At 41.5% G+C, this 57,671-nt stretch carries 44 protein-coding genes, 1 pseudogene and 1 riboswitch (2 of these 46 cut by a window edge); of the genes and pseudogenes, 3 read left to right on the top strand and 42 right to left on the bottom strand.

Annotated elements, in window-relative coordinates; genetic code table 11:
* From WBS51_RS08140 to WBS51_RS08120, 5 genes are all read right to left on the bottom strand, one after another.
* A protein-coding gene (locus tag WBS51_RS08140) for a glycoside hydrolase family 36 protein (protein ID WP_291681827.1) crosses the window boundary here: on the bottom strand, positions 1 to 643 show its 5' portion. The gene continues 1,481 nt to the left of window position 1, outside the view; the window shows 643 of its 2,124 coding nt (coding positions 1-643); the start codon lies at positions 641 to 643; the stop codon falls past the left edge of the window.
* 8 nt (positions 644 to 651) lie between these two features.
* On the bottom strand, positions 652 to 1,521 hold the full coding sequence (locus tag WBS51_RS08135) for a carbohydrate ABC transporter permease (RefSeq protein ID WP_291681829.1): 870 nt from the start codon (positions 1,519 to 1,521) through the stop codon (positions 652 to 654).
* A 6-nt stretch (positions 1,522 to 1,527) separates the two neighbouring features.
* Complete coding sequence (locus tag WBS51_RS08130; RefSeq protein ID WP_291681830.1) at positions 1,528 to 2,415, bottom strand: carbohydrate ABC transporter permease; 888 nt, start codon at positions 2,413 to 2,415, stop codon at positions 1,528 to 1,530.
* 66 nt (positions 2,416 to 2,481) lie between these two features.
* Positions 2,482 to 3,918: an extracellular solute-binding protein gene (locus WBS51_RS08125; protein WP_291681832.1), complete on the bottom strand. Its 1,437-nt coding sequence runs from the start codon at positions 3,916 to 3,918 to the stop codon at positions 2,482 to 2,484.
* 92 nt (positions 3,919 to 4,010) lie between these two features.
* The gene (locus WBS51_RS08120) at positions 4,011 to 5,042 is read right to left on the bottom strand and encodes a LacI family DNA-binding transcriptional regulator (RefSeq protein WP_330489580.1); all 1,032 of its coding nucleotides are present in this window, start codon (positions 5,040 to 5,042) and stop codon (positions 4,011 to 4,013) included.
* Between the two features lie 418 nt (positions 5,043 to 5,460).
* On the opposite strand from WBS51_RS08120, the gene WBS51_RS08115 reads away from it, so the two are divergent.
* The gene (locus WBS51_RS08115) at positions 5,461 to 7,896 is read left to right on the top strand and encodes a GH36-type glycosyl hydrolase domain-containing protein (protein ID WP_291681836.1); all 2,436 of its coding nucleotides are present in this window, start codon (positions 5,461 to 5,463) and stop codon (positions 7,894 to 7,896) included.
* 46 nt (positions 7,897 to 7,942) lie between these two features.
* A complete protein-coding gene (locus WBS51_RS08110) occupies positions 7,943 to 10,432 on the top strand; it encodes a beta-mannosidase (protein ID WP_291681838.1) in 2,490 nt (829 codons plus the stop codon).
* Between the two features lie 200 nt (positions 10,433 to 10,632).
* Here the strand turns inward: WBS51_RS08110 and metG are convergent, their stop codons facing one another.
* The 29 genes and pseudogenes from metG to WBS51_RS07970 all read right to left on the bottom strand — a co-directional run bounded on the left by metG (position 10,633) and on the right by WBS51_RS07970 (position 46,268).
* Complete coding sequence (gene metG, locus WBS51_RS08105; protein ID WP_294459788.1) at positions 10,633 to 12,600, bottom strand: methionine--tRNA ligase; 1,968 nt, start codon at positions 12,598 to 12,600, stop codon at positions 10,633 to 10,635.
* 403 nt (positions 12,601 to 13,003) lie between these two features.
* Positions 13,004 to 13,231: an HPr family phosphocarrier protein gene (locus tag WBS51_RS08100; protein WP_173749383.1), complete on the bottom strand. Its 228-nt coding sequence runs from the start codon at positions 13,229 to 13,231 to the stop codon at positions 13,004 to 13,006.
* Between the two features lie 116 nt (positions 13,232 to 13,347).
* On the bottom strand, positions 13,348 to 14,691 hold the full coding sequence (locus WBS51_RS08095) for an alanine/glycine:cation symporter family protein (protein ID WP_173749382.1): 1,344 nt from the start codon (positions 14,689 to 14,691) through the stop codon (positions 13,348 to 13,350).
* A 187-nt stretch (positions 14,692 to 14,878) separates the two neighbouring features.
* Positions 14,879 to 14,976, bottom strand: a riboswitch (glycine riboswitch).
* 133 nt (positions 14,977 to 15,109) lie between these two features.
* Positions 15,110 to 16,420: an MATE family efflux transporter gene (locus WBS51_RS08090; protein WP_173749381.1), complete on the bottom strand. Its 1,311-nt coding sequence runs from the start codon at positions 16,418 to 16,420 to the stop codon at positions 15,110 to 15,112.
* Between the two features lie 67 nt (positions 16,421 to 16,487).
* Positions 16,488 to 17,282 (bottom strand): ABC transporter ATP-binding protein, encoded by a 795-nt coding sequence (locus tag WBS51_RS08085; RefSeq protein ID WP_173749453.1) that lies wholly within the window; start codon positions 17,280 to 17,282, stop codon positions 16,488 to 16,490.
* Between the two features lie 8 nt (positions 17,283 to 17,290).
* Complete coding sequence (locus WBS51_RS08080; RefSeq protein ID WP_173749380.1) at positions 17,291 to 18,232, bottom strand: ABC transporter permease; 942 nt, start codon at positions 18,230 to 18,232, stop codon at positions 17,291 to 17,293.
* Positions 18,233 to 18,254: 22 nt separating this feature from the next.
* On the bottom strand, positions 18,255 to 19,241 hold the full coding sequence (locus WBS51_RS08075) for an ABC transporter substrate-binding protein (RefSeq protein WP_173749379.1): 987 nt from the start codon (positions 19,239 to 19,241) through the stop codon (positions 18,255 to 18,257).
* Between the two features lie 103 nt (positions 19,242 to 19,344).
* Positions 19,345 to 19,959, bottom strand: a complete 615-nt coding sequence (locus tag WBS51_RS08070) for a nucleoside recognition domain-containing protein (RefSeq protein WP_173749378.1) — start codon at positions 19,957 to 19,959, stop codon at positions 19,345 to 19,347.
* Positions 19,960 to 20,009: 50 nt separating this feature from the next.
* The gene (locus WBS51_RS08065; RefSeq protein WP_173749377.1) at positions 20,010 to 21,242 is read right to left on the bottom strand and encodes a CapA family protein; all 1,233 of its coding nucleotides are present in this window, start codon (positions 21,240 to 21,242) and stop codon (positions 20,010 to 20,012) included.
* Between the two features lie 28 nt (positions 21,243 to 21,270).
* Complete coding sequence (gene rsmI / locus WBS51_RS08060; protein ID WP_173749376.1) at positions 21,271 to 22,113, bottom strand: 16S rRNA (cytidine(1402)-2'-O)-methyltransferase; 843 nt, start codon at positions 22,111 to 22,113, stop codon at positions 21,271 to 21,273.
* Positions 22,110 to 22,862 carry a tRNA1(Val) (adenine(37)-N6)-methyltransferase gene (locus WBS51_RS08055; RefSeq protein WP_173749375.1) on the bottom strand — a complete coding sequence of 251 codons (753 nt, stop codon included), beginning with the start codon at positions 22,860 to 22,862 and terminating at the stop codon, positions 22,110 to 22,112. The genes rsmI and WBS51_RS08055 overlap by 4 nt, the downstream gene beginning before the upstream one ends.
* 30 nt (positions 22,863 to 22,892) lie before the next feature.
* Positions 22,893 to 23,777, bottom strand: a complete 885-nt coding sequence (locus WBS51_RS08050; protein ID WP_173749374.1) for a PSP1 domain-containing protein — start codon at positions 23,775 to 23,777, stop codon at positions 22,893 to 22,895.
* Between the two features lie 2 nt (positions 23,778 to 23,779).
* Complete coding sequence (gene holB, locus WBS51_RS08045) at positions 23,780 to 24,769, bottom strand: DNA polymerase III subunit delta' (RefSeq protein WP_294459798.1); 990 nt, start codon at positions 24,767 to 24,769, stop codon at positions 23,780 to 23,782.
* A 78-nt stretch (positions 24,770 to 24,847) separates the two neighbouring features.
* Positions 24,848 to 25,435 (bottom strand): nucleoside/nucleotide kinase family protein, encoded by a 588-nt coding sequence (locus tag WBS51_RS08040; protein ID WP_173749372.1) that lies wholly within the window; start codon positions 25,433 to 25,435, stop codon positions 24,848 to 24,850.
* On the bottom strand, positions 25,428 to 26,876 hold the full coding sequence (locus tag WBS51_RS08035) for an aminotransferase class I/II-fold pyridoxal phosphate-dependent enzyme (protein WP_294459807.1): 1,449 nt from the start codon (positions 26,874 to 26,876) through the stop codon (positions 25,428 to 25,430). Before WBS51_RS08035 ends, WBS51_RS08040 begins: the two co-directional genes overlap by 8 nt.
* Positions 26,877 to 26,978: 102 nt before the next feature.
* Positions 26,979 to 27,137: pseudogene (locus WBS51_RS15240) on the bottom strand (IS3-like element ISRgn1 family transposase); the annotation flags it as partial.
* 203 nt (positions 27,138 to 27,340) lie between these two features.
* Positions 27,341 to 28,720, bottom strand: a complete 1,380-nt coding sequence (locus tag WBS51_RS08030; RefSeq protein WP_294459811.1) for a sulfatase family protein — start codon at positions 28,718 to 28,720, stop codon at positions 27,341 to 27,343.
* An 11-nt stretch (positions 28,721 to 28,731) separates the two neighbouring features.
* Entirely contained in the window at positions 28,732 to 29,910 is a 1,179-nt protein-coding gene (locus WBS51_RS08025; protein ID WP_294459814.1) for a glycoside hydrolase family 88 protein, read from the bottom strand.
* Positions 29,911 to 29,938: 28 nt separating this feature from the next.
* Entirely contained in the window at positions 29,939 to 31,393 is a 1,455-nt protein-coding gene (locus WBS51_RS08020) for a sulfatase-like hydrolase/transferase (RefSeq protein WP_173749295.1), read from the bottom strand.
* The gene (locus tag WBS51_RS08015) at positions 31,390 to 32,325 is read right to left on the bottom strand and encodes a family 43 glycosylhydrolase (protein WP_342694064.1); all 936 of its coding nucleotides are present in this window, start codon (positions 32,323 to 32,325) and stop codon (positions 31,390 to 31,392) included. The genes WBS51_RS08020 and WBS51_RS08015 overlap by 4 nt, the downstream gene beginning before the upstream one ends.
* Position 32,326: 1 nt before the next feature.
* The gene (locus WBS51_RS08010; RefSeq protein WP_294459818.1) at positions 32,327 to 33,703 is read right to left on the bottom strand and encodes a sulfatase-like hydrolase/transferase; all 1,377 of its coding nucleotides are present in this window, start codon (positions 33,701 to 33,703) and stop codon (positions 32,327 to 32,329) included.
* A 9-nt stretch (positions 33,704 to 33,712) separates the two neighbouring features.
* Positions 33,713 to 34,606, bottom strand: coding sequence for a carbohydrate ABC transporter permease (locus WBS51_RS08005; RefSeq protein ID WP_173749298.1), 894 nt, complete (start codon positions 34,604 to 34,606; stop codon positions 33,713 to 33,715).
* Positions 34,607 to 34,619: 13 nt separating this feature from the next.
* Positions 34,620 to 35,549, bottom strand: a complete 930-nt coding sequence (locus tag WBS51_RS08000; protein WP_226853588.1) for an ABC transporter permease — start codon at positions 35,547 to 35,549, stop codon at positions 34,620 to 34,622.
* A gap of 72 nt (positions 35,550 to 35,621) precedes the next feature.
* On the bottom strand, positions 35,622 to 37,250 hold the full coding sequence (locus tag WBS51_RS07995) for an extracellular solute-binding protein (RefSeq protein WP_226853590.1): 1,629 nt from the start codon (positions 37,248 to 37,250) through the stop codon (positions 35,622 to 35,624).
* Positions 37,251 to 37,494: 244 nt separating this feature from the next.
* The gene (locus tag WBS51_RS07990; protein ID WP_291682231.1) at positions 37,495 to 40,323 is read right to left on the bottom strand and encodes a polysaccharide lyase 8 family protein; all 2,829 of its coding nucleotides are present in this window, start codon (positions 40,321 to 40,323) and stop codon (positions 37,495 to 37,497) included.
* 93 nt (positions 40,324 to 40,416) lie between these two features.
* Positions 40,417 to 41,844 carry a sulfatase-like hydrolase/transferase gene (locus tag WBS51_RS07985; protein ID WP_173749302.1) on the bottom strand — a complete coding sequence of 476 codons (1,428 nt, stop codon included), beginning with the start codon at positions 41,842 to 41,844 and terminating at the stop codon, positions 40,417 to 40,419.
* Between the two features lie 18 nt (positions 41,845 to 41,862).
* The gene (locus WBS51_RS07980; protein WP_173749303.1) at positions 41,863 to 43,713 is read right to left on the bottom strand and encodes a helix-turn-helix domain-containing protein; all 1,851 of its coding nucleotides are present in this window, start codon (positions 43,711 to 43,713) and stop codon (positions 41,863 to 41,865) included.
* Positions 43,714 to 44,277: 564 nt separating this feature from the next.
* Positions 44,278 to 44,541 (bottom strand): group II intron maturase-specific domain-containing protein, encoded by a 264-nt coding sequence (locus WBS51_RS07975; RefSeq protein WP_226853592.1) that lies wholly within the window; start codon positions 44,539 to 44,541, stop codon positions 44,278 to 44,280.
* Positions 44,542 to 44,708: 167 nt separating this feature from the next.
* Positions 44,709 to 46,268, bottom strand: coding sequence for a carboxylesterase/lipase family protein (locus tag WBS51_RS07970; RefSeq protein ID WP_291682235.1), 1,560 nt, complete (start codon positions 46,266 to 46,268; stop codon positions 44,709 to 44,711).
* A gap of 300 nt (positions 46,269 to 46,568) precedes the next feature.
* Here WBS51_RS07970 and WBS51_RS07965 point away from each other — a divergent pair, with 300 nt between their 5' ends.
* Positions 46,569 to 47,447 carry a GrpB family protein gene (locus WBS51_RS07965; protein WP_291682236.1) on the top strand — a complete coding sequence of 293 codons (879 nt, stop codon included), beginning with the start codon at positions 46,569 to 46,571 and terminating at the stop codon, positions 47,445 to 47,447.
* A gap of 98 nt (positions 47,448 to 47,545) precedes the next feature.
* Here WBS51_RS07965 and WBS51_RS07960 read toward each other — a convergent pair whose 3' ends face one another.
* From WBS51_RS07960 to WBS51_RS07925, 8 genes are all read right to left on the bottom strand, one after another.
* Positions 47,546 to 48,391: a carbohydrate ABC transporter permease gene (locus tag WBS51_RS07960; RefSeq protein ID WP_173749305.1), complete on the bottom strand. Its 846-nt coding sequence runs from the start codon at positions 48,389 to 48,391 to the stop codon at positions 47,546 to 47,548.
* The gene (locus WBS51_RS07955; protein WP_291682238.1) at positions 48,391 to 49,275 is read right to left on the bottom strand and encodes a carbohydrate ABC transporter permease; all 885 of its coding nucleotides are present in this window, start codon (positions 49,273 to 49,275) and stop codon (positions 48,391 to 48,393) included. Before WBS51_RS07955 ends, WBS51_RS07960 begins: the two co-directional genes overlap by 1 nt.
* 11 nt (positions 49,276 to 49,286) lie before the next feature.
* Positions 49,287 to 50,573, bottom strand: coding sequence for an ABC transporter substrate-binding protein (locus WBS51_RS07950; protein ID WP_294459833.1), 1,287 nt, complete (start codon positions 50,571 to 50,573; stop codon positions 49,287 to 49,289).
* A 117-nt stretch (positions 50,574 to 50,690) separates the two neighbouring features.
* Entirely contained in the window at positions 50,691 to 52,214 is a 1,524-nt protein-coding gene (locus WBS51_RS07945; protein ID WP_294459836.1) for a response regulator transcription factor, read from the bottom strand.
* Positions 52,215 to 52,218: 4 nt separating this feature from the next.
* The gene (locus WBS51_RS07940) at positions 52,219 to 54,039 is read right to left on the bottom strand and encodes a cache domain-containing sensor histidine kinase (RefSeq protein ID WP_294459839.1); all 1,821 of its coding nucleotides are present in this window, start codon (positions 54,037 to 54,039) and stop codon (positions 52,219 to 52,221) included.
* Complete coding sequence (locus WBS51_RS07935; RefSeq protein ID WP_342694063.1) at positions 54,036 to 55,325, bottom strand: ABC transporter substrate-binding protein; 1,290 nt, start codon at positions 55,323 to 55,325, stop codon at positions 54,036 to 54,038. The genes WBS51_RS07940 and WBS51_RS07935 overlap by 4 nt, the downstream gene beginning before the upstream one ends.
* 31 nt (positions 55,326 to 55,356) lie before the next feature.
* A complete protein-coding gene (locus WBS51_RS07930) occupies positions 55,357 to 57,054 on the bottom strand; it encodes an AAA family ATPase (protein WP_294459846.1) in 1,698 nt (565 codons plus the stop codon).
* A gap of 166 nt (positions 57,055 to 57,220) precedes the next feature.
* Positions 57,221 to 57,671, bottom strand: the 3' portion of a protein-coding gene (locus WBS51_RS07925; RefSeq protein ID WP_173749312.1) for a response regulator transcription factor. The gene runs 239 nt beyond the window's last position; the window shows 451 of its 690 coding nt (coding positions 240-690); its start codon lies beyond the right edge, outside the window; its stop codon occupies positions 57,221 to 57,223.

Here is a 57,671-nt window from a genome sequence, read left to right as displayed (position 1 = left end):
TAGGCAAAAACTCTTTAGAAGACCAGTTTCCCGTATTGCTTACATGGAAATGATTGGAAGAGCGCTGAATCTCTTTTGGCTGAACCAGTTCCATTCCCAAATCCTTTAACGTATAATCTTTCCAGTTCATCTCTCGCTGCCAGCCATTATGAGGCAGCTTCAAAAGCAGTTTTTCATCCTGTCTTTTTGCACCTTCTTTTTCAATCCCCATGTAATTGAACGTAGAAATATAATCCAGAGTCTGTACTTCCTCTCCCTGATTTTCTACTGTGTGCTGCATACGGACGATGGGAATTCCGTCATAGAACTGCCATACGGATTCCACCTGCATCTTGGTCTCCTCATCTGAGGTAATGAATTTTAAAACACGTCCCTTTTCATTTCTCTCGTCTGTGTGAGACACATATTTCATTCGGAAACCATGGGAAGTCACAATGTACTTGTTTCCATGTCTCTCATGAGGACGGTCAAATCCGTAAAGGTTCATTTCTATGAAATTAAATCCTGCCTCTTTCGTCGCCTCTGTTATCTTTTCCGCTTGAAAAGGAAGTGCAGAAAAGTGGAGTAATTTAAAATTCCCGTCCTCTTCAATTTCAAATACAATATGTATACCGTTTTCTTCTATTACTATCTGTTTTTCCATTGCTTTTCTTAACCTTTCACCGCACCTGCAACCATTCCTTTAATAATCTGTTTGCTGAATGCAAAATATAAAATAACAATCGGTGCCATAGTAATCAACATAGCCGCCATAATCTTCGGATAGTCGGAAGAGAACTGTCCGGTAAACTGTGTCATGGCCAGAGGTACCGTCTGCAATGCTGTATCCTTAATCAGTACCAATGCAAAGGAAAACTCATTCCAACAGCTAAAGGTCTGAAGAATTGCAACCGTAATCATAATTGGCTTACAAATAGGCATAATAACTTTAAACAGTGTACCCGAGAAAGAACAGCCGTCAATCGCCGCTGCCTCTTCCAATGCGGTTGGAATCTCTTTAATAAATCCCTGACACAGAAATACCGATATAGGAAGTCCAAAGGCCACATAAGGAATTATCAGGGTAAACCACTGGTTTGATAATCCGGTTTTATTAAATACAACATAAATAGGCACTAGCAAAGAATGTACAGGAATCAACATTCCCATTAGAAGCATAATCCAGATGATTTTACTTCCTTTGAATTTGATTCTGGCAAGAAAATATCCCATGATAAATCCAAATAACACAATAAAAAACACGGAAATTACGGTAGTTCTCACACTATTCAGAATAGAATCCCCAATGTGATAATCCGGGTTTGTCAACACCTTTACAAAATTTTCAAGTGTCGGATTGGAAGGAAGCCCTATAATATCTCTATTAAATTCTCTCTTTACTTTCAGGGACGAATATAACATCCATACCAGAGGAAAAATACAGGAGAGAGAAAAAATCAGCATAATCAGATTCAGAATACCCGACTTTACTCCATTACCAATCCGTTTGCCTGTTGTCATACCATAACTCTTTCCACTCATTTTCTATCACTCCTTTTCCCTGTTAACTGCTCTCTGGAAAAGCTGCATAAGTCCAATCACTAACATTCCCAGCACAAAGATACCAACAGAAATCGCACTTCCGTATCCCATATTCTGTTGTTTGAAGGATACTGAGTAACCATACATCGCCATAACCATAGATGCATCACCAGGACCGCCGGCTGTCATAACGTAAATATTATCAAAGGCTTTCATATTACCGGATACACAGAGCACAATACATACAGCAATAGTATTTTTAATCATAGGAATTACCACATAAAGAGCTCTCTGTACTGCACTGGCCCCATCTAATTCCGCAGACTCCAGAATTTCCTTGTCAATAGCTGACGTAGCTGAAAGGAGAATCACCATATAATATCCAATAAACTGCCAAATCAGCGGAATTGCTACCAACGTCATAACAATATCAGGATTGTTAAGCCATACCTGCTTCTTATCTTCCTGTCCGATAACTTCCAGAAACCAGTTTAGGATACCTCGTCTGTTATCATAAATCATGGTCCAAATAAAACCTACCGCAACCGCTGATACTGTGCTTGGAAAAAATCCAAAGGTTCTGTGCATTCCTTTCATTTTTACAAATCTGGTGCTGATAATCATAACAAAAACAAAAGCAATTCCAACCTGTCCAATTACGCACAGTACAACCAGATAGATATTATGTCCAAAGGCATTCCAGAAAGTAGAATCTTTCAATAATGTGATATAGTTTTCAATTCCAATAAATGTTTTATTTGGTCCGCCCTTCCACTCAAATAAGCTGTAAAATAAAGATGCCAGCAAAGGGACAAATACTGCAAATACATATAAAAGTAAAGGGACTATTAAATATCCAATAATTACCTGGGGCTTTGGTTTTCTCGATAACATAAAGCGCCTCCTCCTCTTTTCCTAAAAAGGGGCCAATTTCTGCGGCCCCTCTGTTCACAAAATTCTTTAATAATTTTTGGTATATGCTTCCTGTGTCTTTTTAGCAACCTCTTCTGGTGTAGTATCCCCATTTAACATGCTCTGTACCTCTGTATTCAAAACTTCCCAAACAGCACTGTTAATATAAGAATCATAAATTTCGCAGGTTTCTGTATCTGTATAAGAATAGTTATAAAAATCTTGTGTGAATTGATCAAATCCACTTAAATCCACATCTGCTTTTGTTAATCCCTGAAGTGCATAATTTTCTCCTACATACTTAGCAAAGGCAGGTCCTGTTACGTATTCTGCAAAATCAATAGCTGCTGCCAGTTTATCCGGGTCGTCTGCAACTTTTGAATTAATAGCAACTGCATAGCCCAGTCCGATATTCTGTGTTCCTGTAGAACCTGTTGCTCCTTCCGGCTGAGGAAGCACTGCAAATCCTGTATTTTCATATAATTCCGGATCTTCCTCTTTAAGTGTAGCCTGAATATAGCTTACGTCCCAGTTACCACAGATATAAGCAGGTGCATCACCAGAAATATAATATTCTCTGGCGTCTTCGTTTCCGATAGCATTAAAGTCTTCATTAAAGACTCCTGATTCAAAAATATCCTGTGTAAAGGTCAATGCATCTACAAACTGCTGGTCCGTAAAAGAAGCGCCTCCCTTATCAACCAAAGACTGGAACCAGTCACCACCTGTATATCTATCGCCTATAACGGAAAGGAAACAGGAGTTAATTTGCCATTTTCCTCCATTACCAAACGCGATGGTTTCAGAATAACCATTATCTTTAAAATATTCATCCGCTTTCTTTACATCTTCCCAATTATCCGGGAAACTGTCATATCCAGCGTCTTTCCATGCCTGTTTATCATACATAACCACTGTACAGGTACCCGTAGTCAGTACAGGAAGTCCGTATGTTTTTCCGTCTGTCGTAAACGGAGTAAAGAAATCAGTATTGTAGGAATCATAATAAGGAGATTCTTTAATGATATCTGTCATATCCAGAATCAGTCCCTGCTCTGCCCACGTCTTTGTATTCATTCCCTGCAGTAAGAAAATATCCGGAAGATCATCTGCCGCTGCCTGAGTAGCAATCTGTGTTTTATAATCATCATTAGAAAGTACACTCTGGTTTAAAGTAATATCTGAATGACCTTTTTCCCACTGAGCAATTACAGAACGGAATCCGTCGGAACCACCATTCCCTTCTGATTCTTCTGAAGTGGAATAGTGCATCAGAGAAAGCTCTCCTTTATAAGTAAGTTCATTATCAGAGCCTTCTGCTAATACTGAAGTATCTTTTTCTTTGCTCTCAGATGCCTGTTCGCTGCTGCTTTCACTGGATCCAGAGTTGTTTTCTTCATTATTTCCTCCGCCACATCCTGCCAACATGCTTCCTGCCATTGCCGTTGCTAATAAGATACTGATTATTTTACTGCGATTTCTCATACCATAGTCCTCCTTAATGATAAAATAACTTATATCTATAACCCGCAGACTCTCCTGCAGACTATAATCTTAGATGGCTTTACCTGGTTTTTTTAACCAATATTTTTCCATACAGTGACAGACTCTCCCGGCTCTACCATGCCGTCTACCACAACAGTCTCTGCCCGCAATTTTTCTTCAGGAAATTCAATACGGTTAATTAATTTATTCCCTGCCTGAATCCCCATGGATACCGTATCCTGATGAATTGTTGCAATTCTTGGTCTTACAAAAGATGTCAGACTCAGACCGTCATATCCAACTACAGATATGTCTTCCGGTACCCTAAGTCCCATTTCCTGGATTGCATTCATTCCGGCAACTGCTGCTAAATCATCCGGATAAAGAATACAACTTGGTTTGTCTGGTACAGACAACAACGTTTTCGTTAAAGAAACGGAACGCTCTGTATCTCTGTAAGGACATGTATACACATATTCTCTGCGTACTGAAAGTTTATGTTCCTTCATAAAACTCATATAGGCTTCCAGACGCCCTCTGGTAACTTCGCTATTCTGTCCATGAATATAAGCAATTTTTCGATGTCCTCTGTCATAAACAAACTGTATCAGTCTGCGCATATCCCCGTACTGGTTCGATGCAATATTCACATGCTTTGGAAGTGTATTATCTACCACTACCACCGGCATATCTGAATCCAGAATTTCTCTGACCTCATCCAACTGATAGTCTGCACAAAGAATAAAAATCCCATCAAACCGCATATACTTGCACTGCTCCATATAAGAAAGACGATTTGGAGAATTGCTGGCATTTAAAAATGTCATAACATATCCCCTCTCTTCCACAGTAACCTTAAAGCTGTTGAGAATTCTGGCGAAATGCTCATGCAAAAGTCCCTGACCCGTCTGCTCCGATAGCAGTACACCAATATTTCGTGTATGCTTGCTCTTTAGAGTAGAAGCCATATAATTGGGAATGTAATTCATTTCTTTTGCAATTCTGCGAATCTCCTCTTTCTTGGAACTGCTGATATCCGGTCTGTCGTTCATGGCTTTGCTGACTGTAGAAACAGAAACATTGCACATTCTGGCTATATCCTTTAGAGAAATGCTTTCTTCCATCTTTCTGCGCCTCCGTTTCTTTTTTGTCCTCGGACAACATGTATAAATCTGAGCATTTACTAAATCGTTTTCTTGCAACATATTTTCCATAATCTCCAATGTTTTCGCAATACTATTTTCGTGATTTTGATTTTTTTGTATATTTACCACATAATAATATCATATCTTTTCATGAATAAAGCATATTTTTTGTATATTTTTCTTTTATTCTTTTTACAGCTAACGAAACAGTTTCGTAAATTTCATTGCATTTTTTGTTTTTTCATATATTCGTCTTGTTTTTTTCTGTTTCTTTTGGTATAATTGCCTTGTATTTTAAAGTTATTCCTATTTTTCTATACATACTGACTGATTATATGAGATGAGATTACTAAATCGTTTTCTTGAAATCCCTTATATATTCAGGAGGTCTCTTATTATGAAATATGGTTTTTTTGATGATTTATCCAGAGAATATGTCATCCAACAGCCGGATACACCTCTTCCATGGATTAATTATCTCGGTTCTGATAATTTTTTCTCTTTAATTTCCAACACTTGCGGAGGTTATTGCTTCTATAAAGACGCCAAACTTCTCCGCATGACCCGTTACCGTTACAACAATATTCCTTATGACACCAATGGACATTATTTCTACATTAAGGACGAAAATACAATATGGAATCCCGGCTGGCAGCCTTCCAAAACCCCTCTGGATACTTATGAATGCCGCCACGGTATGGGCTACAGCATTTTCAAAAGCAGTAAAAACCAAATTGCAGTAAACCTTTTAACTTTTGTTCCTTTAAAAGATTCCTGCGAAATCCAGAAAATTACCTTAACGAATAATTCCGAAGAAGAAAAGAGTTTGAGTCTTTTCTCTTATGTAGAATGGTGTCTGTGGAATGCAGATGACGATTCTCGAAACTTCCAGCGAAATCTGAGCACCGGCGAAGTGGAGATAAAAGATTCCGTCATCTATCACAAAACAGAATACAGAGAACGCCGTAATCACTATGCCTTTTACAGTGTAAACGCACCCATAAATCACTTTGAGACCAGCAGAGACGCTCTTCTGGGCGTTTACGGAAGCGCCGAAAGACCTGCTGCCATTGCTGCCGGACAATTAACGGATTCTGTAGCCAGCGGCTGGTATCCCATTGCTTCTCATCAGATTGACCTTTGTCTCAAACCAGGGGAAAACAAAACCTTTATTTTTGTTTTGGGCTATGCCGAAAATCTCAAAGAAGAAAAGTGGGAAACAGCCAACATTATAAATAAAAAACCAGCTGAAATTCTTCTGGAAAAATATGCTTCCAAGCAAAGCGTTGACCAGGCTTTTGCAGCGCTGAAAAACTACTGGACTGAACTTTTATCTCGTTTCCAGATTACTACGAAAAACGAAAAGGTAAACCGTATGGTAAATATCTGGAATCAGTACCAGTGCATGGTAACCTTTAACATGTCACGTTCTGCTTCTTATTATGAATCCGGAATTGGGCGCGGTATGGGCTTCCGTGACTCCTGTCAAGACCTTCTTGGCTTTGTGCATTTGATTCCGGAACGCGCCCGTATCAGAATTATTGATATTGCCTCCACACAGTTTGAAGACGGGAGCGCCTATCATCAGTACCAGCCATTGACAAAAAAAGGAAATTCTGATATCGGAAGTGGATTTAACGATGACCCACTATGGCTCATTGCTGCAGTTTCCGCTTATATTCGCGAAACCGGGGATACTTCTATCCTGGAAGAAATGGTACCTTTCAACAATCGGGAAGAAACTGCCGTACCTCTTATGGAACACCTGAAACGTTCCTTTGAATTTATTGTTTCTCACAAAGGCCCACATGGACTTCCTCTTATCGGACGCGCAGACTGGAACGACTGTCTGAATCTGAACTGTTATTCAGAGCACCCCGGAGAATCATTCCAGACCTTCGGCCCAAGCGAGGGACCTGTCGCAGAATCTGTTTTTATTGCAGGTATGTTCGTCAAGTACGGCCGCGAATACGCTGAACTGTGCCGTCTGGTTGGGAATACAGCAGAAACTGAGCATGCTCAAAGCGAGGTATCAAAAGTTTACGATGCCATCTTAAAAGACGGCTGGGACGGCAAATGGTTCCTGCGGGCTTATGATGCCAATGGAGATAAGATTGGTTCAGCAGAGTGTGAAGAAGGAAAAATTTTCATTGAACCTCAGGGTTTCCTGCCGCTTTCCGGTGTAGGTATTGAAGAAGGAATTGCCGAGCAGGCTCTGAAATCCACCGAGAAGTTACTGGATACCAAGTATGGCATTACCATTCTACAGCCGCCTTATACACACTATCATTTGAATTTGGGGGAAATTTCCTCTTATCCGCCGGGATATAAGGAAAATGCAGGTATCTTCTGCCATAACAATCCATGGGTTTCTATCTCCGAGGCCATTCTCGGACACGGAAACCGTGCCTTTGACGTATACAGAAAGATTTGCCCCGCATTTCTGGAAGATATCAGTGAAATCCACCGGACAGAGCCTTATGTATACTCCCAAATGATAGCCGGAAAAGATGCACCTCGCTTCGGTGAAGCCAAGAACAGCTGGCTCACCGGCACCGCAGCCTGGACCTTTGTCAATGTTTCACAATATATTATCGGTATTCAGCCTACTCTGAAAGGTCTGCGCATTGACCCCTGTGTACCAGAAGATTTCGGTGATTTCACTGTGAATCGTATATACAGAGGGGTCCATTACCACATTACCATCCGCAATCCGCAACATGTACAGAAGGGTGTTTGCACACTTTTGGTTGACGATGTTGCTGTCGAAGGCAATGTAATTCCATTCAAGCCAGACAAAACAGATGTATATGCAGAAGTTACCATGGGTTAAATACTGTAGTTAAAATCACTATATATGAAATCATCGGAGGAAAACTATGATAAAACAATCATTAAATCAGAACTGGTTTTTACACAAAAACAATTGCGCCACACCTTTCCCTGCCACCATTCCGACCAGCGTCTACACTGTGCTGGCAGATAACGGCCAAATCCCGGACCCTTACTGGAAAGGCAACGAGGATGTAGTGAGAGATGTCATTGATGAAGACTATACCTATACCTGCACCTTTTCTCCTCTGCCGGAACTTTTAGAGGAAGATGCTTGCATTCTGCGCTTTGACGGCATTGATACCATCAGTGATGTTTATTTCAATGATATCCTTTTAGGACAGACAGCCAACATGCACCGTACCTGGGAATTTGACGTTACTTCTCTGCTTTTACGGGAAAAAAATCAGTTAAAAGTGGTTCTGCATTCTCCCTTAAAGGCTGCCGACGAAGCCTTTGCTCAGTGTGCTACCCGCGGCTCTGAGGACGCCTGGGAGGGATTCAGCCATATCCGAAAAGCACATTATATGTATGGCTGGGACTGGGGCGCTCATTTGCCGGATGCGGGCATTTTCCGTGACGTTACCCTTGTAGGTGTGAAAAAGGCGCGCATTGACTCTGTATATGTCACACAAAAACACGAAGAAAACAAAGTCACTCTGCACTTTGCCCCTTCTTTCCTCCTGCCCCATCAGCCAGAGAAAGAACTTTCCCTGGAATGTCTGAACAGCACTGCAAATGAAGATTTTACCTATAGTGTAACGGTAACAGACCCAAATGGAGAATCCCAGACGCTCTCGGGTAATCCAACACAGATGGAAATCCTTTCCCCTATGCTCTGGTTTCCAAACGGTTTGGGCGCACAGCCGCTTTACACCGTTAAGCTGGAACTTTATGCCAGAACGGATTTGGTAGATACCTGGGAACGCAGAATCGGTCTGCGTACTCTGACCATGTGTGTAGAAAAGGACGAATGGGGCGAAACCTTTGCGCATGTGGTGAACGGCGTGAAAGTATTTGCCATGGGTGCGGACTATATCCCAGAAGAACACCTCCTTGGAAAAATCAATTCCGCCAAACGGCGTCAGCTTCTTATGGATGCCAAACTGGCCAACTTTAACAGTATCCGTGTATGGGGCGGCGGATACTATCCGGATGATGAATTTTACGATTTATGTGATGAATTGGGACTGATTGTGTGGGAAGACTTTATGTTTGCCTGCTCTGTTTACGAACTGACACCGGAATTTGAAGCCAATATTACACAGGAATTTATCGACAATATCAAACGTCTCCGCCACCATGCAAGCCTTGGCCTCTGGTGCGGAAATAATGAAATGGAATCCTTTGTAAAAGATGGGGAATGGGTATCCAAACCCTCTGAGGTACGCGATTACCTCTTTATGTATGAACGCATTATCCCTCAGGTGCTGAAAAAATACGATCCGGAAACCTTTTACTGGCCATCAAGCCCTTCCTCAGGCGGCTCTTTCGAGGAACCACAGGATCCGAACCGGGGAGATGTGCATTTCTGGCAGGTATGGCATGGAAACAAGCCGTTTTCCGAGTACCGGAAATATTTCTTCCGTTATCTCTCTGAATTTGGTTTCCAGGCATTCCCTTCTCTGAAAACCATAGAAGAAGGCATCAGTGACGACCCGCAGGATTGGAATATTTTCTCCTATGTCATGGAAAAACATCAGAGAAACAATGCGGCAAACGGAAAAATCATGGGATATCTGCAGCAAACTTACAAATACCCTTATGACTTCTCCTCCCTGATTTATGCTTCCCAGCTTCTTCAGGCAGATGGTATCCGCTACGGTGTAGAACATTTCCGCAGAAATCGGGGCAGATGTATGGGCGCCGTATACTGGCAGTTAAACGACTGCTGGCCTGTAACTTCCTGGTCTTCCATTGATTATTATGGACGCTGGAAAGCCCTGCATTATTATGCAAAACGCTTCTTTGCACCGGTGATGATTTCCTGCGAAGAGCAAAACTGGATGACCGCCAGCGCAGATATGAACCGCCAGCACTTTACTTTTGAAAAGTCCATTCGCTTGAATGTAACCAACGAAACCTTTGAGGAGAAAAAACTCACCGTGCGCTGGGCATTGCGAAATGCCGACGCTTCTGTGGTCCGCGAGGGAAAAACAGACGTATGTGTTTCACCTTTCTCCGCTCTGTGGATGGATAAGGTACTGCTGCCGGAAGCAGACGTTTTCCATCAGTATGTCAGCTATGAAGCTGTGGAAAACGACACTGTAATCTCTTTCGGAACTGTTATTTTCTCCTACCCGAAATATTTCTGCTATGAGAATCCAAATCTGCAAATGAGGGTAGAAGGTGATGAAATTATCGTTCAGGCTGATACTTACGCAAAGAGTGTGGAAATTCTCAATGAAAACGAAGATTTGGTTCTGGAAGATAATTATTTTGATATGAATGGCGGCTCGAGAAGAGTCAAAATCTTAAGAGGCGAACCGGAAAAACTCCGTGTCAGAAGTGTATATGATATCGGAAGAATGGAATAATTCTCTATAGCCATAAAAGGGACAGGGGCTGCCGAAACAGCCCCTGCCTTTTCCATAACCGGATACGGGCTCAAGAATTCCCGCCTGTACCAACTTAGCAATCAGCTTAGAGGCATCGGGATCTTGAGATGTTTTAAGTCCATCTACAGCCTGCAATTCAATGGCCGTATGCCAGGCATATCCTTTCCTGATACAGTAGACTAGCAGATTTCCGCCCCTGCCGGCATTTCTTTATCCGGTGTCATCAGTGCCAGTTCTCCGTCCAGTCCTTCTGCACAGAGAATCATGCCCTCTGACAAAATACCAGCCAGCTTAGCCGGTTTCAAGTTCACCAGAACCATAACCTTCTTTCCAACCATATCCTCCGGCTTATAATGTGCCTTAATACCGGATACAATCTGTTTCACCTGGCTTCCGATTTTCACCTGAGAGCACAGCAGCTTTTTAGACTTCTTCACCTCTTCGCATGCAATGATTTCTCCTACCTGGAACTGCATTTTCATAAAGTCATCAAAAGTAACCTCTTCTTTTGCCTCAATGTCAATGACCGGCGCTTCGTCTTTGGCTTCCTCTGGTGCGTCTTTGGCAGCTTCTTTGGCTCTCATCTCTTCCACTTTTTCCAGAACTTCTTTCACGTCCAGACGTGCAAACAGGATTTCCGGCTTTTCTGTTACCTTATTTCCTGACGGATACAATCCAAATGTATCCAGCTCTTCGTAAGTTCTCTTCTGGGCATTTAACTGTGCCAGAATCTTCTCTGTGGTTTCCGGCATAAAGGATTCCAAAAGGGAAGCGCCGATACAGATACCCTCTACCAGATTATACAGTACGGTAGCCAGACGGTCTTTCTTTTCTTCATCCTTAGCCAGCGCCCATGGCATGGTTTCATCAATATATTTGTTGCAGCGCTTGAACAGAGTAAAGATTTCCGTAATAGCGTCTGCCACACGAAGTTCTTCCATTTTTGCCGCTACTTTCGCTTTTGTTTCCAGTACAACGGCTTTCAGCTCTTCGTCTACCGGTTCGCAGACCTTGGTGTTGCGTACTTCCCCGCCAAAATATTTGTTGGACATGGAAATCGTTCTGTTTACCAGATTTCCCAGGGTATTAGCCAGTTCAGAGTTCAGACGTTCTACCATTAATTCCCAGGTAATTACCCCGTCGTTTTCAAAGGGCATTTCGTGAAGTACAAAGTAGCGAACTGCGTCCACGCCGAAGAAATCTACCAGCTGGTCTGCGTAAATCACATTTCCCTTGGATTTGCTCATTTTTCCGTCACCCTGTAAAAGCCACGGATGTCCGAATACCTGTTTTGGCAGCGGCAAATCCAGGGCCATAAGGAAAATCGGCCAGTAAATGGTATGGAAACGGATGATGTCTTTTCCGATTAAGTGCAGGTCTGCCGGCCAGTCTTTCTTAAACTGCTCCGTGCTTTCTCCGTCACAGTCATAGCCAATTCCTGTAATATAGTTAGTCAGAGCGTCCAGCCACACATAAACCACATGTTTCGGGTCGAAATCTACCGGAATTCCCCACTTAAAGGAAGTTCTGGATACACACAAATCCTGCAGTCCCGGCAGAAGGAAATTGTTCATCATTTCATTTTTTCTGGATACCGGCTGAATGAATTCCGGATGGGTGTTGATGTGGTCAATCAAACGCTGTGCATATTTACTCATTCTGAAGAAGTAAGCCTCTTCTTTTGCAGGTGTCACCGGACGTCCGCAGTCCGGACATTTGCCGTCTACCAGCTGGGATTCCGTAAAGAAAGACTCGCATGGTGTACAATACATACCTTCATAGTATCCTTTGTAAATATCACCCTGGTCATACAGTTTTTTGAAAATCTTCTGTACCTGTTTTTCGTGGTCTTCATCTGTAGTACGGATAAACTTGTCATAGGAAGTGTTCATCAAGTCCCAAATGCTCTTGATTTCCCCTGCCACATTGTCCACAAATTCTTTGCAGGTCACGCCGGCTTCTGCTGCCTTTAATTCGATTTTCTGTCCGTGTTCATCTGTTCCTGTCTGGAAAAATACATCATACCCCTGCTGTCTTTTAAATCTGGCAATACTGTCCGCCAAAACCGCCTCATAAGTATTTCCGATATGAGGTTTGCCTGAAGTATAGGCAATGGCTGTTGTAATATAATATTTCTTTTTATCCACTTTTTCTTCCTCCTGTTCTAAGGGTTCGGCTCATAATTGGCGCAGTATAAAGCTTCTGTCCGAAAGCAAAAAAACCCGTCTTCTCTGTTTCCAAAGAAGACGAGTCCTATTTACCCGTGTTACCACTTCTGTTCGTCTCTGCCTCGCGGCACAGACCTCACCAGGTACATTCATACCTTACCGCTATAACAGGCGGAACCTGTCGCAGCCTTGGTATGCTCTCATACTTCGGTGCGCCTCTCAAAAGCCATCTTCCACATATCCTCATTCGCTTTCTCTCAGCATACGAAAGCCTCTCTGTAAAACGAGACATACATGTACTCTCTTTGTCACTGTGTTTACATATATGTTTCATGCTATCACATCTTGCACACTTTGTAAACACCCTGTCCGGGAATTTTCTCTATGCGATTGCAAATTTACCCAGAACATTTTCAAATTCTGAATCCTGCTGTTCATATCTGACGCACAGTTCTTTATTGTATTCCAGGCTTAACACACCTAAAATGGACTTTGCGTCAATAGTCAGACGGTCATTGATAATATCAATATCAAAATCACAGCGGCACGCTGCATTTACAAATTCCTTTATTTCGTCTATGTGCTGAAAGCACACGGTTTTTTCACACATCTTTTGTTTCCTCCCTGAGCCTTCTATAAATATGGTGTCTGTTTTTGCGACAGATTATAGAATAAAGCAAATCGGGAAATTTTTCAACTGTTTCCAGCACATATTTTCAAAACTTTTTACAAATTTTCGTGCTCTTTACTCAGGCGCTTAACTACCTTAATAGAGGCCAAAATTGCAATCAAGTTCGGAATCACCATAAGTCCGTTAAACATATCAGACATATTCCATACCAAATCTACTTTCAGTCCGGAACCAACCAGTACACAGACAACCACCAGGAGAGCATAGACCTTTACGGCTTTTTTGCCAAGCAGGTGACGCACATTCACCTCTCCGAAATAGTACCAGCCGATAATGGTCGTAAAGGCAAAGAACAGCATACAAATCGCTATGAAAACTTCTCCGAAAGAACCAAACGCAGAATCAAAAGCTACCTGTGCCAGCGCAGCTGCCGTCTCTCCGCTTGCAAGAGCGCCTGTGGACAGAATTACCAGCGCTGTCAGCGTCAAAATAACAAAAGTATCAATAAACACACCCATCATGGCAATAATTCCCTGGTCACCCGGGTGCTTTACATCTGCAGTTGCATGGGCGTGAGGCGTGGAACCCATACCAGCTTCATTGGAAAACAGACCTCTTGCCACACCGAAACGCATGGCTTTCTGTACGGTAACACCAGCCGCACCTCCAAGAACTGCTTTGGGGTCAAAGGCTGCCACAAAAATGTCATGAAAAGCTCTGCCTGTGCCTTCCAGATTCATAAAGAGAATAATCAGACAGCCCACAATATAAATCAGAGCCATTAACGGAACCACTTTTTCCGTCACTCTTGCAATTCGATTAATTCCGCCGATAAAAATAAACGCTGCTACCAGGGCAATCACAACACCTACAACCATGGGTTTTACACCAAAAGCATTATAAAAAGAACTTCCAATGGAGTTGGACTGTACCATATTTCCCATGAATCCCAGTGCCAGAATGATGGCTACTGAGAAAAAGCCTGCCAGGAATTTGCCGAATTTTCCTTTAAAAATATATTTTATGTAGTACACCGGACCGCCTACAATGACGCCGTTTTCTTTTACTCTGGTGTGCTGCGCCATAACGGCCTCCGCATAAATGGTGGCCATACCAAAGAATGCGCTGACCCACATCCAGAAAATTGCACCCGGTCCTCCGGAAGCAATGGCCGTGGCTGCGCCGGCAATGTTTCCCGTACCTACCTGCGCTGCAATGGCTGTCGCCAGAGCCTGAAAGGAACTGAGACCGTTTTCACTGCTTTTCCCATGAAGAGAAAAGCCGCCGAACATTTTCTTCATTCCCGCGCCGAACTTCCGTATCTGAATAAATTTCAGACTGAAGGAATAAATAATTCCGGTTCCAAGAAGCAGGATTAAAAGCGCATAATCCCACAAAAATTTGTTCACCACTTCTACAACAGATGCTACCATTTCCATTTTTCTATCTCCCTTTGTTTAGATTGAGAGCATATTGTTGGAAAAAAAACAGGGCTGTCACAATCTGCATCTTAGAAATACCAAATGGTATTTTTAAGTCCTGCGTCCTGTGACAGCCTCTTTTCAAGTTCAGTTTAAGCGCAAATGCGTTTGTGCACAGCCGTTTTTGAAGCACAAAAACAACTGTAAAAACTTCACTGTCCTTTTGCCTGAGAGATTCACAGCCGGATTTCCGTCTGCTTACACCTTCGGCACCCATAAATGGGATTCTCCAGAGAGCCATCCAGATACAGTCTCGTCTTGTAAAAGACCCCTGAGAGTATTACTCCTTCGGTGGGCATTTCGCCGCTTTCCTGCACCCTTCCATTGGCACAATATGCAAATAACGTAATTTATTATAGCACCTGTTTTCGTTTTGTCAATCCTTTTTCATCATTCTGCTTCCCACAAACATGGTAAGTAGTTCCGCCGCCGGGAAAGCCAGCCAGATACCAGACACATCCAGAAACACCGGCAGCAAATACACGAAGAGAATGACGAGAATACATCCTCTCAGCAAACAGATAATCAGGGAATACATATTTTTCACCACGGACTGGAAATAGGAAATATACACCATATTCACAGCCAGGAAAATAAATCCTACAAAGTATATTCTTACCGCCTCTGCGGAAAGTGACAGAATGTCTTTATCCGGGTTGAGGAAAATGTATGTATAAAAATTAGGTACAATCAATCCCACAAGCACCGGCACAGCACAGATAAGCAGAGAATTCCTCATAGCCAGTCCCCGGACCTCCTGTGTCCTTTCTCTCTTACCGGCCCCATGATTCATGGAAATAATCGGCTGGGCCGCCTGGTTCACACCTTTGCACAGACCCATAATCACAATAGAAACATTACAGATAATGCCGAACACGGTGACTCCTATATTTCCCACATAGTTCAAAAGCTGCAGATTGAAAATGAAAATCGTAATTCCCGCAGAAACTTCAATCAAAAAGCTGGCAAATCCATTCACCACAATTTCTTTTATAAATGCGGGACGGATTCCTTTGAAATTAAACTTCAGCTGATTCTTCTTCGTAAAGAAGTGCACAAACAAAATCGCCACGGTAAGCCAGGAGCCAATGACGGTTGCTATGGCTGCTCCTGCCATTCCCATCTGCATAGGGAATACAAAAACATAATCTAAAATAATATTCGTCACACCACCTGCGATTACTGCATTCATGGCCAGCTTCGGCGCACCGTCATTTCGGATAACCGTCTGCAAAAAGGCAGAAAGAAAGTATCCGCCCATACCCCAGATAATGTACGGAATGTAATCCATAATGTAAGGCATGGTTTCCTCTGTTCCGCCCAGCATCCAGGCCAAATCCTCCATAAAAACCGTGCACAGCACAAGACAGACCAGCCACACCAGAATATTCATAAAAAAGGCGGCTGTATAGTAGGCATCTGCCTCTTTCTTCAGGTTCCTTCCCCGGTACACTGACATCAGCACAGAACCACCCACGCCAAAGAGCAGACCAATGCCAAAGAAAATATTGTAAATAGGCAAAGCGATATTCAGCGCAGCCATAGCCACACTTCCCAGCCCTTTTCCTATAATAATAGTGTCCGCCAGAACATAAATAGACGTTACCATAGTTCCAATAATAGAAGGAACCAGATAACGATAAAATAAGCCCTTCACGGGCTTCTCCAGAAATTCATTTGTTTCCATAAAAACTCCCTTCCTTTGGTTCATTCTGATACAACAGTATACCCAAAGAAAGGGAGTTTTTCAAGTCTTATGCCAACATCATTCTGTCATTGGCAAATTCTCCTCCGCTGGCTTCCTCAAATTTTGCCAGAAGGTCGGAAACATGAAGTTTTTTCTTTTCTTCTCCTGACACATCATAAATGACCCGTCCTTCGTGCATCATAATCAGACGGTTTCCGTGCGCAATGGCGTCTTTCATATTATGTGTAACCATCATAGCCGTCAGTTGATTTTCCTCGATAATTTTATCGGAAATCTCCAGTACCTTTGCCGCGGTTTTGGGATCAAGGGCAGCTGTATGTTCATCTAAAAGCAGTAGTTTCGGCTTTTTCATAGCCGCCATCAGAAGTGTAATGGCCTGTCTCTGACCGCCGGAAAGCAGTCCCACTTTGCTGCTCAGTCTCTCTTCCAGTCCCAGATTCAGCTCTTTTAACTGCTCTTTATACTGCTCACGCTCTTTTTTTGAAATTCCCCACCGAAATCCCCGGTGTTCCCCCCTTCTGGCTGCAATGGCCATGTTTTCTTCAATAGACATGGTAGCCGCTGTGCCAATCATAGGGTCCTGAAAGACTCTTCCCAGATGTACGGCTCTCTTGTGTTCGGAAAGTCTTGTCAAATCCACCCCGTCTACAATGATATTTCCCTCATCAATAGGCCAGACACCTGCAATGGCATTCAGTGTCGTGGATTTTCCGGCTCCGTTTCCGCCGATAATGGTTACAAAATCGCCTGGATTCAGATTTAAATTTACACCGTTTAAAGCGATTTTCTCGTTAATGGTTCCCAGATTAAAAGTTTTATGTACATTTTGAATTTCCAGCATGTATCCCATTATTTTGTCCTCCTCTTCTTCCCTGCATATTTCCCTTTCAGATAAGGAATCGCCAGGAAAACAGCCACTACAAAAGCGGAAAACAGCTTCATATAATCCGATTTTACACCCAGCCATAATACCAGTGTATAAGCGACAAAATAGAGTATCGCGCCTACAAACACAGCCGCCAGCGTATAGGCAAATGCAATTTTCTTACCGGCACACAGTTTTGCAAAAATAACTTCACTGATAATCACGGCTGCAAGACCGATAACGATAGCGCCACGGCCTGCATTGACGTCTGCAGAACCCTGATACTGCGCATAGATGCCGCCGCACAGACCCACCAGTCCATTGGAAATCATCAGTGCAATCACCTTTGTGAAGTTTGTATTAATGCCCTGTGCCCTTGCCATCTGCGGATTACAGCCCGTAGCTCTGATAGAAGAGCCCAGTTCCGTACCGAAAAGCCAGTACACAACTGCTACCAGAATCAGACATCCTGCCACCAGTTTCACAAAAAAGAAAACACTGTCATCTGCTGTCACATATCTGGAAGAAGCCACCAGATTTCTCTGGGTCAGTCCAATACTCTGGTTTGCCTTTCCCATAATCCCCAAATTCACAGAATACAGGGAAATTTGTGTGAGAATACTTGCCAGAATTCCGGGGATTCCCAGCGCCGTATGCAGAAACCCTGTGACAAATCCCGCCGCCATGCCTGCCAGGAATGCAAACACCAGAGAAACAGCCGGGTGCATGCCGCTCTGAATCAACATAACCGCCACCGCACCTCCCGTTGCCAGCGAACCATCTACAGTTAAATCCGCAAAGTCCAAAATTCGGAAAGTGATATATACTCCCAATGCCATAATTCCCCATATCAGCCCCTGCGCCACGTTTCCCGGAAGCGCCCGCAGCAAAGCCATCGGATCTAATGCCAAATAACCTGTTATCATATCTCCTGTATCCTTTCTTCTCTTATTCCGCGATTGCTTCGTATCCTTCCGGCACTTTGATTCCTAATGCCTCACAAATAGCCGGATTATACATTTTCGTTACTTCCGGTGCGGTTTCAATTTCCATTGTGGTAATATCCGCTCCTTCAGCCAGAATCTCATACGCCATTTCCCCTGCCTTGTAGCCGATATCATAATAGCTGATGGATAAGGTAGCTATGCCGCATCCTGCACAGATTCCCTGTTCGCCTGCAATGACCGGAACTTTTGCCGGAAGGCAGACATTATTGATAATTTCTGTGTTATTCGCCATGGTGTTGTCTGTCGGAACGTAAAGCACATCGCACTCGCTCACCGCATTGGTGACAACGGACTGGATTTCATTAGAATCGGCCGCCGTATATTCTTTATAGGAAATGCCGTCTTTTTTCAGTTCTTCTGCAAACATCTTCGCCTGATATTCAGAATTTACTTCTGCTGAACAGTACAAAATACCCACTTGTTTCACATCCGGTACCAGTTCCAGAAGCATATCTTCCTGCTTGTCAATAGGTGCTAAATCACTGGTTCCTGAAATATTTACGCCGGTAGCACCTGTCCAGTCCTCCGGGTCGACGCCCAGAGCAGACGCATAATCGGTAATGGAAGTTCCCAGAATCGGGATATCTGCGGTAGCCTGTGCTGCAGTCTGCAAAGGCAGAGTCGCATTGGCAAGAATCAAATCCACATCCGAAGAGACAAAATTATTGATAATGGTGCTGCACATAGCCTGCTCGCCCTGGGCATTCTGCTTGTCAAATTCTACCTTGTCCTCACCAAATTTTTCTTTGCAGGCATCCTCAAACCCCTGGGTTGCCTGGTCTAAAGCATCATGCTCAAGCTGTTGGCAGATTCCGATTTTATAGACGTCTCCGCTGCTTTCTGCGGAATCTGATTCTCCTCCGCAGGCTGCCATGGACATTCCCATTGCTGCTGTCATTGTAAGGGCTAATAACTTCTTTCGTTTCATTTTTTTTCCTCCTTGTCGCCTCGATACTTTATCAAATAAAACCGTTACACTTCAACGTAGCAAAGCTGTAATGGAGTCATTATACACCCTGTCTTGCCATACGTCAATGCTTTCTTCTTTCCATTCCCTTACAAAACACCACTGCCACCGCCGTACTCACCAAGGTCGCTACAATGGCCGGCCCCACGATGGCTGTAGGATTCACACTCCCATACTGACTTCTGTAGGCAATAATATTCACAGGAATCAGCTGCAAAGATGATATGTTCAATATCAAAAACGTACACATCTCATTGCTGGCCATACCGCTTTCTCTGACCGTTCCCAAGGCCTTTCCCTGTCTTCTTTCTTCCTCCAGTTTCCCCAGTTCTTCCATGGCTTTCAGCCCAAAAGGTGTTGCCGCCCACCCAAGTCCCAGAAAATTGGCTATCATATTGGCAGAAATAAATTCCATGGCTCTGTGTTCCCCGGGTATCCGCGGAAACAAAAAAGCCAGAAGCGGCTGCATGCCTTTTGTCATTTTATCCACCAGTCCCGAAGTTCTGGCAATCTGCATAACACCTACCCACATAGCCACAATTCCTGCCATAGTAATACAAAGGGACACTGCCTCTTTCGCAGAGGAAAGAGCAGCGTCCGTCACTTGGTTCATATTTCCGGTAAGCGCACCGTACAAAATTCCTGTAAGAAGCATTACAGCCCAGAGTATATCCAGCATAAAACCTCCAGGAAATTCTTTTGTATCAGCTTATGAAAATATTCTGTATTCTATTCGTCTTTTGAAGAAGTATCTTCTTTCATTCCCATTCCGGTCACATCAAGTTCTGTTCCCACAGCCTGGCTGTACTCCTGTATCCTTGTGAAAATTGCTTCCTTCACTTCTCCCTCTACAGGCAGCGGCTGATAGTTGTTATATCCTTCTGTGTAAGCAGATGAAATCTTACACGGAATAATATTCTTCACATTGTCTTCCTGCAGTTCTCCGTCTACAAAGGTAAAAGTCTGCTGGAAAATCATGGTATCCATATCCGCGGGTCCTGAATTCCCGCCAAAGCAGAAGTTTCCCAGGCTGTACACAATATTTTTCCCTTTGTATTCTTCAATTCCCTGCAGTACATGAGGGTGATGTCCCAGCACTAAATCCGCTCCATTGTCAATGGCAGAATGAGCCAGGGCTACCTGGGTTTCGTTGGGAATATTCTCCCGCTCTTCCCCCCAGTGGAACGTTGCAATAATCAACTGCGCCCCCTGTTCCTTCAGATTGGCAATATTGTCTTTCATCTCCTGCTCACAGCCCATGTGGTCCCGCAGTTCGTAAGTTCCCAGAAGTCCTACCTTAATCCCCTGAATTTCTATGATAGCAGTCCTGTCATTTCCAAAGGAAATAATTCCCTCTGCGTCCAGAGCTGCTATGGTATCCGTATAACTTTTTTCCCCGTAATCGTAGGTGTGATTGTTTGCAAGATTTACGGTTTCCACATCACCCTCTGTAAGAATTTTCGCATATTCCGGAGAGGCTTTAAAAGCATACAGCTTATCTGCACGGGTTTCCTCCTCAGTCAGCGTTCCCTCCATGTTTACAATAGTTAAATCATCCGCTTCAAAAATAGATTTTACCTCTTTGAAGAAATAGGACGGGTCCTGTACCGCATCATATTTTCCCGTAAAGCCTGTTTCATAGTCGAAATTTTCGTCCGTACCAAGAGTACAGTCCCCTGCTGCACTGATTGTAAACACCGCATCCTGGGCTTTCTTGGCCTCTTCCGCTTTTTTCGCCTTTTCTTCTGCCTTTTGAACAGCTTCTGCTTTCTTCTGCTGTTCCTTTGCAGCCTTAGAATCTTTCTTTGCTCCTGACACCGCCGCTGTGACCAGAATCACCGCCAGAAGCCCTCCCACGGTTCCCAGAAGAATTCTCTGTTTTAAAACTTCTTTGCGCCGCTGCTGGCGTCTTCGCTCTCTTTCTCTTAATCGTTTTTCGTATTCTTTATCTCTTTCATTCATATGCTTTTCCCACTTCAAAATACAGATTTCAGTCTTTTAAAAGCGCCTGATAAACGTCTCGCTTACGGATTCCCCTGTCTTTTGCAACCTTTTTCATCGCTTCTTTTTTCTCAGTTCCCTGGTTCAGATAGAGATCCATATGCTCTTCCAGTGTCATGTCCTCCCATCTGCGCCGTTCTTCTTCTTCCAGTTCTTCTTTTTTGCGTCCCTCCAGCACCAGCACACATTCTCCTTTTGGAGCATGCTCACCATACCAGCTGACGGCCTCTGAAAGAGTTCCCCGAAAGACACTTTCGTGCTTCTTCGTCAACTCCCTGCATACGGAAATTCTCCGCTCTCCCAGTGCTTCGTAAAGTTCCTCCAGGGTCTTTATTAATCTGTGAGGTGCCTCATAAAGAATCAGGGTTCTGGTTTCCGCTTTCAGGGATTCCAAAATAAAACTTCTCTCCTTCTTATCAGAAGGCAGAAAAGCTTCAAAGGAAAACCTTCTGGTAGGCAGCCCGGAAAGGGTCAGCGCCGTAATGCAGGCCGCCGCGCCGGGAAGAGAAGTCACCTCAAGACCTGCTTCATAGCACATGGCCACCAGCTCTTCTCCCGGGTCTGAAATTCCCGGTGTTCCGGCATCTGTAATCAGGGCAATGTTTTTGCCTTCCTCCATCAGCTGAATCAAATACCGCCCCTTATCAAACTTATTGTACTCATGATAGCTGGTCATAGGGGTTTTAATCTCAAAATGATTCAGAAGCTTAATGCTGTTTCTGGTGTCTTCTGCGGCAATCAAATCCACCTCTTTCAGCGTCCGCAGCACCCGGTAAGTAATGTCCTCCAGGTTGCCGATGGGGGTTGCACACAGGTATAATTTTCCGCTCATTTTTTCGTCTCCTGTCCGTAAATATCCAATACCTCACGGGTATAAACGCCTGGTTTCTCATATACAATCAAGGGCTTTTCCACTGTAATTCTGGACTTGCCGCCCCGCATACCTTCCACCAGCACCAGGTTGGGCTCTTTGTCCACATAGGGGTGTACCAGCCGCATGCGCTTAGGCTCAATGCCATACTGCACCATTACGGAAAATATTTCCGCCAGCCGGAAGGGACGATGCACCATATAAAATCTGCCCCTTGGTTTTAATACTTTTGCCGCCTGGCTGACAATGTCTTCCAGGTTACACAAAGTTTCATGCCGGGCAATGACTTTGGCCTGATTTTCTCCAGTCAGCCCATGACTGCCCACCATATAAGGCGGATTGGTTGTTACCACATCAAAAAAAGCCCCTCCGTAAATCGACGCGGCCTCTTTAATGTCTCCTGTTGTAATCGTAATGTCTTTTTCCAGGTGATTGTACTGTACACTTCTTCTGGCTACGTCTGCGCTTTCTTCCTGTATTTCCAGACCGGTAAAATGCCCCTGGGGATACCTTGCCTTTAATAAAACGGGGACGATTCCAGTGCCCGTCCCCATATCCAGCACTTCCTCTCCCGGTTTCACGCAGGCAAACCAGGAGAGCAGCACGGCATCTATCCCAAAGCAGAACTGCTTCGGATTTTGTATCAGCATGTATCCGTTTTGCAGGTCGTCCAGTCTTTCATGTTCCAGAAGCAAACTCTTCTCTTCCATGAAATTTCCTCTCTGTCTCTTTTCTTTCTCTTATTTATCTCTTTCCAGCTCTTTGAGCGCCTTCATCTCTTCGTCTGACAGGCGGATTTTTTCCCGTTTCTGTCTGGCTTTGAATTTCAGTTCAGAAGCCGGATATTCCCGGATTTCTTTCTCATCTTCCACGTCTACAATAACTTTTACCAGCTGTCTTAACACATTGACGCTCTGTACCTCACCTTTTAATCCGTCAGAGGTGGTTACCCGGTCGCCTGTATTCGGCAGCTTTTTGTTCAGTTCCTCGTAAGTTTCTTCCTCATTTTTCAGACAGCACATCAGACGTCCGCAGACACCGGAAATTTTCGTCGGATTTAAGGAAAGATTCTGCTCCTTTGCCATTTTAATGGACACGGGGACAAATTCTGACAGGTAAGTATGGCAGCAAAGAGGACGTCCGCAAATTCCGATTCCTCCCAGAATTTTCGTCTCATCCCGAACACCAATCTGACGAAGTTCGATTCGGGTCTTAAAAATAGACGCCAAATCCTTTACCAGCTCACGGAAGTCAATTCTTCCGTCTGCCGTGAAATAAAACAGAATTTTGTTGTTATCAAAGGTGTATTCCACATCTATCAGTTTCATATTCAGGCTGTGTTCTCTGATTTTTTTCAGACAGATACGAAAAGCTTCCTTTTCCTTTTTCCGATTGGTTTCTTCCTTTTTGTCATCCTGGGTATTGGCAATGCGGATAACCTCTTTTAAAGGCTGCACCACCTTTTCATCTTCTACATCCCGAGGTGCCAGCACCACACTGCCGTATTCCACACCTCTTGCCGTTTCCACAATTACATGGTCTCCGGATTTGATTTCCAGATTTTTAGGGGAAAAATAATAGATTTTACCCACATTGCGGAATCTTACTCCAATTACTCTTGTCATGATTAGTTCTCCCTGATTGTAAGGAACAGAAGTTCCATGGTTAAGTCAAAATTCACGTTGGCCTGCAGACGCTGTTTGGCAGTCTCAATGGCCTTGATAATGGTTTCCAGCCCTTCATAGGAGCTGACGTCTGCGCGGCTTTTAATATCATTGTATTCCTGCCTGAAAACCAGTCCGTCTATCTGATTGGTTGCTTTAAACATCAGCACATCCCGGAACCACACCAGGAACAAATCCAGGTATTCATAAACTGTGTGCTTCTGTTCCGACAGCAGCTTTATGGCGTCTACCATTTCATAGACTTCTATATCTTTTCCTTTTTTCAGGATTCGAAAAGCTGCTTCCATCATTTCCGCAAAGTCCTCTGCCGTTGCAATCTGCTTTGCTCTTCCCACATTTCCCTGGGCGAAAGCCACACTGACTTCTGCCTGATAATCCGGCACATGAAGCTCTTCCATAAGGTATTTCTTAATCACCTCATCCCGGACGGGCTTAAAATTCAATGTTACACATCTGGAGGCAATGGTCGGAAGCAACGTTGCGCCATTATTGACCAGAAGCATAATGACTGCATATGCCGGCGGCTCTTCAATGGTTTTCAAAAGGGCATTCTGCGCCTGTACCGTCAATTTTTCCGCCTCATCTACGATGTAAACCTTATAAGGCCCTGTATAAGGCTTAATGTCCACATCTGCAATGAGCTGTTCCCGGATATCCTCAATTCCAATGGAGTTGGGTTTTTCATGGCTTACATAAATAATATCCGGGTGGTTCCGGTTCATCGCTTTCTTACAGGAACTGCACTGCAGACATGGTTCCTTCCCATGTTTTTCACACTGCAATGTCATAGCAAATAATTTTGCCAGCAGCTTTTTGCCGCTTCCCTTCTCTCCTGCAAAAATATAGGAATGGGAAACTTTATCCATAGCCGCTGCATTCTGCAAATGTTTAATTACTTCTTCGTGTCCCAATACTTTTTCTATTTCCTGCATTGCAATTCACCTCAATTCCCGTAATCCCGAAGGATTTCTTATCTTTGTTTATAGCACATTATAGCATATATTTTCCGTCTACTGCAACTTTTGTATACTGTTTTTAATTTCTTTTATACAATTCTCCAATTCTATATTCAGGAATCTTTTTGAGATTCCCGCCTGCTGCAGTTTTTCCTCGCTGAAATCCTCCGCATCAGCCAGAAAACGCCGGCACATCTCTTCATATTTAGGTATTTTCTGCAATTCTTCCCTGCGAATGGCCCGGCGCAGGCGTTCTCCGTCCTCCACCTCCACATACACAGGCACTACGCTTTCTTCTCCGTAATATTTCTTCATCCCCTCATAGGATTCCAGCGTGCCGATGCCCAGATAACTGTTTTCTGCAAGTTCCAGCGTTCCGTCATCTGCTGTAAAGTACGTCCAGGGTCCATATACGGTCTGATAGGTGCGGGATTCAATGACTTTTTCCTGTTCCTGCAATTTCTCAAAACAGGCCTCATCCGTAAAATGGTACTCCCGGCCTTCCTGTTCCCCCTCCCGCATGGGTCTGGTGGTATATAAAACAATTCTGGAAAGCCCCAGCTGACTATCCTCCAAAAGCCGGCTGTAAATCGTATCTTTTCCAGAGGAACTTTTTCCCATAATATAAAAAATTTTACCCATTATTTTTCCTTTCTTCCACAATGTAAATCGAATTCTGGCTGTAATCTTTCATTCCCTGCAAAGTCAATCCCTGTAGCTTTAATTCTTCCATATGTCTGAAAAATTCCGGACTGATTCGCTCTCCCGGCACCAAAAGCGGGATTCCCGGCGGATAGAGATAGACATATTCCGCAGAAATTTTCCCTATGCTTTCCTCTAAAGGAACTTTTCGGCAAGGGCTTTCCATGGCTTTCCAGACAGGATACACCCGCTCGTTGTGCACCTGCTGACAGCTCTCTATAAAGCAAAAGCCCTCCGGTGCATGTTTCTCTGCCAGCTCCCTGTCAATTTCCAGAAGAGCCTTTGTGAGTCTTTGAAAGCCTTCCCGGCTGTCTGCCACGCTGGTGAGCGCCAGGATATACTGTTCTGCCTCCATTTCCATTTCCAGGTGATACCGCTTACGCAGAAGTTCATGGAGTCCCGGACCGTCTATGTCTGCCCCTGCTGTAGAAATGACAATTTTAGAACAATCAAAATCAAAAATATCTTTCTGTTCTGTCAATTCTTTTCCTATCAATCGCAGTACCCGTAATTTGCCCAGTGCTTTGCGGCATTCCTGCAGATACTCCCAAAATTGTCCAAACTGTTCCTGCCCCTGTTCTTTCACATAGCGCAGACAGTAGGAAATTCCTCCCATAAGTATATAAGATGGACTGCTGGTTTCGTAGATGTCCAGAAATTCTTCCAGTTTTTCCTCTGACACCCGTCCTCCCTTTTTGTGAAGAAGTGCAGTCTGCGTCATGGCGGGCAATGTTTTATGTAAACTATGAATCACCACATCGACCCCCAGTTCCAGCGCAGATACAGGAAATGCAGGGTGAAAGGCAAAGTGCGCGCCATGAGCTTCATCTACAAGCAGCGGGATTCCATGTCTGTGGACAATTTCTGCAATTTTTTCAATATCAGATACCACACCGTCATAAGTAGGTGAAGTAATCATAACCGCTTCTGTGTCTGGATTTTCTTCCAATGCTTTTTCCACATCTGCAGGGCTGATTCCGCCGTTTAATCCACAAAATGGTTCATAAGATGGGTATAAATACACGGTTTCCAGTCCCCGCAGATAGGCGGCATGGTACACAGCTTTGTGACAGTTGCGCGCCATCAGAAGCTTCCCGTTCCGGGAAGTACAGGCCGAAACAGCCGCCAGAATCCCAGCCGTACTGCCATTGATTAAAAACCAGGATTTCTCTGCGTGATATAACTCTGCCGCCAAATCCTGATTTTCTTTTATAATGCCCTCGGCATGGTGCAGATTGTCAAAGTCTGTAATTTCCGTGATGTCCACAGCGTAGGGATTGCGCAGGGATTCATTTTGTACCTGGCGCTTGTGCCCCGGCATGTGGAAAGGGTAGAAGTCTGTACGGCTGTATTCGTACAGGGATTTATCAAGATAGTTCATGTGCGTGACTCCGTTTTTCGTAAATGTATTTTTTTTCTATCATAACATGAGAGGACGCACAAATTCCATATTCTTTTCTATAAATAGGGCAGCGTTTTCCACGCTTAATGCTTTTTCCAATATTGTTTTTGCAAGTTCAGCATTTATGTAATCTGAGTTAGCAGTCGCAACTACACTTCGGTCATACAGGTCAATAATAGAGTAATTATAGCGCATTTTCCCGTTTGCCAGCCAGATATATGTAAAATCTGTACACCATATAAAAGTTGCTCCTGCAGCATATCTAAATATTCCCTCAGACTCCTTTCACAGCCTGCTGCAAGCTCCTCGTCCAACTCTGTAATCATCACCGGATTTTGCTGATAAGAATCTTCTTTATTCTTGTATCTTTTTTCTTCTTTTTCTTAATCTTCGTCATGATACTAAAAACGGAGGTCATTGCCTAAGCAACAACCTCCTGATTTTTATATAAGAAACGGGTCCCGCTGCATGTCTAAGTATTCCCTCAGACTCCTTTCATATCCCGCTGCAAGCTCCTCGTTCAGCTCCGTAATCATAATGGGATTTTGCTGATAAGGATCTTCTTCATTGTTATACAACATTTTCACCTGTTTTTCTCCCGGTTTATATCCATTATTTATTACAAAAGTATGTGTATGTGTCCGAATACCCCTCCAGCCATAGCACTTACTGTTCAACCCCTGTTTTTCAAAGGCTGCCACCATTTCCGGCATTCCCGGATAAGAGCATAAAAACGCATCCTTTGGCGCATCATTTTCCTGTCCCAGTATTCCCGGCGCATGATTAAAGCCCTGACAGGTATCCGGCACAGGAATATCCAACAGTCCTAAAAGTGTAGGCATGTGGTCGGGACTTGCTACCAGCTCCTTATATTTTGCAGGAGCAAGACGCCCTTTCTGGCGGATATACAATGGAATGTGGATAGACTCCTCATACCATACATTTTTGCCCATGTGTCCATGTGAACCTAACATTTCTCCATGATCTGCAGAAAGTACCACAATCGTATCTTCTTCCATTCCATTTTCTTTCAAAAACTCTAAAAGTCTTCCAAACTGTTCATCTACACCGGTAACTGCTGCAAAATACTGTCTGGTAATAGTTTCCATATCCGGAGTCCGTTTTTCCTCAGGCACATTTTCTCTGAAATACACCGGCATATCCTTGTACTGTTCATAATATTTATCCGGTACCAATTCATGCGGAAGATGAGGTGGATTGTAAGAGACAAACAATGCAAAGGGCTCCGCCTGATTTTTCTTTTCTTCCATATATTCCAATGCCTTATCCGTCTCAAATTCCGGCGACCAGCAACCCGGCTTAATCTGTTCCGGTGTATCCGCCCAATAATGGGGATCTAAATGTTCATCACAAGCACCATAAGACAGCCAATAATCAAAACCTTGTCTTCTTTCCCCCGGTGGTGTATAAGCATCCCAGTGACTTGCCCCGGAAATCGGATTTTTCTCAAAGTTCTGTTCGGAAGCATCTAAATGCCATTTTCCAATATAACCTGTATGGTAGCCTGTATCCTTTAATACATTTCCAATACAGGTTTCCTGCGGTTTTAACATTAAGACTTCACTCAATCCTATTTTACAGTTGGTCCACATTCCTACACTAAAAGGATATTTTCCCGTAAACAGAGATGCACGATGAGGAGAACAAAGTGGAAAGGTACTGACCGCTTCGGTGCAGTCTAAGCTTTCCCTTGCAAAGCTGTCCATGTGTGGCGTACACACTTCATCTGATTTTGCATACCCCATTGCCTGATATCTCCACTGATCCAGAAAAACATATAATAAATTTGGTCTTTTCTTCATGATTTTCCTCCTTACCAGTAAGGGTTCCATGCTCCACATCTTCTTCTAAGAGCTTCTAAATAGAAATAATCCCCCCATGTATTACACTCATCCACACCTCTATCCGTACAGGTATTTTCTTTGGTGTCTCTTGCATAAGTGCCATGCAACAGAAGTCCATTCGACTGTTCAATGGATTTTACCGCACAGCTCTCAATCAAAGCACGCAACATTTTATCGGCTGCCATACAGTATTTTTCTGCTTCCTCTTTTTCCAGATACGGAAGCATTTCATAAATACCACAAATCGCAATGGCAGAGGAAGAAGAATCTCTTGGTTCTGTGCTCCCTGTGTCAAAGTCAAAATCCCAATATGGAATTAAATCCTCCGGTAAATGCTCAATAAAGTAATCGGTTACATCTTGGAACATCTGAATATATTCTGGATTTTTTTGATAGCGATAGCTCAAAGCTACACCATAAACCCCCCATGCCTGTCCTCTTGCCCATGCAGAACCATTTCGATTTCCCTGATGCGTTACGCCATGAGAAGGCTTTCCGGTTTCCGGATCAATATAATATGTGTGATAAGTAGAATGATCCTCTCTTAACACGCACTGCATTGCTGTATGAATATGTTTGCATGCCTTTTCAGCATATTCCGGATTTCCTGTTGCCTCTGTTGCCCAGTATAATAAGGGAAGATTTAACAGACAGTCAATAATTAGGCGATAATCCTTTGGATCTCCTACATTTCCCCATGCCTGAATAAACTCTCCGTTTTCTCTGTATCTGGTAAGCAAGTGATCGGCTGCCAATATTGCAGCCTCTTTTCCCTTTTCGTTTCCGCAAAGTTTATATGCCGCAACACAGGAAAGACTATACAGAAATCCCATATCGTGATTATTCACATCAATTTTTTTCTGAATACGATTTAAAAAGCTGTTTACATGAATTTCCCCTGTTTTCTTAAATTCCTCATCGTTTGTAAGCTCATAAGCCAGCCATACAACACCGGTCCAAAATCCTGTGGTCCATTCTGCATTTTCTGTCTGCCAATAAAATCCCTGCTTCGTATTTGGTGACTGAAAAAAATCTGTAAAATCTTTTAAATTTCCTTTTACAATATCTGTTGCCTGACGAACTGCCTGTTCAATCAACTCCTGACTACACCCTTGATATTTTTCAAGGTTTTCAAATGTCTGTGCCATAATTTTCTCCTCTTCCGCTATGATCATACTATTTTTCACAATAATACGTATCTGTTTTTTCTGAATAAATGCCGGCTCGACACATTTGTCCCAATCCGGTGACACTCTCTTTTACTCCATCTACCTTTTCATCTGCATACTTATTAAACCATTCATTTAACCTTGCTCTCATTTCGACTACCGTTTTTTCATATTTCGGTTGTCCGCATAAATTTTCTTTTTCCTCCGGATCCTCCGTTAAATAATATAGCTCATGAGGTCCATACGGATATCGATGAATATATTTCCAATCTTGATTGCGAATCATACGCACCGGACCATATTCATCAAACACCACGATTTCTTCATCCCTCTTCCTCTGTTCCTTTTCCCCTCGAAGAAGATATGCAAAGCTTCTGCCCGGCAATTTTTTATAATTCTCTCCATCTATGTGACAAAGCTCTAAAAGTGTGGGAAAAATATCATATGCACTAAGAATAGTTTCTTCTCTTTTTCCTTGCGGAATTACCCCCGGTAAAGACATAAGAAATGGTACTTTTACAGATGTTTCGTACATATTAAAAGGAAACGTTCCATTTCCTTTCCCCCATACACCATGATGCCCCATACTCATACCATTATCTGCTGTATACACAACAAGAGTATTTTCTCTTAACCCATTTGCCTCAAGAGTATCTAAAATCCTTCCGATTTGCTCATCCATTGCGCTGATTGCCGCAAAGTAACCTCTGAGATTTTCTTTTCTCTTTTCAGTTCCAAATACCGGTCCCGTAGTTAAATCCGGGTGATCTGCCTCATCAGGAATACTTGGGAAATCACAATTTTCATAGTAATCCATCCATTTTTTAGGATGTTGTCCTTCTCCCCATGGAGAATGAGGTGCTGTAAAATGCACAGAAAGATAAAAGGGTTCTTCTTGATGCTGAAACTCGTTTAAGTATTCTATTGCTTTGTTTGCAATTACTTCTGTAACATACTGATTGTGCAAAACTTTTATATTTCCATTTTCCACAATATCCGGATGAAAATAATCACATCCCCCTAATCCAATGGTATACCACTTAGAAAAACCATGTTGAGGGCAAACACTGTCACCTAAATGCCATTTACCTGCCAGAGCACACCTATATCCATTTTCATTTAGCACATCTGTGTATGTAGTTTTTCCTTCTAAATAAGAAATCGGCTTGTTTTCACAGGAATACCCATTCCAGTACGGATTTTCTCTGCCTGCCTCTTCAAACTTATCTTTATCAATATTTCCGCTTCGTATCCAGTCATGCACACCATGAGAAGAAGGAATATTACCGGTAAGTACAGAGGCTCTTGCCGGAGAGCAGACCGGCGATACACAGTAAAAATTTTGAAACTGCATTCCGCTTTCTGCTATTCGATTTAAGTTAGGTGTATACAATTCTTTTGTTCCCCCACAGTTCATCGCCCATGAACCTTGGTCATCTGCCATGATGAATAAAATATTCATGTAGTATCTCCTCCCCCCCACTCTAAATGTAAATCCGTATCTGAAGAAAATATTAATGGTAAAAGTACATATTCCGACTGAAAATACGCTTCTCCGCAACCACCCCAACGGTCTCCCAAATACCAATATTGGACTTCACCTGATAAAATATTCTCTGTTTTAATAATTGCAGTAGGTTGAGATTGAAACGTAGTTTCATTTCCCAGCTCAAAACGCTTCGACCACCCATGGTCAATACAGCGGGAATATGCGTAAGACGACTGATTTGGTTTCCAGCCTGTGCATCCGCTGGTTAAAAGATAATAATATCCGTTTCTTTTAAACATCACCGGCGCTTCTCTTAGTTCTCCCGACCATAAAGTACACACTTTACTCTCGATTGACAAATAATCCTCTGTCAAACGATAAATATGTAAATCCTGATTATCTCTTGCAGCAGATATAAAATATGCACACTTATCATCATCTACAAAAAGAGTACAATCCCGTGACATGTATCCCATTGGATTGAAGCTTCCAAGATATGTATAATCTCCGTCAATGGTATCACACACAGCTACCGCACATCTGGCAAGTTTATAGTCTGACGGCATCTCCCAATGTGCCCACATCACATATTGTTGCGTTTTTTCATTGTAAATCACCTTAGGGCGCTCTATATTGCAACCTGTACCAATAGAAGCTTTCTGTTCCGGTATATCCAAACGCAAATCTCTGTCCGAAAATTTTTCCTCTACCTCCGAGTCCAGAGTTAAAATGTGATTACAAAATTCCCAATTTAAAAAATCCTTCGATTTATAACAGGAAACTTTGTTTCTCTGTGTTCTGTTTTCTCCAATCCAGTAATAAATCCCGTTTTCTATTAAAATCTGCCCTCCATGAGCATGTAAGATTTCTCCATGATTATCTTTTGGAAGAAACACACTTTTCATTTTAATTCCCGTCCTTTTCTTCAACTGTCCATACTTCTTTTGGCAAAAACTTCTTCGGTGTACCGATTTCTTCAAAATGTTTCCTTATCTTTTCTGTCAACGTTCTTTGTACCTCAGCATACTCCGGTTTTCCAAATACATTTGTCATCTGGAGAGGATCTTTTCTCATATCAAATAAAATATGGTCATGGAATTCTTCCTCACACCATCCCTTTCCCACATAAGCAAGTTCAAATTCCGGTGTAATAATTCCTGCTCTCGGCACATCACTGGGATGAATATAAAGAACCTGTTCCGTTTTTCTGTTTTCCAAAAGATGTGTTGATAAGTCTCTCCCCTGTACCTGAAACGGATAAGGAATTTCCATCATTCCAGCTAACGTAGGGGCAAAATCCACCACATTTATCCATGTATTGCAGCGTCTTTCCTGAATGTTCTTCCATGGCATAGAAATCACACAAGGAATATGATATACACTTTCATAGAGATTATTTTTCTCCATAAGTCCATGTTCCCCCATATATTCGCCATGATCTGTGGTAAAAACAACCATAGTGTTTTCCCATAATCCTGTATCTTTTAAACATTGAATAATTCTTCCAATGTTATCATCAATACATTTTACAGCTCCAAGATATTGAGCTTTCAATCTACGCAAATGTCCTTCTCTTTCGAAAAGTCCATACGGATAATAGTGCAATCTTCCCCATGTATCTCTTTCTGCCCAATCCGGTATTTCTCTTTCCCAGAAGCTTTCCGGTATTTCTACTTTTAATGGGTCAAACATTGTATCATAAGGCGGTCTGACTTCAAATGGTTGATGAGGATCCGGTATACTTACCGTAAATAAAGAAGGGCTTGTATTTTTTAGCTGATTATTTAAAAATTTAATTGTCTCATCTGTAAGCCAATCCGTTGTATAACTTCTTTTATTTCCTACTTCTCTTTTCGGTCTTACTTTTCCATTTTCATAAGCAACAGATTTACAATGTCCAAATTCTACTTTATAATCCCAATCCTCAAATCCCAGAGAATTATATTCTCCTAAGTCATCTCCTCTTTCCTTATGGTCTGCTAAATGCCATTTTCCCAGATATCCTGTATGATATCCTGCTTTTGCAAACGCTTCTGCAAATCCATGTGCATCCTTTTTTACAGGAATTCCATTTCTATATGCTCCGTTTTCGTGGGGATAATTGCCCGTAAAAAAGCACCCCCTTGAGGGGGTGCAGACAGCACTTGGTGTATAAAAATTCTCTAACAGAACTCCATTTTCCGCAAGAAAATCAATATTCGGCGTCTGCACTTCCTTTCCTCCATAACAGCTTAATACATCTCGTCTAAGCTGGTCCACATGTATAATCAATACATTTTCCATGAAATATCATCAACCTTTCACTGAACCAATCATAACACCTTTTACAAAATGTTTCTGAACAAAAGGATACAACACCAGTACCGGTAAAGAAGATACAATAATTACACCATACTGAATTGTTCTTGCAATCTGTTTCATCAATTCCAGAGAATCCGGATCTACAGTTGATGGATCTACAGACTGCCCTGTAATCAAAATATCTCTTAAAATCAGCTGCAATGGATATAAATCACTATCCGTTACATAAATCAATCCATTAAAGAAGGAGTTCCAATGACCTACCGCATAATAAAGTACCATAATTGCAATAATGGATTTTGACAAAGGAATTACTACTTTCAGGAAATACTGGAAAATACCACATCCATCGATTTCTGCAGCCTCCTGCAATTCGATAGGCATTGTATTCAGGAAATATGTTCTGCACAAAATTAAGTTAAATACGGAAAATGAGCCTAAAATCATTAACACATAAGGAGTATTTACGAGCCCGAGACCTTTTACTACTAAATAAGTAGGAATCAAACCACCGGAAAAGTATTTTGTCACAATTAACAGTTTCATGATAATTCCGCGTCCCATCATATCCGTTCTGGACAATGCATATCCTGCCGGAATCGTAATAAATAACGCCAGCATAGTTCCTACAACCGTATAACGAATGGTATTGTAGTACCCTGACCAAATTCTAGGATCTCTAAAAATATACTTGAATCCTTCAAAGGTTACTCCTTTGGGCAAAAGAAGAACTTCTCCTGTGGCAACCAAATTAGGATCACTAATTGATGCAATTATAACAAACCACAATGGATATAAAATAACAACCGAAATCAGAATAACCGTAGCATAAACAATAAAAAGAAATACGATATCTGATTTACTCATTTTTTTCAACTTATTCATTGCCTACTCCTTCCTACCAAAGACTTACATCTGAAACACGTTTTGCAATCTTATTTACTACAACTAACAGCAGCAGGTTAATAACATTGTTAAACAAGCCAATTGCTGCTGAATAGCTAAACTGTCCATTTTGAATACCAATTTTATATACATAAGTTGAAATAATTTCTGAATATTCAAGGTTAATACTATTCTGTAATAAGAACGCTTTTTCAAATCCTAAGTCCATGATTTCTCCGGCTCTCATAATTAACATAATTACCATAGTCGGCATAATGGAAGGTAGATCGATATAAAGCAACCTTTGAAAACGACTTGCTCCATCTACCGTAGCGGCTTCATGAAGCTCCGGTCCAACAGATGTCAATACGGAGATATACATAATAGAGCCCCATCCAATACCCTGTAGTACTCCGGACCATACATAAATGTGTCTAAAATTCTCTGGATTTGATAAAAATCCTACCGGATCAACTCCAAAAATCATTAAAAGCTGGTTTACAACACCATCACTGGATAAGAAAATTAAAATCATACCACAATATACTACCATTGAAATAAAGTGTGGTGCATAAGTAATCATCTGCGCTGCCTTTTTCAAACGTTTCTTAGTAATATAATTTAAGAATAAAGCAAAAATAATCGGCATTGGAAAGCCTGCAATTAAAGAATAAAAACTTAATGACAAGGTATTCCACAGCAAGTCTTTAAACTGAAAAGATTCAAAAAAAGTTTTAAAATGTTCCAATCCAACCCATGCACTACCCCAAATCCCATCATTAGGACGGTAATCTTTAAAAGCCAGCTGTATTCCATACATTGGAACATAACTAAATAATACTACATAAATAACCATGGGAAGAATAAACAAATAGCACACCCATGTTCTCTTTAAGTGTCGAAGAAACTTCCCACTTTTTTTTCCTTTTTTTGTATTTGACATATTTCCCTCCATAAACACAATCTGGTACAGCACTGCACTCACACAAGCACTGTACCAGATTATACTTCTTTGCTATTTATCTGTTTCTAAAGAGTCAACAAATTCCTGACAAAGTTTTGTATATTCCTCTACTTTAAGGGATTTTAGTGTTTTCTGATGTTCTTCCCATTTTCCTTCATCAATACCATTGATTACAGAATCTGCAATAAATTTTTTCAAGTAGTTATCAATGTCAGCTAATAAAATTGTTCTTCTTTCTGAATTTTCCAGAGTAGCTGTCCCGGAAGGAAGTTCCATAACTCCATACTGCATCTGATCATTTACAGCCTCTAATTTATAATCCGGTGGACAATTCTCATCCGTTATTACTTTCTGAGCATATTCATATTTCCAGAGAGAAGGTGTATCACCTGAAAAACTTTCTGCATTTCTATATTCTGCCTTAGACTGATATCCACCATTTTCTTTTAAAGTTGTTTCGTCCATTGTAATAAACTGAGGAATCTGTTCTCCATCCTGTTCCAGAATTCTCCAAGTTACATCCTCTGCACCACGTCCCCAGTCAAGAGCTAATTCCAGACTTGAATTGATATAATCATACCAGCGAACTAAGGCTTCTGGGTTTTTACAAGTTTTGCTGATTACAAAACCACCTGTTCTTGTTACGTTGTTGGTTCCAATCATCTGTGTACCATCTTTTCCTTTTAATACAGGAACTGCACGATAGTCTGTTTCGTTTACAACACCTGCTTCATTTGCACGATAACCTGCAACAACACCTAAGTTATCTCCGGCTGCACCTCTTGATGCATACTGATCTCCACTAAGTGTAAAAGCTTCTTTATCAAACAATCCTTCTTTATACAAGCCGTTCATCCATTCCAATGCATCATAATACCCCTGCTCTGCTGCACTGAAAGTAACTTTTCCGTCCTTTGTGAATACATGGCTGGCTGTTTCTAACACGCCGAAAGGTCCAAAGAGATTTTCAATGGTTCCGCCCCATCCCCAGGCATCGCGGAATGTAAATGGAATTTCATCTGCTTTTCCATTTCCATTAGGATCTTTATCACGGAACGCAATCAATACTTCTTTAAATTCATCAATAGTAGTAGGCATCTGTAATCCCAAATTGTCTAACCACTTCTGATTAATCCACAATTGTGAGTCAATAATATTTTGAATTGCTTCATCTCCTGTTGGCAGTGTATGGACTTTTCCATCTGGTGAGTATAAAGCTGTTGGATAATCGTCTCTTGATTCAAAGAACGCTGTTGTATTAGGTGCATACTCTTTTAACATTTCATCTAACTCTGCTAACTGTTCATAATTCTTCGCCATATCTACAGCACCAATAATTGCATCTGGTAAGCTATCTGTGCTGAACATGATATTAATTTTTTCTTTCCAGCCTGAAGCAGGAATTTCTACCCACTCAATATGAACATTTGTAGCTTCTTCAGCAGCCTTCACACATTCCTTTTCTGCCGCTGATTTTAATGTACTCTTTTGTGGTACTGCAATAGTAAAAGTTTCTTTCTCTTTTAAAATCGGCAGACCTTCTTTATTTAAGTTATCAGATACCTCTCTCTTTTCATCCTTTGAGTCTTCTTTCTTATCTCCACCAGCTGCCCCACAACCAGTTAATAACATAGTACCAACTAAAGCCATACTAATAATACGAACCCACTTGCTTCTCATGTTAATCCTCCTTAACTTTAACATATTGCTTCTTCTTTTTTTATCATCTATGCTGGCCGGCATTTTCTTGATGCTTTATATTCTAAGCAAAAGATTCTTATATGTATATCTCGTATTCTTGAATACTATATTATTTTCTTGTATATTTTCACCTTTTCCCTCTTTCTATATCGTTTTTTTGCATTTTTCAATCATCTATTCAACAAAAAAATATCTTTTCCCTTGAATTTTCACTCCTCACTCTTTAATCTGAAGCTATTTTGAACTCTGCCATACATGATCTGCCATTTCTTCTCGCCATATCAAAAACCAGAACTACACTATTTTCAGTCTTTTCACAAGTAACACTTTCATCCAGAAGGATGCTGTCTCCGACCTTTTTTTTAATAGTAATTTGAATCTGTCCTTGATTTTTCATAGTTGGATCAGAAACAGAAACTTTTAACGTTCCCTTGGCAGTTTCCTGGAGCATAACAGAAGCAGCTCTATCACTTGTTATTCCATTTACATTTCCTCCCTGCTCCCGCCAGAAATTTATTCCTGTAATTCCCAGTTCTTCATGATATACAGCCTGCACCTCACTGCTATTTTCCAATATGCTTACCTTCGGTGCCCTTACGTAATTTTCTGTTTCTTCCGCGCTTGTTTCCGGCAGCAGCACATAACTATAAGATGCGTTTTCCGGATTCTGTCCATGATCCATCCACATTTCCAAATAGTTTTCTGTACTTCCTCCCTCAAAAGTTCCTACGTCTTTCCAGCTTCCATCTGTTTGTCCTCGGCGAACCTGAATTTCTGTATTTTTTTCTGGGAAATAATATCCTGTTCCTTTTGCCCGATTCCCCTCTAAATGTGCCCAGCTCACCCGTTCAAAACATCTCCCAGACACATCCACACTACGTTTGACTAACTCTTTTACGTTAGCTTCTTTTACCGGAATATCTGTTTTCTCTCCATTTACCAGAAACTGATTGCTTCCATCTTTTCTCAGTTTCTTATTCTCAACAATGGTTTCCACCGGAAGCTCCATATTTTTATTGGTGATACCTGCACCCAAACAAACAATTTCATTCTCAAACATAAACCAAGACTTCTTTCCCTTCAAGTCCGGCGCATAAGAAACAACAGGATCGCCCGGAATTTTTTGGATCTCTCCTGAAAAAGACATTCCGCTAATGCCATAGTTCTCAATGGTTGTTCCTCCTACCCAACTTTCTTTAGAGCAAAAGTCTCCTCCCTGTGCATAACCCGAACTATCCGGTTTACCATTTCCTATATCAACCGGTACTATCGTAGTTCCACAAAGTCTTAAAGGATTTACTGTGTTCCAATAATTTTCTGTATACTGATTATCATCATCATAAATATAAGTCATTCCATTATTCTGATGCCATCCAAAGCGATTTTCATGATTCATAATCTCTGTGTTTTGGATACGTTCTGAATACATGGATACTGCAAAAAGATATTTTTTTCTTCTATGAATTACTCTGTCCATAAGAGGATATGATTTATGTACAGGTGCAGCATAACTTACAATAGATGTATTTCTTAAAAGTTTCTGTGCTTTGTGTTTTATGTTTATATCTTCTACATTTTTTAAACTGTCTAAAAAACCTTTATCTGCCTCTACCCACTCTTTTAACATGGCAAATACTGTTTCTTTTGAATTCTCCCCTAAAAAATCCAGCAATCTAATAATAATTTTCATGGCTTCACGTCCTATATCCCGGTTGCTCCATGTTGGTCTGGATACAGAACGCCCTTTCAAACAATCCAACATACAACCTTTATATATGGCATTTCCAAATCCATCCATAATATATGATTCTAAATTTTTCCATACACTAGTCGGATATTTCCATGGTGTTTCGTAAAGTAAATACGGAATTTTAGCAGCTCCCTTCATAAACTCAATCCCATAAGCCCCCAAGTAAGGCACCTTTACATGATCTAAATAAGAACCATCCGAATAAAACCCGCTTTCATATCCCTTATTGGAAATTTTGCTGCTTTCCTCCACATTTTTAATAACAAAAGTCTCTGCAGATGCAAGCATCCCTAGATATACCAGCTCATTATCCTCTCTTAAAGCACCTAATCCCACTGCTATTGTAGAACAGTCAATAATATTTGCCCCTTGCCCCTTGCGATATCCCTGTCCATGGGTGCTGGCAGTTCCAATTCCCCCTTCATGGAAAGGATCCAGTTGAAAAAAGGCAATTCCCTCTGTATATTTCCATATCTGTTCTTTTGTAAGACTGTCAAAAATAATCATTAAAGAAGGAATTAATTCCTTAGGAATACCTATTTCCCATGTCCACCAATTATCTGTTTGGGTTTTCGGCACATAACACTTGTTACATAAAAAATCTAAAATATTGATAATATCTTGCAATAATTCTTGATTTTTATAAAACAGTCCCCCTTCTGCCCCATAAGCTTTACATAAAACCAGAACATTTTGAAAAGCTGATGTAAATTTTATTGCATCGTCTATATAAGGAATGTCTTTGTTTTCTTGTTCTTTCTGATTTTCTTTCCACGGAATGCCTTCACATATTTTCTGCCCCTTATAAAAATACTTATTCCATACGTTCTCTGCATCTCTATGAATCTCATTCAGCAGTTCTCGCCCTTCCTCTGTGGCATTTAATCCTTGCCCTGTCAATAATTGTTTCCATTTCAAACGAATTTTTCTAAAATCATCTTTTGATACATCTGGTAAATGGTTCGGATTTTCATGCAATATTTCCAGTCTCCACTTCCTCTCTTTTCCAGTATCATCTTTAACGCTTACCACAACATTCCCTTTATTTTCTGCTGTTATACATACATCCTGATTAGAAATTTCATCTATTTTTAAGAGATGATCTGCTTTGGCTGCTTCTGCTCTTCGTTCTCCTTCCGCCTCTCCGACCCTTAGCTCTCTCTTAATTTTATAATAACCTGCATTTTTAAGAAAATTGCCATCATATCTTAAAAATCCCGTACTCCAAAACACCTTATTTGAAAAATCTTCTGGTTTTTTTAATCTCATAGTTTGTCCTTTAATAAGTCTTATACTTTTCATGCTTTTCTCCTCTTTCTAATATAAATAACAATATGATTTCATAAATAATAAAGAAAAAAGGCTGAATTTTAAATAAATCCAGTCCTTTTTTCTTTATATAGGCCAATGCAAGCCTCGCTGATTAGACAATGTATAATCCCCCCGTTCCTTATAATCCGGTGTTTCAAGTCCTACAAGCTTTCCATTCTTTATCCACTCGTCTCTGTCCTTTCCATACAAAGAAGAACATAATCTAATCAGCATCTCTTCCTTTACATTTTTAAATTCATCTTTGTCTGATAAATCATGCAACTCATTCTTATCTTGAAGAATATCAAAAATCTGTATTTTATTTCCATACGGATAATAAATCAATTTGTAATTTTCCATACGAATCATTCGTGTAGCTCTATATCCCTCACTGATTTCTCCATATAAGAAATCTCGTCTTTCTTTTTCAAATAACGATCGACCTTCTACAGTATCCGGCACTTGGATATTACATAAATCCAACAATGTTGGCATAATATCTTCCAAACAGGCAATTCTATCATCTATCCTTCCTCTTATGTCAACAATCGGCTTTCCTGAAAAAATTAAAGGTATATGTGCAGAATTCTCATAAAAAGTACGTTTTCCTACCATACCATGGTCAAACAGCATTTCACCGTGATCACTGGTAAATACAAGAATCGTATCATCCAAAATACCTTCTTCCTTTAACGCTCCAATCACCAGCCGAATTTGATGATCAATATGTGTGCATTGTGCATAATACGCTTTTTTCGCTCTTATCATTTCTTTATGAGAATAATATCTTGCCGCTTCCATTAATTCTTTAAAAATAAAACTTTCGTCTTCCCAATCTCCGTATTCCGGTTCTTGTATATCCTGATCAGAATACATATTCCAATATTCTGACAGCGGAACCAGTGGTGGATGGGGAAACGTATATGAAAGATAAAAAAATGCAGGTTTTTCCGGATCTCTTCTCTTGATTTGTTTTACCATTTGACCTGTAGCCCATGTGGTTGGATGGGCATTTTCTCCTAAAGGCCAAGTTCTTGTATAGTAGGTATTGTTTCCCATTCCGTGAAGAAATTCCTGACCGATATAGCCGTTTTCCCCCAACCATATTTGATAATCATCCGGCCCGCCAAATTCGTACCTTCCCTCTTCCTGAAGAATAACATCTTGAAATCCTATACGATTTCTTTGAGGATATACATGTAATTTCCCCACTGCCATAGTATGATATCCTGCCTGATGAAATGCTTCAGCCAAAGTTGTAACCGATGGCATTTTCATTCTATCGCTATAAACCCGATCCCCATGTGCTTTGGGAAATAAACCTGTCATAAGGCTTCTACGTGCCGGTATGCATACCGGGCAAGTACTATAACAATTGGAGTAAGTCACCCCATCTCGTGCCAGTTGATTAATGGTAGGTGTCATAATCTTATCATTTCCTGTAAAATTCAAAAATTTTTCACCCCATTGATCAACTTGAATAAATAAAACATTATACCTTTTCTTTTCCATAATTTTCTTAACTCTTTACTAATCTTTATTATTGCCGTCTTCCCTGTACGCTCCCGGTGTTACGCCTTCGTACTTTTTAAACATTTCAATAAATGCTGTACTGTTGGCATAACGCAAAATTTCTGCAATTTCAGAAATTTTCTTATCGCTACTTTGCAACATTTCTTTTGCTCTCTCCAGTTTAATCTGCTCTACATACTGTGAAATTGTGATTTCCATATTTTTTTTAAAGAAATGGCTGAGATTAGATACCGAGGTTTCAAAATAAGCGGCTATATACTTCACACTGAAATTATCGTCCAAATAATGCTCATGCACATAACTTAGCACATCTACAATATCACGTTTTTTATATCCTGATGTTTTTTCCTGAACAGGCTTGGGAAGCAACTCTGCTTTTTTCTTCATATCCTCTAAAAATCGTTTAGCAAAATCATCTATAGACTCATTTGCATTCTCTTTTTCTTCTAAAACTTTGTTCATACTAATGCCGAAAATTCTGGATACATCCCACAAAATACCTGTTATCATTGTGGTATCTATTTGCTTCATATAATCTGAGATTTCATCAATCAATAAAGCTGCCCTTGTGCCATCACTGTTTTTTACTGCTTCTTTTAAAGACATAACTTCTCTTTCCGGATATAGATTTTTTTCTTTGCTTCCGGGCAGTTTATTCATTCTCTCCTTTGCCTGCTGGTACGATTGCCGCAATTTACTAATATCTGTAGTTAAATCTCCAATTCCAATCTGCACATTTCCTGTAGCCAGTGTGGTAATCTTCTTTTCCAATTCTCTGGCAGATTCATCTGTACATACAAGATAAATCAGCATCCCTTCTACAATTTCAATTCGATATGCAGTAGAAACACTATATTTATTCATCTGCTGTCCAAACCATTCATAATATCCCTTATTTTCAGGAATATTATCTGGCAGAACCACAAAAAATTTATATTTTCGATTAATATAAATCTTACTTTCCAGACATCTATTCCATAATTCTTCCTGTGGGCGTACCTCTTTTTGCAAAAGCTCATATAAACAGCTCTCTATTCTGAGCCCATTTCTTTCTTCCTCCAGTTCCTCGTTATGCAAAATTAATTTTCTATAGTTCTCATATCGTATCTTTGAAAAGAAACATGCCAGCACAACACCAATTCCAAGGCTGCACAGCACCCATATTGCATAGCCTCTTAAATAAATATTCAAACTATCCGTAATACTTTTTTTAGAAATCATTCGGGTATATTTAAATCCGCACTCCATATCACTTTGCCATACATAAGCGTCCTTATCTGAAAGTGCTTTTTCAAAACTTTTCTCCCAATTGTCCTCTATTTTCCAATTTTCTGTAGTATAGAGAACTTTATCCTGATAAGTAAGAAAAATTTTATCTTCTTCTGACTGTTCAAACTGAGAATTGATTTTCCGATTTCTCACAGGAAATAGTAAATATTTTGTCTCTTCCCCTTTAGAGGTCCATGTTCTGATTGCAGTAACAAACAGAATCCCCTCCTTTTTCTCTCCCTGTAAAAGAGCCCTGCAGGCTACCACCCCTCCCTCTAAATTTTCAGCATTTTCAAAAATTTCTGTCTCTATCTGACAAATTTTATCAAAAAATAATTCTTCCGAAAATAAACCTACAGAAGATAAAACAATTTCCTTTTTCTCATCATATAAATAAATCCCATCCACAAAGGGAATTTTATCTTCTTGTTCTTTTAAATCATCTTCTATGTCCAAATAAACATTTGGTGTATCCCAATATAATTCATTATAAATTTTGTTAAATCTGCATTTATCCCCAAAGTCCCTAATAACGGTTGTCTGTTGTTTTAGGAAATCATCCTGACGTTCAAAAGTCATTTTTACTTCATTCTCTACTTTTTCATATTGATGTTTTTTAAATAAATCTAACACACAAACGCTAATAATAAGAAAAGGTATCAATAAGATTATGTTGTATGTCATAACAAATTTTAAGTATTGCGTCTTTCTTTTCACTGTTTTTCCCCCAAAAGTAATATTGATTCAGAAAAATTATAGCATTTCAGTAGTATTTCTTCAACTATGAATGAGCAAATCCAAAATATTGCACAAAATAAAGATACCCTCTAATGAATGATGTATAATCGAAGTACCAGCAAACAACATACTCTCGCAAACAAGGGGTGTCCGTTGCAAACAGCCTGTTTATTGTATTGGGGATGATGTCACTACTTCACATACCCAGTCTTCGTTATCGGCTCTGTATCCAATCGAAGCAGCGTATTTTCATCAATCACATTTAAAAGGCTATTAGGATTACAGATATTTCTCTCTACGGATATCAGTCTGTGAATTCCTTCCTATGTTTCCAGTACAGACAGCTTAGGTTTCAACAGATTGTTTTCCGTCTTTCCCATTGTTCCAGGACTATAACTCTGATTTTTATGTCTCATCCATTTCCTGCATATACTGTTTCATCATCCCGATTCTGAAACAATTAATCCATCCTCTCACTCTCTCATTAACCCGCTTGCTTGTAACTGTTAATGTTCTTGCGATAGCCTTCTTTTCAGGTATTCTATTAGTTACAAGTGCCTGTCTGATTGCATTATGGCAGCTTCTGCCGGGTCTGAATCCATAGCTGTTGTCACCAAAAACTTCTTTGTAAATGTCAGATATTGTCCGTGCAATTGCCTGTCGAATCATTCTGTCAAGGGCTATTCGTATTCCTTGGTTGCGTTCCTGCTTTTCCTGTCCATCCGATTTTTGGCTCATGTATTATTATAAATATAACGATTTGTACTATAAATCGTTTCAATCCTTCAGCTTTTACACCTACTATGAACATCATCTGACTTTCTAAACCTTATCCACTAATGCTGCACATCGGTATCTGCCATCATCGCCATAAGGTTAAATGGCGGCAGAATGCTGTCAATTTTTTCCAGCAGAGCATCGTCAAAATGATTCCGCACTTCGCATGTTTCATCAAAAATCATAGTTGGCTCCTGCTCTTTTTCCACAGACGGCCATGCAGGCAGGTTTTCCTGTGTCGGCACCCCGTTCTTAGCAAAATTCATAAAGGCCCCAAACATCTGCTCTTCCAGTTTCTCAGTAACGCCCGGAATAGAACACACTTCCACCAGTTCGGTGTTATGGAAGAAAAACGGAATATCCGAACAGTGCCATGCAATTTTTCCCATCATAGGAAATTCCACGTTAAACTGGTACAGATAGGTGCCTGCCTTTTCTCCTTTGGCATGCATGGCCGCCAGTTTTTTAGAAGGCCGGCGCATAACACGGTCAATATTCAAAAGGTCGGTAAAGTCTTTACCCGGATAAGTTGCTTTGAAAAGTGTTTCCATTTCCCCGGTGTGTTCTCCGTATACCTTGCTTACCATCGCGCGGCGTTCCTCATCTGTGAGCGCTTTCTTATCAAACATCTGCGGCGCAAAAGCAAATTCTCCATAAACAGAACCTATCATCACAGGAATTTCATAAGCATGCTCTCTCATGCCAAACTGCAGCGGATTCCCCTGAAACCAGTCATTGGCCTGCGGTCCGTTTCCCACATAAGCGCCTGTAGCAGCCACCTGTGGCATCACCTTGGTATATACCTGAACAAGCTGTGCATAAGGAATGGTCTCCAGTTTCTCTACCTCCTCTTTTGTCCAGCCAAGTTCGTTCAGCATGGCGGTAACGATGGCTTCCCCGTTGCCTCTGCTGGACGGAAGTAAGTTTTCATCTGCAACACCACTCATAATCAGGCTCTTGTGGAATAATCCGTCTGCTGCCGGAATCTGCATCAAATCCGCTACCTTCATACCGCCGCCGGACTGTCCGAAGATGGTGACGTTGTCCGGGTCTCCGCCGAAAACAGCAATGTTGTCATGCACCCACTGCAGGGCAGCCACCATGTCTGCATGTCCGGCATTTCCGGAATTATAATACTTCTCGCCAAAAGGAGATAAGTCCAGATAACCCAGAATATTCAGTCTGTGGTTAATAGAAACGACTACCACATCCCCTTCCATACACATATTATGTCCGTCATAAGCCACCTGCTCAATGGAAGAACCGGCAAAATATCCACCTCCGTGAAGCCATACAAGAACCGGTTTTTTCGCATTTTTATCCAGCACTTTAGTCCAAATATTCAGGTTCTGGCAGTGCTCGTCCATCGGCCAGTAACGATGGGGAACCATAAGCTCTGCTGTCGGCGTTTCCTGTGTCATCAGCGGACACACAAATCCATAAGAGCAGGCGTCCCGGACTCCTTCCCAATGGGAAGGAACCGGCATCTGAAACCGCTCTGCATAGGCATAGGGAATCCCTTTAAATACATAACTGCCATCATAAAAATATCCTTTTAATTTTCCAGAGGTTGTTTCCAATACCGGAACTTCATCATACTGAAATGTTTTTAACATCATTTTTTCTCCTTTTAAAATTTTACTGTTTGGTACACCCCTTTATTATTATCCAAATAAGTCTTACCTCCAGTGTAGTAAATTTTTTCGCACATGGCAAGAGTAACAGAAAAACCCTGACAAAATCAGGCAGAATGCCTGGAATTGTAAGTAAAATTAAGCATATGGGGGGGATTACCATGGATTCGAAATAGTAGAATAAAATTTTTTCATGTGATAAAATTACTATAATAGTTCATTCATTGGCCAGAGGTGTCGAAGATGATGGAACACCCTTAGAAGTTACCGTTTGGAGGTTAAATAATGATTGGATTAAAACGAGGAACGATAAAACTGTGTGAACACGAAAAAGAATGGGAAACTGAAGCTCAGAATACAATTTCTCGTTTGAAGCAAATCCTGGGTAATGTCATAAAAGATATTCAGCATGTGGGGAGCACCTCTATACGTTCCATAAAGGCAAAACCCATAATTGATATTGCAGTCGCAGTTGATGATTTTGATAATATGCTCCGTTTTGAAAAAGAATTAAAAGACAATGGCTTTTACTATCGCCCCAATGCCCAAGCATCTGTCAGAGGTCAGTTGTTGTTTGCTTGTGGTAATTTTTATGAAGGTACGGGAGATGTGCAAACTCATTTCATACATGTCGTCCGTACAAATAGTATGGATTGGATAAATTACATAAATTTTAGAGATTATCTTAACAACACACCTTCGGTTGCAAAAGCGTATGAAGCCCTAAAGGTATCGCTTGCCCTGCAAGCTCCCATTGATAACGGCAGAGAAAAGTATCTCAAAGGAAAACACGATTTTATCGTCTATACTCTGAGAAAAGCACTTGTAAAATCCTATCTCGGAAAGACAGTAAATATAAAAATAGACCGACCTATTGGAAGCATACACCCTAAACACCCAGGCCTTGCCTATCCCATTAATTACGGATATATACCAAATGTATTCGGTGGTGATGGTGAAGAACTCGATGTATATTTGCTTGGTATAGATGTTCCTGTCGAAGAATACACGGCCCGTATTATCGGAATCGTTCATCGCCATAACGATGTGGAAGATAAGCTGGTTGCCGCACCTGAAGGATTAAATTTCAATCAAAATAAAATTTCAGAAGCAGTTCATTTTCAGGAACAATATTATGAAAGTGAAATTGAGATATGCAATTAATAGATAATTGTCTAAAAAGCCGGTTGGGGCACCTTCCTTACGAAGGGTGTCCCAACCGGCGCCTTATGATGAATCCTCAGTTCATCATTCTTTCTTCTTTACGCTTTTACTGCCCCGTTAGTCACGCCCGCGATAATCCATTTCTGGCAGAAAATATACACCAGAAGAATCGGAATCAATACCAGCAGATAAGACGCAAAGGCCAGATTGTACTCTGTATTAAATTGTCCCTTGAACACATACTGTGCAAGCTGTAAGGTCTGATATTTCTCTTCGCTTAGAAGCACCAAAGGCATGGAAAAGTCATTCCAGGTCCACATAAAGGACAGAATAGCCACGGTAGCGCTCATAGGTTTCATCAGAGGAAAAATAATTTTATAAAAGGTCTGAAACGGAGTTGCACCGTCAATGTACGCTGCTTCGTCCAACGCCGGAGGTATGGACTTTACAAATCCCGTATACAGGAAAATATTCATCGGAAGGCCAAAAATAATATACAGGAAAGTAATTCCGAAAATATTGTCCATGTGGAAAGCAGAAGCCTGTTTTACCAATGGCAGCATAATAACATTGAAAGGAATAAACATGGCGCTGACAAAGTAATAATAAGCCAGGTTGAAAAGTTTACTCTTATCTTTATTCCTTGTAATAGCATAAGCTACCATAGAGTTTGTGAGAATGGTAAATACCAGATTGATAACCGTGATAAACAGAGTGTTCATAAACTTTCTCGGATAATCCGTCATCACCCAGGCGTCTGCGAAGTTCTGCAGGCGGAGTTTTTTCGGGAAAGACAGCACATTCGCCATTTCTGACGGGTCTTTCACCGCAATCAGCACTGCTATGTATAAAGGTCCGAGGATAAACACCACTGCCAGCAAAATCAGCAGTATGGTCATGGGCCAGTTGTATTTTTCTTTTACATGACATTTACTTTTTCCCATCAGTTCATCTTCGCCTCCCTCTTCTCAAGTACTTTCAGCTGGAATATAGAAATTCCCACAATAATCAGAAACAGAATCACCGCATTGGCTGACTGGTATGCGAACTGTCCGCCGTCAAAGCCTCGTTTGTAAATCAACACAGAGATACTGGTTGTGGATGTACCGGGACCGCCGCCTGTCATTGCCATAATCTGGTCGAATGCCATAAGGAAGTTCTTCACGCTCAAAACCATATTAATGGTAAAGAACGGGGCAATTAACGGGAAGGTAATCTTGGTAAATCTCTTAAATCCTGTTGCTCCGTCCAGGTCTGCTGCTTCATATACGTCACGGTCCACAGTCTGCAGTCCTGAAAGATAAATCAGCGTATTAAAAGCCATGGCCTGCCATACAGTTACGAACAAAATTCCCAGCCATGCGTGATTGGTTCCCAGAATGTTGGTGCTCAGCGCTTCAATTCCCAGTTTCTGTCCCCAAAGAGGAATGACATTGCCGAAAATAAAGTTAAATACAAAGCCGATAATGAGGGTTCCCAGCATATAAGGCAGGAAATAAATTGCCTTAATCGTGTTTTTGAATTTGATTTTTGCATTCAGACCACAGGCAAGGGCAAGACTCAGAACGTTTACCAGAATTGTGGCGCACAGCGCAAATTTAATGGTAAAGGCATAGGTCTGTCCCATGGCCGGGTCTTTGAAAAACTGAATGTAGTTCCGAAATCCTACGGTATTCCAGATACCATACCCTTTCCAGTCGGTAAAGCTGTAGAAAATACCCTGCAGAAACGGTATGGTATGGAAAATAAAGAACAGAATCATAAACGGAACCACCATAAAATAAAACGCTTTGTTGACAGTGGATTTCTTTCCGTGTTTTTTCTTCATTCTTCTACCTCTTAGTTCACGTTCAATGTGTCATAATCTGTATCCAGCTTCTTTAAAGTAGCTGCAATATTTGCAGAATCGTCTTTGCCGTTTTCTTTTTCCAGGAAGAAATTGGACAGTGCTGCACTTAAATCAAAACCGCTTGGATAGTAATGGTCTGGGAAGTCTACTACATTACCGGCTTCAATGTCTGCCTTTACACCTGCAACGCTTGGATCATTCTGCTCTACACCTTTTACTGCGGAGAAAGCAAACTGTTCATCTGCATAAAGCTGTGCGTTTTCTTCCTGTACCATAAAGCTGATGAAGTCTTTTGCACTGTCTGTATCACCGCAATTTGTTGTAATACCCAGAAGCACATCCACGCCGGAGGTTACTTTGTTTTTCTCTACATCATCTGTAGCCGGAAATTTAAACTGGTCAATGTTGACATCTGGATTTGCTTTTTTGATTTCTGTAATCGCCCAGCTTCCGTTCATCATCATGGCAGCTTCACCTGCTGCAAATTTCTTGTTTCCGTCATCATAAGAAGTTCCCATATAGTCTTTCTGTGCGTGTTCTACCAGCTTCAGATAATTTTCCAGAACTGCTTCATGAGTACCTTCAAAAGTTGCTTTTCCTTCTCTCTTATCATTGTAGAAGTTTTCCGGCTGCATAACCGGCGCCATAGAGTTCCATGCCGGAAGAATGGTCCATGCGTCTTTAAAGGTCAGTTCAAAAGGTGTTACTCCTGCTGCCTCTAATTTTTCACAGACTTCCATTAATTCAGAAAATGTAGTTGGAATTTCAATACTGTTTTCTGCAAAAATATCTTTGTTGTAAATAATTCCGGAAGAGTTTGTTGCATAAGGAACACCGTAAGATTTTTCTTCCTGGTCTTTGTTCAAAGCATACAGCATATTGATGTAAGATTCGTTAATATTGTCCAAAAATGCTTCCCCGGATAAGTCTGTCAGAACTCCTGCAGACTGCAGCTCCGCGTAGTTGAAGTCACCGCCCATAGCCACCATATCGGGAAGGTCGTTCTTTGTCATGCGGGTTTTCAAAACCGTACCTGCGTCTGCCGGCTGTGTTAATTTTACAGTTACTTTATCCTGAGATTCATTGTACGCATCTACTAATTTCTGTAAAGTTTCTTTATTTTCTGTCTTTGTACCGAAAAGTTCCAGTTCTGTCTTTCCGTCTGAAGTCTTCTTTGTTTCTTTTCCCGTTTCTGCACTTCCGCCGCTGCAGCCAGCCAGCAGACTCATACCCATCATTGCAGCAAGTCCAAGTGCTGTTAATTGTTTCCCTTTCATAAAAAAATCCTCCTTATAATATTCCTTTGGGGTCTCTTGCCCTCTATCTGAAATTTATTATAAGGAGAATGGCTTTTTTTCGGTATAAATTATCTGATATGACGAATAAAAAATTTCTTACTGGTTTCTATATTGCTCCGGTGTCATAAGATAATGCTTTTTAAAGGTTTGTATAAAGTAGGACACATCATTATATCCCACACAAAGCGCCACGTCACTGATTTTCAGTCCGCTTTCTTTTAAAAGCTCTGCGGCTTTCTGCATCCGCAGTTCTATCAGATATTTGGAAAAGGTCTTCCCGGTCTCTGCCTTAAAGAGGCGGCTTAAATAACTGGGATTGACAAAATACTTGTGAGCCGCCAGTTCATTGACCGTAATGTCGTGCTGATAATTCCACTCCAGATATTTCAGCAAGTCTTCTATAATGGAAGATTTCTGTCCTTCCCCCTCCGACACATCAGAAAGCAGGTCAAAAATATAGCGCTGCAGTTCCTCCATAGAATGAAAGGCGTACAAATCTGTCTTAAAATTAAACAGCAGATAGGAACTCTTGTCCGTCTCTCCACTGTCCTGACCTCTTTGAATGGTATACACCTTGTTAATCACATTCATAATCTGAATCAACGAAGTGAAAAGGGAATAAATACTGATTTCCTCTCTGTTTTCACACTGCCGGAACAGCTTTCGCGCCATGTTTACTGCATCCTCTGTCCGGTTTTCTGTCAGACACCTCTCCAATTCCATCTCCTCTGCCTGGGAAAACAACTGTACCACGTTCACTTCCGCTTCGTAGCGGTATATCTGCTGCTCCGGCTGCAAAAGCCGCTGGTTTATGGCATATACTGCCTCCCGGTATGCGCCTGCACCCTCTTTTGCACTGGTTTCTGTTCTTTCATGGCACTGACTGACGCCCAGCTGCAATTCTGCCCCTGTTTTATTCCAACAGGAGACCAGTTTCTTTCTAAGAAGCGCCTCTGGCAATTCCTTTCTGTCGTCAGCTTTCAATATCAAAATAAATTCCTGTTTGGGATAAAAATAGGCTGCACTGCTTTTCTCTTCCCGGAAAATTCCCAAAATGCTTTGAATCTGCTCTTTGGACAACTGCTGATTTCTGCTCTGAACCGCCGCAAGATACCAGGCATCCTCCTCCATTTTCTGAAATAAGTCCCCCAGAATCTCTTTTGCCGCTGCCTCGTTTTCCAATATATGAGAAAAGTCCATGAACTCTCCCCTGCGAACCGCCAGTTGTTTCTCTATTTTCTGCCGCAGCTTCTTCTGCTCTTCTTCCACTCTCTGCACTGCTTTTTCCAGTTCTTCTTTTTTCACCGGTTTTGTCAGATAATCCTTCACTCCATAACGGATGGCCGTAGCTGCATAATCAAAATCTGCATATCCACTTTGGATAATCACGCTGGTTTCCGGGAATTTTTCCCGCACCTGTCTGGCCACTTCCAGTCCGTCCATATCCGGCATCCGAATATCTGTCACCACCAGGTCAGCCCCCTCTTCCCCCAGAAATTCCAGTACCTGCCTGCCGTTTTCCGCTTCCTTACAGAATTCTATCTCCCGGGTCAATTCCCCAATCCTTTTCACCAATGCCTTTCTGGCAAAAAATTCATCATCTGCAACAATTACCCGCATCTCTTTACCCTCTCTTTTCCTGTGAAACTTCGATTTCCTTCACCCGCAGATATACCCGGGTATATTTCCCCGGACAGCTTTCCAGCCAGATACCGCAGGAATCCCCATAATAATTTTTAATTCTGGCGTTTACATTGCGAAGTCCAATACCGGCTGCCGCCTCAAATCCCGCTTCCCCTGCAAGGGCTTCATTCATGGCCTGCACCTTCTCTTCTTCCATGCCCACGCCGTTATCCTCCACCATAAGGACAATGGTTTTGTCTGCTTCCCTGCAGCCTTGGATACGCAGAATGTCCTGCTTCTTTTTCCCGGTAAATCCGTATTTATAAGAATTTTCCACAATGGGCTGCAAAATGAACTTCAATATCTTACAGTCAAGCAATTCCTCCTCCACAGAGATTTCCACAGAAAAGCGCTCCGGAAAACGGATTTTCTGAATACACATATAGTTCTCTGTCTGGGTGATTTCTTCCCGTATAGAAACAATTTCCCTTCCGTCAATATTGTACCGGAACATATCGGACAATCCGGAGGCAATCTCCGGTATATAGTCCACATCCTGCAGTTGGGCTATGGAACTGATGGTATTTAACGCATTGTACAGAAAATGGGGATTTATCTGAAACTGCAGCATTTTCAACTCTGCCTGCTTCTGATTCAGCCTATAAATATAATCTTTAATAATATTATCATTAATTCGTTTCGCCATGGCATTATAACTCTGTATCATCTGCTGAATTTCCTCAGTTCCCTCTGATTTTTCCTGAGGAAACAGGGCAATCTCCTGTCCCTCTAAAGAAACGCCCGCCACACTTCCCATGAAATCGGACAATTCCTTTACCGGGCGGCTGACCCATTTGGCCAGGGCATAGCTGCCTGCCACAGTAATCAGTATCACCGCAGCCAGTACTACCAGCAGTACGGACATATTGCCCAGAATCTGCAGCGCCAGTCCCCACACCGGAAGATACTGTACCAGATACCACCCCGTATCTTCATGCTTTGTCACAGAAATCACAGACTCCTGCCCATGCAGCTTCAAAAGCCCCTGTTTTTTCTCCGTCTGCACCAAAGTTTTGCATTTTTGTATCAGTTCTTCTATGGTCTCTGTCTCAGAAGCGTCTCCCTTTTGCGAGTCAAACAAAACCTGTCCCTCTCCCAGAATCAGAAATTCAAAGCTTTGATTCATTTTCGCAGAGCGATACCACTGATTGGACAGCTTATCAAAATCCAAGTCCAAATATATAGTAGCTATGGGTTCCTCCTGTACAATATTCCACACAGGGCGGATAACAGACACTACTTTATGCTCTACCAGACTAATGGTTTCCTTGTGCACCGGACTGAAATAGCCCGGTATACCTTTTTCCCAGTGTACATCTTTGGTCAGACTGTCCATTCTCTCAATATAATCGTCTTCTATTTCCTCTACGCTCTTATAAAGTCTGCCGTCTTCTGTCACAATCACAGCACGCAGCACATCATGCCCCATATCCACCAGCAGCTTCAGATACTCTTCCAGATTTTCTTCTGCAGCTTTCTGACTTTCCGGGTCAATATCACTGTCATCACTGCACAGAAGATTGCGGATTTTATCATCTGAAAAATGCAGGTACAGAAAAGAATCTGTATTGTCCAGAACACTGTCCAGGTTCATAGCAAGCTGCTGATTGTATTCCTCCATGTGCTCAATTTCCGTCTGCATTTCTCTCCGGTAGCTTCGGATAAAGAATACCAGAAAAGCCAGAAGAGAAACCGCAAACAACGCTCCGAATCCATACATCATTTTCTGTTGAAAAGACTTCTTTCCCCCTCTTCCCCTCATTTTCTTCTCTCCTTTGCTTCCAGATACACATCCTTATACTTTTGCAGACTTTTCGTATATTCATCCAAATATGCATCTATCTCTTCTTCACCTGCGTCCGGCATTAGTTCCAGAATATCCTTATCCCGGATAACGCTGGTCTGCAAAGGCAGCCAGGACGCGTCCATAACCGCTTTGCCCTCCCGCAAAAGCTCATGTACTCTGGGAGCATACTCCGCCCGGTCTCTGCTTCCTTCCATACTGCCAAGAGAACATTCTGCATCCAGATAAGTCTGCAGATTCTCCGGTTGCATTAAAAATTCCACAAACTGCTCTGCTTCCTCCGGATACTTACAGTCTTTGGAAATTCCCACGCTGCTGTCTATCCACATCGTCACAAGCTGCTCACTGCCTTTATCCACAGGAAAAGGGATAAGTTCCAGGTCCATTTGTGGATTTCTCTCCATAATGCTCTCATAGGCCCAGCTTCCCTGCATAAACATAAAGCCTTCTCCCGCTGCAAACTTTGTCATGGCTTCATCGTAATTCAGATTGCTGCATTCCTCTGTCGTATACGCATGCAGTTCTATGAGTTTTTCCAGGGACCCCCGGCTGACCGGATCCTCTGTAAAGGAAGTCTGACCTGTGGCCACTTCGGTCCAGAAATTTTCAAAATTCCCTCTGGACGCGCCTTCTATACTTTCCCAGTTCTGGTGCACGATCCAGCTTTCCTTGTCTGCAAAGAGAAAAGGAACCTTGCCCCGCTTCTGTATTTCCCGGGACACCTGACACAATTCTTCATAAGTTTTTGGAATTGCAAGCCCTTCTGCCTGAAACAAGTCTTTATTGACATAAACCCCCTCAAAGCTCATAGCCAACGGCATCTGGTAAATATGGGAATCGTAACGAAGATACGGCAGATATTCCTCCTTAATCCGCTCTGCACAGTTCATGTCATCCAGAGGCCGAAGACAATTTCCCATAACATATTCAAAAGTTTCCACACTCTGCAGCCCGCCCAGTTCTACAATATCCGGAAAATCTCCTTCCACAGCAGAAATCCGCAGAGCCGTGTCTGCATTGGTATTCATATTCTGATAGACTTCTATCTCATCTTGAGATGTATTGAATTTTTCAATAATTTCCTCTAAAACCTCATAAACCTCCCGCTTCCGGTTGTAAAATTCCAGACGGACTTTTTCCTTTTTCTCCTCCGGCTGCTGCTTTTGGCAGGCAGGGAGCAAAAAGAGAGCAGAGGCGAAGAAGATACCTCCAAGTATATAGATGTATTTTCGTTTCATGTTCATACTCCGTGTTTCTTACTTTGCAACATCTTATTCAACTTCCTATTAAAACCTTCTTTCCGTGAAAAGCAAAACCATATTTTCTGATTCTGCTTTCGCTGATTCCTTTTGCAGTCAGGGATACGTCATATTTCTTAGACCGAATCTGAGCTAATGCCGCCTTTACCGTATCAGATAAAGATTTTTCATCATCCGTATCCTGCACTTTAAATTCCAAGATGATTGCGTCATCTGTCTTATTCTTTGGTTCTAAAATCACATCATATCTGCCAAATCCGCTCTCGCGGTTTGAGGTAATAGTATAGCGATTCTCAAGTTCAACCATTAATCCCAACACAAATCCATGATAAAACCGCTCTGGTTCTGATTCTCCTGACGGTTTATTCCCACTGTCAAAAAAGCTGAATGTTGCCAGGGCTGTCCGGTTCATATAAGCATTCATAGCTTTTAAATCATCCCGCAAAAGAGCTTTAATAAATGCATTGTAATTTGACGCAGAGGAAGCAAACCACCCACGCACCATGTCACGAAACATAACCATAACCTCAAAATTTGTTATTGACAGTTCATAGGTTTGCTTCCAGTCCCCATATGGCATTTCCTGCTCCTTACTGCCTGCAATCTTGAGATAACCGCTAGCCAGAAAAAGGCTCCAGATTGCATTTTCGTCTAAATCAAGCTGATGATACACAATTTGTTCATCCATCTGCGTTGTAATACTTTCTCCGGCCAACAGGCATTCAAAGGATTCTTTTATCTGGCAGGAACCTTCACGAATCACTTTTCCTATCAGGCTATTGCTGCTTGTATTCGCCCAGTAGGGTCCCACCTTTTGTTTGTCCAGATAATGAATCACAGACCACGGATTATAAATATCTGTCTTATTTCCAAATGTAAAACCATCGTACCAGCGTTTTACCTCACGGAATTTATCAGAAAGTCCATACTCTTTTAATGCCTCCAGAACCTCTGTTTCTGTAAACCCAAATACTTCTGCATACTTGGAAGAAGTGGCCGTCACTACTTCCATATTATTCAAATCCGAAAAAATGGATTCTTTGCTGACACGCGTTATTCCGGTCATAAGTGCACGTTCCAGATAGGGATTGCTTTTAAAGGTTGCATTAAAAAAGCTCCTTGTGAAGGCTGTCAATTTCTCCCAATATCCATACATATAGGCTTCCTGCATTGGAGTATCATATTCATCTAATAGAATAATAACTTTTTTTCCATAAAACTGATAAAGATAATCCGATAATCTCCTCAGGGAAATAGAAATTTCATGTTCTTCCATGTCAGAGGATATCCTTTGGAAATAATCTTTTTCTTTCTGATTTAATAAATCTCCTTCACAGAGAAACGAATATTGATTATACAAATCAACAATCACTTCACAAATCAGTTTTTTTGTCTGCTCAAAAGTGACTTCCTTTACATCTGCAAAGCTCAAAAAAAGAACCGGAAACGTTCCCTGCAGTTCCCGATAGGCTTCTTCTTTCCATATCTTCAGATTCTGAAACAATGCAGCGTTTTTTCCGCGGGTCACAGAAAAAAAGTTTTCCACCATACTCATAGTCAATGTTTTCCCGAAACGCCGGGGACGGGTAATCAAAGTAACCAGATCTCTTTTTTCCCACCATTCTTTTATAAACAGGGTTTTATCTATATAGAACAGATTATTACTGATAATATCTTCAAATTCCTGATATCCTATGGCTACTCTTCTTAACATCGTACCTGCCTCCTTTCGTTGTCGGAAATCGAATTTCTTTCTATCTGTATTGCTCTTTCCTCATTATATCTGTTATGGTAGGAAAGAACAACCGGTTTTTCGTTACAGAAAAATATAAAACTGCCGCTTCATAAGCCTTCACTCTTACAAAGCAGCAGTCCTTATCTCACACCTTAAACCGATACCCCACCCCCCAGATGGTCTCGATATACTGTGGTTTCGCCGTATTAAATTCAATCTTCTCGCGAATCTTCTTAATATGCACCGTCACCGTTGCGATATCTCCGATAGATTCCATATCCCAGATTTCCTTAAACAGCTCATCTTTGGTAAATACCCTGTTTGGATTCTGGGCCAAAAACGCCAGCAAATCAAACTCTTTGGTCGTAAAATTTTTTTCCTCCCCGTTTATCCACACTCTTCTGGCAGTCTTGTCAATCTTCAATCCACGGATTTCAATAATATCATTTTCCTGCACCCCGGTGCCAATCAATCTTTCGTATCTGGCCAGATGAGCCTTTACCCTTGCTACCAGTTCGCTGGGGCTGAAAGGTTTTGTCATGTAGTCGTCCGCTCCAAGACCCAGACCCCGGATTTTATCAATGTCATCCTTCTTT

The organism is Blautia acetica (assembly GCF_038739805.1).
Taxonomy (GTDB): domain Bacteria; phylum Bacillota; class Clostridia; order Lachnospirales; family Lachnospiraceae; genus Blautia.
Note: the sequence above shows the minus strand (reverse complement) of the source record. Positions and strands in the feature narration are given on the sequence as shown.

Coding starts and splice junctions, on each gene's coding strand:
- WBS51_RS08005 (WP_173749298.1), bottom strand. CDS start 34,606: ATGAATAAGTTGAAAAAAATGAGTAAATCAGATATCGTATTTCTTTTT.
- WBS51_RS08030 (WP_294459811.1), bottom strand. CDS start 28,720: ATGAAGAAAAGACCAAATTTATTATATGTTTTTCTGGATCAGTGGAGA.
- WBS51_RS07990 (WP_291682231.1), bottom strand. CDS start 40,323: ATGAAAAGTATAAGACTTATTAAAGGACAAACTATGAGATTAAAAAAA.
- WBS51_RS08130 (WP_291681830.1), bottom strand. CDS start 2,415: ATGTTATCGAGAAAACCAAAGCCCCAGGTAATTATTGGATATTTAATA.
- WBS51_RS07960 (WP_173749305.1), bottom strand. CDS start 48,391: ATGGGAAAAAGTAAATGTCATGTAAAAGAAAAATACAACTGGCCCATG.
- WBS51_RS08090 (WP_173749381.1), bottom strand. CDS start 16,420: ATGGAAACAAATGAATTTCTGGAGAAGCCCGTGAAGGGCTTATTTTAT.
- WBS51_RS08120 (WP_330489580.1), bottom strand. CDS start 5,042: ATGGAAGAAAGCATTTCTCTAAAGGATATAGCCAGAATGTGCAATGTT.
- WBS51_RS08085 (WP_173749453.1), bottom strand. CDS start 17,282: ATGCTGGAAATTCAAAATGTACATAAAACTTTTAATCTGGGAACCATT.
- rsmI (WP_173749376.1), bottom strand. CDS start 22,113: ATGAGCGGAAAATTATACCTGTGTGCAACCCCCATCGGCAACCTGGAG.
- WBS51_RS08110 (WP_291681838.1), top strand. CDS start 7,943: ATGATAAAACAATCATTAAATCAGAACTGGTTTTTACACAAAAACAAT.
- WBS51_RS07965 (WP_291682236.1), top strand. CDS start 46,569: ATGATTGGATTAAAACGAGGAACGATAAAACTGTGTGAACACGAAAAA.
- WBS51_RS07935 (WP_342694063.1), bottom strand. CDS start 55,325: ATGAACATGAAACGAAAATACATCTATATACTTGGAGGTATCTTCTTC.
- WBS51_RS08055 (WP_173749375.1), bottom strand. CDS start 22,862: ATGGAAGAGAAGAGTTTGCTTCTGGAACATGAAAGACTGGACGACCTG.
- WBS51_RS07970 (WP_291682235.1), bottom strand. CDS start 46,268: ATGATGTTAAAAACATTTCAGTATGATGAAGTTCCGGTATTGGAAACA.
- WBS51_RS08115 (WP_291681836.1), top strand. CDS start 5,461: ATGAAATATGGTTTTTTTGATGATTTATCCAGAGAATATGTCATCCAA.
- WBS51_RS07955 (WP_291682238.1), bottom strand. CDS start 49,275: ATGAAGAAAAAACACGGAAAGAAATCCACTGTCAACAAAGCGTTTTAT.
- WBS51_RS08070 (WP_173749378.1), bottom strand. CDS start 19,959: ATGCTGGATATACTCTGGGCTGTAATGCTTCTTACAGGAATTTTGTAC.
- WBS51_RS08100 (WP_173749383.1), bottom strand. CDS start 13,231: ATGTGTGAAAAAACCGTGTGCTTTCAGCACATAGACGAAATAAAGGAA.
- WBS51_RS08050 (WP_173749374.1), bottom strand. CDS start 23,777: ATGACAAGAGTAATTGGAGTAAGATTCCGCAATGTGGGTAAAATCTAT.
- WBS51_RS08025 (WP_294459814.1), bottom strand. CDS start 29,910: ATGGCACAGACATTTGAAAACCTTGAAAAATATCAAGGGTGTAGTCAG.
- WBS51_RS07940 (WP_294459839.1), bottom strand. CDS start 54,039: ATGAGGGGAAGAGGGGGAAAGAAGTCTTTTCAACAGAAAATGATGTAT.
- WBS51_RS08015 (WP_342694064.1), bottom strand. CDS start 32,325: ATGAAAAGTGTGTTTCTTCCAAAAGATAATCATGGAGAAATCTTACAT.
- WBS51_RS08065 (WP_173749377.1), bottom strand. CDS start 21,242: ATGAATGAAAGAGATAAAGAATACGAAAAACGATTAAGAGAAAGAGAG.
- WBS51_RS08035 (WP_294459807.1), bottom strand. CDS start 26,876: ATGAACTATCTTGATAAATCCCTGTACGAATACAGCCGTACAGACTTC.
- WBS51_RS08080 (WP_173749380.1), bottom strand. CDS start 18,232: ATGATAACAGGTTATTTGGCATTAGATCCGATGGCTTTGCTGCGGGCG.
- WBS51_RS08020 (WP_173749295.1), bottom strand. CDS start 31,393: ATGAATATTTTATTCATCATGGCAGATGACCAAGGTTCATGGGCGATG.
- WBS51_RS07995 (WP_226853590.1), bottom strand. CDS start 37,250: ATGAGAAGCAAGTGGGTTCGTATTATTAGTATGGCTTTAGTTGGTACT.
- WBS51_RS07945 (WP_294459836.1), bottom strand. CDS start 52,214: ATGCGGGTAATTGTTGCAGATGATGAATTTTTTGCCAGAAAGGCATTG.
- holB (WP_294459798.1), bottom strand. CDS start 24,769: ATGCAGGAAATAGAAAAAGTATTGGGACACGAAGAAGTAATTAAACAT.
- WBS51_RS07975 (WP_226853592.1), bottom strand. CDS start 44,541: ATGATTCGACAGGCAATTGCACGGACAATATCTGACATTTACAAAGAA.
- WBS51_RS08075 (WP_173749379.1), bottom strand. CDS start 19,241: ATGAAACGAAAGAAGTTATTAGCCCTTACAATGACAGCAGCAATGGGA.
- WBS51_RS08135 (WP_291681829.1), bottom strand. CDS start 1,521: ATGAGTGGAAAGAGTTATGGTATGACAACAGGCAAACGGATTGGTAAT.
- WBS51_RS07980 (WP_173749303.1), bottom strand. CDS start 43,713: ATGACTTTTGAACGTCAGGATGATTTCCTAAAACAACAGACAACCGTT.
- WBS51_RS07950 (WP_294459833.1), bottom strand. CDS start 50,573: ATGAAAGGGAAACAATTAACAGCACTTGGACTTGCTGCAATGATGGGT.
- WBS51_RS08010 (WP_294459818.1), bottom strand. CDS start 33,703: ATGGAAAATGTATTGATTATACATGTGGACCAGCTTAGACGAGATGTA.
- WBS51_RS08095 (WP_173749382.1), bottom strand. CDS start 14,691: ATGGAAATGGTAGCATCTGTTGTAGAAGTGGTGAACAAATTTTTGTGG.
- WBS51_RS07985 (WP_173749302.1), bottom strand. CDS start 41,844: ATGGAAAAGAAAAGGTATAATGTTTTATTTATTCAAGTTGATCAATGG.
- WBS51_RS08000 (WP_226853588.1), bottom strand. CDS start 35,549: ATGTCAAATACAAAAAAAGGAAAAAAAAGTGGGAAGTTTCTTCGACAC.
- WBS51_RS07930 (WP_294459846.1), bottom strand. CDS start 57,054: ATGTTAAGAAGAGTAGCCATAGGATATCAGGAATTTGAAGATATTATC.
- WBS51_RS08125 (WP_291681832.1), bottom strand. CDS start 3,918: ATGAGAAATCGCAGTAAAATAATCAGTATCTTATTAGCAACGGCAATG.
- WBS51_RS08040 (WP_173749372.1), bottom strand. CDS start 25,435: ATGGGTAAAATTTTTTATATTATGGGAAAAAGTTCCTCTGGAAAAGAT.